The 57387-nt window shown below is 63.2% G+C and carries 52 protein-coding genes; 18 read left to right on the forward strand and 34 right to left on the reverse strand.

Annotated elements, in window-relative coordinates; genetic code table 11:
* Positions 1–117: 117 nt before the first annotated feature.
* Positions 118–990: a type II toxin-antitoxin system RelE/ParE family toxin gene (locus ABE493_RS12260; RefSeq protein WP_346499194.1), complete on the reverse strand. Its 873-nt coding sequence runs from the start codon at positions 988–990 to the stop codon at positions 118–120.
* Positions 991–1290: 300 nt separating this feature from the next.
* On the opposite strand from ABE493_RS12260, the gene ABE493_RS12265 reads away from it, so the two are divergent.
* Complete coding sequence (locus ABE493_RS12265) at positions 1291–1935, forward strand: histidine phosphatase family protein (protein ID WP_303749072.1); 645 nt, start codon at positions 1291–1293, stop codon at positions 1933–1935.
* 376 nt (positions 1936–2311) lie between these two features.
* Here the strand turns inward: ABE493_RS12265 and ABE493_RS12270 are convergent, their stop codons facing one another.
* On the reverse strand, positions 2312–3328 hold the full coding sequence (locus ABE493_RS12270; RefSeq protein WP_346499195.1) for a hypothetical protein: 1017 nt from the start codon (positions 3326–3328) through the stop codon (positions 2312–2314).
* A 705-nt stretch (positions 3329–4033) separates the two neighbouring features.
* Between ABE493_RS12270 and ABE493_RS12275 the strand changes: the two genes are divergently transcribed.
* The gene (locus ABE493_RS12275) at positions 4034–4393 is read left to right on the forward strand and encodes a DUF1428 domain-containing protein (protein ID WP_346499196.1); all 360 of its coding nucleotides are present in this window, start codon (positions 4034–4036) and stop codon (positions 4391–4393) included.
* Between the two features lie 79 nt (positions 4394–4472).
* Here ABE493_RS12275 and ABE493_RS12280 read toward each other — a convergent pair whose 3' ends face one another.
* The 3 genes from ABE493_RS12280 to ABE493_RS12290 all read right to left on the reverse strand — a co-directional run bounded on the left by ABE493_RS12280 (position 4473) and on the right by ABE493_RS12290 (position 7018).
* Entirely contained in the window at positions 4473–4613 is a 141-nt protein-coding gene (locus tag ABE493_RS12280; RefSeq protein WP_346499197.1) for a hypothetical protein, read from the reverse strand.
* Between the two features lie 129 nt (positions 4614–4742).
* The gene (locus ABE493_RS12285) at positions 4743–5942 is read right to left on the reverse strand and encodes a hypothetical protein (protein WP_346499198.1); all 1200 of its coding nucleotides are present in this window, start codon (positions 5940–5942) and stop codon (positions 4743–4745) included.
* Positions 5942–7018, reverse strand: a complete 1077-nt coding sequence (locus ABE493_RS12290) for an SPFH and helix-turn-helix domain-containing protein (protein WP_346499199.1) — start codon at positions 7016–7018, stop codon at positions 5942–5944. Before ABE493_RS12290 ends, ABE493_RS12285 begins: the two co-directional genes overlap by 1 nt.
* 118 nt (positions 7019–7136) lie before the next feature.
* On the opposite strand from ABE493_RS12290, the gene ABE493_RS12295 reads away from it, so the two are divergent.
* Positions 7137–9542, forward strand: coding sequence for a membrane-bound PQQ-dependent dehydrogenase, glucose/quinate/shikimate family (locus ABE493_RS12295; RefSeq protein WP_346499200.1), 2406 nt, complete (start codon positions 7137–7139; stop codon positions 9540–9542).
* Positions 9543–9711: 169 nt separating this feature from the next.
* Here the strand turns inward: ABE493_RS12295 and bioD are convergent, their stop codons facing one another.
* The 3 genes from bioD to ABE493_RS12310 are packed head-to-tail and all read right to left on the reverse strand — an operon-like array spanning position 9712 to position 12279.
* Positions 9712–10362: a dethiobiotin synthase gene (bioD, locus tag ABE493_RS12300; RefSeq protein ID WP_346499201.1), complete on the reverse strand. Its 651-nt coding sequence runs from the start codon at positions 10360–10362 to the stop codon at positions 9712–9714.
* Positions 10359–11651 (reverse strand): adenosylmethionine--8-amino-7-oxononanoate transaminase, encoded by a 1293-nt coding sequence (gene bioA / locus ABE493_RS12305; RefSeq protein WP_346499202.1) that lies wholly within the window; start codon positions 11649–11651, stop codon positions 10359–10361. Before bioA ends, bioD begins: the two co-directional genes overlap by 4 nt.
* A 49-nt stretch (positions 11652–11700) precedes the next feature.
* Entirely contained in the window at positions 11701–12279 is a 579-nt protein-coding gene (locus ABE493_RS12310; protein WP_430980769.1) for a M23 family metallopeptidase, read from the reverse strand.
* Positions 12280–12454: 175 nt separating this feature from the next.
* On the opposite strand from ABE493_RS12310, the gene ABE493_RS12315 reads away from it, so the two are divergent.
* A complete protein-coding gene (locus ABE493_RS12315; protein ID WP_346499204.1) occupies positions 12455–12736 on the forward strand; it encodes a hypothetical protein in 282 nt (93 codons plus the stop codon).
* 304 nt (positions 12737–13040) lie between these two features.
* On the opposite strand, the gene ABE493_RS12320 is transcribed toward ABE493_RS12315, so the two are convergent.
* On the reverse strand, positions 13041–13736 hold the full coding sequence (locus ABE493_RS12320) for a TorF family putative porin (protein WP_346499205.1): 696 nt from the start codon (positions 13734–13736) through the stop codon (positions 13041–13043).
* Positions 13737–13868: 132 nt separating this feature from the next.
* Complete coding sequence (locus ABE493_RS12325; RefSeq protein ID WP_346499206.1) at positions 13869–14660, reverse strand: hypothetical protein; 792 nt, start codon at positions 14658–14660, stop codon at positions 13869–13871.
* Positions 14661–14836: 176 nt separating this feature from the next.
* On the opposite strand from ABE493_RS12325, the gene ABE493_RS12330 reads away from it, so the two are divergent.
* Both ABE493_RS12330 and ABE493_RS12335 read left to right on the forward strand, forming a co-directional pair.
* Positions 14837–15814, forward strand: coding sequence for an HPP family protein (locus tag ABE493_RS12330; protein ID WP_346499207.1), 978 nt, complete (start codon positions 14837–14839; stop codon positions 15812–15814).
* Positions 15815–15995: 181 nt separating this feature from the next.
* The gene (locus ABE493_RS12335) at positions 15996–17186 is read left to right on the forward strand and encodes a multidrug effflux MFS transporter (RefSeq protein ID WP_346499208.1); all 1191 of its coding nucleotides are present in this window, start codon (positions 15996–15998) and stop codon (positions 17184–17186) included.
* Between the two features lie 176 nt (positions 17187–17362).
* Here ABE493_RS12335 and ABE493_RS12340 read toward each other — a convergent pair whose 3' ends face one another.
* Together ABE493_RS12340 and ABE493_RS12345 are read right to left on the reverse strand one after the other, a co-directional pair.
* Positions 17363–18022, reverse strand: a complete 660-nt coding sequence (locus ABE493_RS12340; RefSeq protein ID WP_346499209.1) for a glutathione S-transferase family protein — start codon at positions 18020–18022, stop codon at positions 17363–17365.
* Positions 18023–18107: 85 nt separating this feature from the next.
* The gene (locus ABE493_RS12345) at positions 18108–19247 is read right to left on the reverse strand and encodes an alpha/beta fold hydrolase (RefSeq protein ID WP_346499210.1); all 1140 of its coding nucleotides are present in this window, start codon (positions 19245–19247) and stop codon (positions 18108–18110) included.
* Between the two features lie 258 nt (positions 19248–19505).
* Between ABE493_RS12345 and ABE493_RS12350 the strand changes: the two genes are divergently transcribed.
* On the forward strand, positions 19506–20321 hold the full coding sequence (locus ABE493_RS12350) for a dienelactone hydrolase family protein (protein WP_346499211.1): 816 nt from the start codon (positions 19506–19508) through the stop codon (positions 20319–20321).
* A gap of 142 nt (positions 20322–20463) precedes the next feature.
* Here the strand turns inward: ABE493_RS12350 and ABE493_RS12355 are convergent, their stop codons facing one another.
* The gene (locus ABE493_RS12355; RefSeq protein ID WP_346499212.1) at positions 20464–21111 is read right to left on the reverse strand and encodes a hypothetical protein; all 648 of its coding nucleotides are present in this window, start codon (positions 21109–21111) and stop codon (positions 20464–20466) included.
* Between the two features lie 462 nt (positions 21112–21573).
* On the opposite strand from ABE493_RS12355, the gene ABE493_RS12360 reads away from it, so the two are divergent.
* Positions 21574–22692, forward strand: a complete 1119-nt coding sequence (locus ABE493_RS12360) for an alkene reductase (RefSeq protein ID WP_346499213.1) — start codon at positions 21574–21576, stop codon at positions 22690–22692.
* Between the two features lie 472 nt (positions 22693–23164).
* On the opposite strand, the gene ABE493_RS12365 is transcribed toward ABE493_RS12360, so the two are convergent.
* The 5 genes from ABE493_RS12365 to ABE493_RS12385 form a co-directional block, all read right to left on the reverse strand.
* Positions 23165–24079 (reverse strand): DUF2268 domain-containing putative Zn-dependent protease, encoded by a 915-nt coding sequence (locus ABE493_RS12365; RefSeq protein WP_346499214.1) that lies wholly within the window; start codon positions 24077–24079, stop codon positions 23165–23167.
* 96 nt (positions 24080–24175) lie between these two features.
* Complete coding sequence (locus ABE493_RS12370; RefSeq protein WP_346499215.1) at positions 24176–25627, reverse strand: DUF4919 domain-containing protein; 1452 nt, start codon at positions 25625–25627, stop codon at positions 24176–24178.
* Positions 25628–25864: 237 nt separating this feature from the next.
* Positions 25865–26566 carry a hypothetical protein gene (locus ABE493_RS12375; protein ID WP_346499216.1) on the reverse strand — a complete coding sequence of 234 codons (702 nt, stop codon included), beginning with the start codon at positions 26564–26566 and terminating at the stop codon, positions 25865–25867.
* Between the two features lie 135 nt (positions 26567–26701).
* Entirely contained in the window at positions 26702–27406 is a 705-nt protein-coding gene (locus ABE493_RS12380; protein WP_346499217.1) for a hypothetical protein, read from the reverse strand.
* A gap of 106 nt (positions 27407–27512) precedes the next feature.
* Positions 27513–28262, reverse strand: coding sequence for an MFS transporter (locus ABE493_RS12385; RefSeq protein WP_346499218.1), 750 nt, complete (start codon positions 28260–28262; stop codon positions 27513–27515).
* Between the two features lie 25 nt (positions 28263–28287).
* Here ABE493_RS12385 and ABE493_RS12390 point away from each other — a divergent pair, with 25 nt between their 5' ends.
* The gene (locus ABE493_RS12390; RefSeq protein ID WP_346499241.1) at positions 28288–28836 is read left to right on the forward strand and encodes a hypothetical protein; all 549 of its coding nucleotides are present in this window, start codon (positions 28288–28290) and stop codon (positions 28834–28836) included.
* 100 nt (positions 28837–28936) lie between these two features.
* Here ABE493_RS12390 and ABE493_RS12395 read toward each other — a convergent pair whose 3' ends face one another.
* From ABE493_RS12395 to ABE493_RS12420, 7 genes are all read right to left on the reverse strand, one after another.
* Positions 28937–29200, reverse strand: a complete 264-nt coding sequence (locus tag ABE493_RS12395; RefSeq protein WP_346499219.1) for a zf-TFIIB domain-containing protein — start codon at positions 29198–29200, stop codon at positions 28937–28939.
* 214 nt (positions 29201–29414) lie between these two features.
* Entirely contained in the window at positions 29415–30437 is a 1023-nt protein-coding gene (locus ABE493_RS12400) for a hypothetical protein (RefSeq protein ID WP_346499220.1), read from the reverse strand.
* A gap of 218 nt (positions 30438–30655) precedes the next feature.
* Positions 30656–30856 (reverse strand): integrase core domain-containing protein, encoded by a 201-nt coding sequence (locus tag ABE493_RS19450; RefSeq protein WP_430980770.1) that lies wholly within the window; start codon positions 30854–30856, stop codon positions 30656–30658.
* A gap of 447 nt (positions 30857–31303) precedes the next feature.
* Complete coding sequence (locus ABE493_RS12405; RefSeq protein ID WP_346499221.1) at positions 31304–32095, reverse strand: toll/interleukin-1 receptor domain-containing protein; 792 nt, start codon at positions 32093–32095, stop codon at positions 31304–31306.
* A 93-nt stretch (positions 32096–32188) separates the two neighbouring features.
* Positions 32189–33019, reverse strand: a complete 831-nt coding sequence (locus ABE493_RS12410; RefSeq protein ID WP_346499222.1) for an NrdJb — start codon at positions 33017–33019, stop codon at positions 32189–32191.
* 77 nt (positions 33020–33096) lie between these two features.
* Complete coding sequence (locus ABE493_RS12415) at positions 33097–33915, reverse strand: hypothetical protein (protein WP_346499223.1); 819 nt, start codon at positions 33913–33915, stop codon at positions 33097–33099.
* A gap of 148 nt (positions 33916–34063) precedes the next feature.
* Positions 34064–36214: an adenosylcobalamin-dependent ribonucleoside-diphosphate reductase gene (locus ABE493_RS12420; protein ID WP_346499224.1), complete on the reverse strand. Its 2151-nt coding sequence runs from the start codon at positions 36212–36214 to the stop codon at positions 34064–34066.
* 462 nt (positions 36215–36676) lie between these two features.
* Between ABE493_RS12420 and ABE493_RS12425 the strand changes: the two genes are divergently transcribed.
* From ABE493_RS12425 to ABE493_RS12455, 7 genes are all read left to right on the forward strand, one after another.
* Positions 36677–38107, forward strand: a complete 1431-nt coding sequence (locus tag ABE493_RS12425; protein ID WP_346499225.1) for a Do family serine endopeptidase — start codon at positions 36677–36679, stop codon at positions 38105–38107.
* A 120-nt stretch (positions 38108–38227) separates the two neighbouring features.
* Complete coding sequence (locus tag ABE493_RS12430; protein WP_346499226.1) at positions 38228–38587, forward strand: hypothetical protein; 360 nt, start codon at positions 38228–38230, stop codon at positions 38585–38587.
* A gap of 5 nt (positions 38588–38592) precedes the next feature.
* On the forward strand, positions 38593–39078 hold the full coding sequence (locus ABE493_RS12435) for a phage holin family protein (RefSeq protein ID WP_346499227.1): 486 nt from the start codon (positions 38593–38595) through the stop codon (positions 39076–39078).
* Complete coding sequence (locus ABE493_RS12440; RefSeq protein WP_346499228.1) at positions 39075–39539, forward strand: protein sip-5; 465 nt, start codon at positions 39075–39077, stop codon at positions 39537–39539. Before ABE493_RS12435 ends, ABE493_RS12440 begins: the two co-directional genes overlap by 4 nt.
* 47 nt (positions 39540–39586) lie before the next feature.
* On the forward strand, positions 39587–40684 hold the full coding sequence (locus ABE493_RS12445) for an AI-2E family transporter (RefSeq protein WP_346499229.1): 1098 nt from the start codon (positions 39587–39589) through the stop codon (positions 40682–40684).
* 257 nt (positions 40685–40941) lie between these two features.
* Positions 40942–41652, forward strand: a complete 711-nt coding sequence (locus ABE493_RS12450) for an HAD family hydrolase (RefSeq protein WP_346499230.1) — start codon at positions 40942–40944, stop codon at positions 41650–41652.
* A 35-nt stretch (positions 41653–41687) separates the two neighbouring features.
* Positions 41688–43058 (forward strand): leucyl aminopeptidase family protein, encoded by a 1371-nt coding sequence (locus tag ABE493_RS12455; RefSeq protein ID WP_346499231.1) that lies wholly within the window; start codon positions 41688–41690, stop codon positions 43056–43058.
* 184 nt (positions 43059–43242) lie between these two features.
* Here ABE493_RS12455 and hglS read toward each other — a convergent pair whose 3' ends face one another.
* From hglS to ABE493_RS12500, 9 genes are all read right to left on the reverse strand, one after another.
* Positions 43243–44601 (reverse strand): 2-oxoadipate dioxygenase/decarboxylase HglS, encoded by a 1359-nt coding sequence (gene hglS / locus ABE493_RS12460; RefSeq protein WP_346499232.1) that lies wholly within the window; start codon positions 44599–44601, stop codon positions 43243–43245.
* A gap of 93 nt (positions 44602–44694) precedes the next feature.
* Positions 44695–45267, reverse strand: a complete 573-nt coding sequence (locus ABE493_RS12465) for a hypothetical protein (protein ID WP_346499233.1) — start codon at positions 45265–45267, stop codon at positions 44695–44697.
* 1 nt (position 45268) lies between these two features.
* Positions 45269–46021, reverse strand: a complete 753-nt coding sequence (locus ABE493_RS12470; RefSeq protein WP_346499234.1) for an HAD family hydrolase — start codon at positions 46019–46021, stop codon at positions 45269–45271.
* A 290-nt stretch (positions 46022–46311) separates the two neighbouring features.
* Positions 46312–46689: an EF-hand domain-containing protein gene (locus tag ABE493_RS12475; protein WP_346499235.1), complete on the reverse strand. Its 378-nt coding sequence runs from the start codon at positions 46687–46689 to the stop codon at positions 46312–46314.
* A gap of 222 nt (positions 46690–46911) precedes the next feature.
* Entirely contained in the window at positions 46912–47292 is a 381-nt protein-coding gene (locus ABE493_RS12480; RefSeq protein ID WP_346499236.1) for a hypothetical protein, read from the reverse strand.
* A gap of 52 nt (positions 47293–47344) precedes the next feature.
* A complete protein-coding gene (locus ABE493_RS12485; RefSeq protein WP_346499237.1) occupies positions 47345–48082 on the reverse strand; it encodes a M15 family metallopeptidase in 738 nt (245 codons plus the stop codon).
* Positions 48036–49592 carry a serine hydrolase domain-containing protein gene (locus ABE493_RS12490; RefSeq protein WP_430980771.1) on the reverse strand — a complete coding sequence of 519 codons (1557 nt, stop codon included), beginning with the start codon at positions 49590–49592 and terminating at the stop codon, positions 48036–48038. The genes ABE493_RS12485 and ABE493_RS12490 overlap by 47 nt, the downstream gene beginning before the upstream one ends.
* Positions 49593–49655: 63 nt before the next feature.
* On the reverse strand, positions 49656–52676 hold the full coding sequence (locus ABE493_RS12495) for a TonB-dependent receptor (RefSeq protein ID WP_346499238.1): 3021 nt from the start codon (positions 52674–52676) through the stop codon (positions 49656–49658).
* A 58-nt stretch (positions 52677–52734) separates the two neighbouring features.
* Complete coding sequence (locus ABE493_RS12500; protein ID WP_346499243.1) at positions 52735–54153, reverse strand: transglutaminase-like domain-containing protein; 1419 nt, start codon at positions 54151–54153, stop codon at positions 52735–52737.
* 209 nt (positions 54154–54362) lie between these two features.
* Here ABE493_RS12500 and ABE493_RS12505 point away from each other — a divergent pair, with 209 nt between their 5' ends.
* Together ABE493_RS12505 and ABE493_RS12510 are read left to right on the forward strand one after the other, a co-directional pair.
* Positions 54363–55817 (forward strand): SH3 domain-containing protein, encoded by a 1455-nt coding sequence (locus ABE493_RS12505; protein ID WP_346499239.1) that lies wholly within the window; start codon positions 54363–54365, stop codon positions 55815–55817.
* Positions 55814–56911 (forward strand): dipeptide epimerase, encoded by a 1098-nt coding sequence (locus tag ABE493_RS12510; RefSeq protein ID WP_346499240.1) that lies wholly within the window; start codon positions 55814–55816, stop codon positions 56909–56911. The genes ABE493_RS12505 and ABE493_RS12510 overlap by 4 nt, the downstream gene beginning before the upstream one ends.
* The last annotated feature ends 476 nt before the right edge of the window (positions 56912–57387 follow it).

A 57387-nucleotide genomic window follows, 5' to 3' on the forward strand; every position in this document is an offset into this window, starting at 1 on the left:
CCTCCCCTGGGGGCGCCCCTACGGGTAACGTTTCGCCCGTGCTGGGCTCGGCACTACCGCTTGCCCCCTCCCTTTGCCGCAGGCAAGGGGAGGGCTGGGGAGGGGTAAATTCCTGCCTCAGCGGTACGGCCCCGGCCCGCGCCACAGCAGTTCGCCATAGCGGTACACGTACATCACGATGACGAACTGGCGGGCATCACCTATGTCCTGCAACTCCGGCGAGCCGGCCTGCAGCATGCGGCACTTGCTGGAGCCGCGGCGCAGCGCGACTTCGGCCGGGCAGACCATCAGGTAGGTGGTGCCGGGCAGCGGAATCGACAGCTCCTTCTTGCCATCGACTTCCTTGGCCCCGTCCATCCAGGCGCGCAGCTTTTCCTCGCTGAGCAGGTCATAGATGATCTGGTAGCCGCCGACTTCCATCGCCGGCTCACCCGCGCTGCGGTCGACACGGCGGCCACTGTCATTGCCCTGGCCTGCCGTACGCCCGTAATCGTCCTGAGCGGTGGTCCGCTCCAGTGAACCGGGCGGACGCCCGGTCCAGGTCTGTGGCCGGCGCGGCACGGTTTCCGACGGGCTGGCTGCCGGTGGCGGTGCGGCCGGGGCCTGCTCCTGCGCCTGGGTTGGGGCTTGCTCCTGCTCCGGTTCGCTGGGCGGCTCGATGTAGCGCGCCTCCGGTACCGGTTTGCGCTCCTCGCTGCGCCGCTGGGTGGTGGGCTTGGGTTGCGCGCGGGTGGGCTTGTTGGGCTTGTCCTGCGGCGGCACCTTGCTTGGCTGCGTGGACGGCGGTGACTCGCCGAGGAAATCGACCTTGACCCGGCCGCCCCCCGAGGATCCCTGCGGTGAGGCCACCACCGGCGGATTGGAGTGCAGCAGGAGCAGCAGCATCAGCAGGTGCAGCAGCACGGTGATCAGCGCCGCGGCCCAGCGGTCGCGACGTTCATGCCAGAGCTTGAGAGTGAACCGCGTCGGGGAGGTGGAGGTGCTGGTCATGCCGCGTCAGGGGACTGGAAGTTGCTGCCCTCGTGCGGACGTCACGCCGAGCCACCGATAGGGAACCGGCATGGTAACGCCTGCGCCGGGCACACAACCGTGCCATCAGTGTTGCGGCCGGTTGCCCTCCGCGATTGAAGTGGGGCGGGCAAGGGTGACAAACCATGGGCACAGTTGCGCCATCGCGCTGCGACATCTGTATCGAAGGTAACCGTGGGCGGCTTCGGCCTGTGGCCGGGCTATGATGCGCCTCCCGTCGCGTCTATCTGGCGGGCCCCACACAACAATGGAAACAGCTGCATGCGCATCCTGCTTGCCCGCCACGGCGAAACGCCGTGGAACGCCGAAGGCCGCTATCAGGGCCAGATCGACATTCCCCTCTCACCGGTAGGTGAGGCCCAGGCCAAGGCCTTGGGCGAGCGGCTGGCCGATGTGCAGATCACCCGCGCCGTGGCCTCGCCGCTGAGCCGGGCGCAGGCCACCGCCAAGGCCGCGCTGGGCAGCGCACGGGAAAGCATGCTGCTGACCGAGCCGGACCTGCAGGAAATCGCCCACGGCGAATGGGAAGGTCTGCTTGCCAGCGAGATCGATGAAAAGGACCCCGCACGCCTGCGCGCCTGGCGCGAGGAACCCGACACCGTGCTGATGCCCGGCGGCGAATCGCTGCGACAGGTGCTGGACCGCAGCTGGCGCGGCCTGACCGCTGCCGCCGAAGGGCTGGGCGAAGACGACACCTTGCTGGTGGTCGCGCATGACGCGGTCAACCGGGTGATTCTGTGCCGCATCCTGGGTTTGCCGATCTCCAAGCTGTGGAGCTTCCGCCAGGCCCCGACCACGCTGAACCTGCTCGAAGGCCCGGACGTGGAGCATCTGGAAGTGGTGCGATTGAACGACTGCGCCCACCACACCCCGTTCTTCGGCGAAGCCAAGCACCGCGCGCTGTAATCGGACCACGTAGCCCGCTTCGGGTAGTGCCGAGCCATGCTCGGCTGAGGCTCTACCGGTGAAGCTCCTGCCGAGCATGGCTCGGCACTACATTTGGCATTGCCGGTGACGCCTCTGCCGAGCATGGCTCGGCACTACGCCCCCTCCCTTTCGCGCAGCGAAGGGGGTGAAGAAGGCCTGCTTGCGCGCCACTGGCGCGCGGCCTGATGAACGACCGAAGGCTGTGCCTTCGGGCCGGGCGGGCTGGGGAGGGGTGCTTTGGACAGCAAACGCAAAGCTCCAAGCAAAAGCCAACCCCCTCCCAACCTCCCCCTTGGCTTGGCCAAAGGGGAGGAGCAAAGCAGCTAGCCGCCTTGCCGCTATTGCTGCAAGACGATCAGAACGCGATCTGCGCCCACACACCGGCTTCGTGGCTTTCCTTGCGCGCCGTTGCGGTCTCCTGCACCACCTGCTTGCCCACTGCCGCCAGCCGCAGGTTCTTGTTCGGCTTCCATTCCACGCCAACCAGGTGGTACCTCTCCTTGTTGCGCGGGTCGATGTCCAGACTCATGCGGCTGTCCTCGTGCCGGGTGAACACCGCGTACTGCGGACTCAGCTGGTAGCTGCCCCACACCGACCAGCCGCGCTGATCGTCGCTGCCCGGCTTGACCACACGGGTCCAATCCTCCGCCTGGAAATACTGCGCGCCAATCCGGCCACGCTCGCCTACCCAGCTGGCCATCGCGTTCCAGCGCTGCGCGGTGTGCTCACGCGGCCGGTCGCCGGCATCCAATGCACGGGTCCCGCGATAGCCGCCCAGCGCGAGCTCAACGCCTTTGGCCGGCGCCCAACCAACCCGCGCCTCGATGTCCGGGCGATTGCCCAGACGCGGCTTCTGGTAGCCACCACCGGTGATCACCGAGGCGGCATAGGTGAAGTCGCCATGGGTGTATTGGCCATGCACGCCGTAATCCGCTGCAACGCCCATCTTGGTGCGGGTGATCAGCGCACCGTCAACATAACGGTAGCCATCCCGCGCCGATTCCTGCTGGATCCACGGCGTCGGCGCATTGCCGAAGCGCAGCCAGGTGCCCTTGCCGAAACTGCGCTGCAGGTAGGCGTGACGCAGCCATACATCGGTTGGGTCGCTATTGCGCAGCCACTGCACATCGGTGGTGACCTGCGCCGACCACTGCTGGTTGAAGCGATGATCCACGGTGATGAAAGTGCGCTTCAGGTCCATCGCCAGACCTTCATCAGCGCTGACCACGCCATCACGGTCGAGCTGGCTGGCATTGACGAAAATCTGCGCCGATACCTTGGTGGCCGGCGTGGCGTCCTGTGCCCAGGCCAAACCCGGCAGACACAGCGCGGCCAGCGCGGTGGCCAGTGCATTACGGGAAACAAACTGCATCACAACTCTCCTGATGCCAGCCTAAGCTGACGGTATGCGGTCAATCGCGTGTGTTCTTGAACTCTGTCGCTCGGCCAAGCAGCCGCCCTGCCTGAACTCTCCGGGGCGGGGGCGGTGGTGAAGCAATGACACTCCAGCGCCTCCTGCACGCCCATCACAGGCTTACGGCGGCTGCGCCTGCAGCGCCGATGGCGGGACCGGTTTGAGCAGGGATGCCGTTCCGAAGCAACATGGCGCTGCCATTGTTGAACGCGGCATCCCCCGATAGCGGCGGCAACCGGCATTCATTGAACGAATGTTTGTCATCCCGTCGATTTTTGCCATATGCGCTGGCGCTACGGCTACCGCCCGCAGCTGTTTTTGGGACTCATCCGACGGACTACCCGGCCCGGCACCCCGTACAGCAGGCTTCGCAAGCGTGTTCATATCCTTGGGCCTTTCCCGAATGAGGCCATTGTCGGCATCCGCCCGCAGCACAACCCTGATGAAAATCAATTCAGCAAGCATCGTCACCCAGCTCGCGCCGGCGCGCCTGCCATCTGTGCGCCATACCCCATAACCGCCGCCTCCGCGCCCCGCCCTGCAGTCCGCACGCAGCGGCTTTTGCACAGCCGCAACATTGCCTGGCGCACAATCACAGGTGCCCGTTCCCGCCGTTTCCACTGAAGACGGCCTCTACTGCCGCCCACTCCCGCGAGGTCTGCCATGTCTTACGTCGATGGTTTTCTGGCCGCCGTGCCACTGGCCAACAAGGCCAAGTTCATCCAGCACGCACACACCGCCGATGCGCTGTTCATCGAGTTCGGCGCGCTGCGCGTCACCGAGTGCTGGTCCGATGACGTGCCACATGGAACGCTGACCGACTTCTACCGCGCCGTGCAGGCCAAGGATGATGAGGCGGTGGTGTTTTCGTGGATAGAGTGGCCGGACAAGGCCACCCGCGATGCTGGCATGCGCCGGATGATGGAAGACCCGCGCATGGACCCGGCCACCAATCCCATGCCCTTCGATGGCAAGCGCCTGGTCTACGGTGGGTTCCTGCCGGTGGTGCATCTGGGCGAGTAAGCGCGCAGCCCGGCGCGTGGCGCGGGCAATGAAAAGGCCAGGACGCTGCCTGGCCTTGTCGTATCTGTTGTGGCTGCGCTCAGCCGTTGCTGCGCGCCATCTGCGGCGCCTGCAGCACTACCGTTTTCATCGAAAGGCATTCGGGGCATACCCGTTCCAGCACTTTGATCACCGGTGCGTAGACCGCCTTGCACTTGTTGCACTGGACGCGTCCAGCCATGTTGGCTTCCATAAGCCTCCCTCTTGTTGCATTCCAACGTCCCTATATGGCGTTGAAAGCCTGCATTTCAAGCGCTGAAGCTGAACCCGATGCGGCGCGGCACCGCATCGGGCAGATAACTTCGCCTTGTCAGCGCCCGCCGCCCAGCACCAACAACATAAGCAGCAGTACCAACACTGCGCCCAGCACCGCGAAGAAAATCTTCCATGCGCTGTAGGGGCGCTCACCGGCCAGTGCACCGGTATAGCCATTGGCCAATATCTGGAAGCTGCGCGAACCATAGGTGTAACTGACCAGCCACACCGGCACCAGGATGTGCTTGAAAGTGCGCTTGCTGTAAGTGGCCTGCACCTGCAGGTTGCGCTGGGTATCACCGGGCACCTGTTCGGAACACAGGTAGCGGGTCTGCGCCTGCATCTGCTCCTCACCAAGCTGCGCGGCCTGGCGCAGATCCACCTGGTAACGCTCCACCGTCCAGCCGCGCACGAACTCTGGCGAGTACGGCTTCAAATCGCTGGTGGTCGGGAACCGGCCGATCTTGTCCAACAGTTCCGGATGCACACCTACCGTTCCCGGCACCAGCTCATCGTCGAAGAAGTGCTGCAGCGAACCGGATGCAGGCTCCCAGCGTATCCGCCGTTCCTGCCGGGTCTGGCTGTTGCCCTTGGAATCGCGGTAGCTGACGCTGACGTAGTAGTAGTGCCCGGCCTCGGCAGTCCAGCGCGCGGCAACCTGCGCATCGAACGTCCAGTACGGCAGGTACATGCCCTTGAGCGTATCGGTCAGCGCAGCGCGCTTGAGCTTGCTCGGCGCAAACCAGCGCGTGCCATACCACTTGCGGATGATGTCGCGTACCTGGCCGTCGCTGATCTTGAACGGCAGCACGCTCTGCGGGGTGATCGCATCGCCCAGCGACTCGTGATCGATGATCGATGGCGAACCGCAGAACTCGCAGCGGTCGGCCACCTTGCCATCGACGAACACCGAGATTGCATGGCAGCTCTGGCATTGCACCTCGCGCGGCTGCGCGCCGTAGCCGCGTTGCTCGGCCGGGGTGGCGGCCATGCTCTGCAGCATGCCGACCACGCCGCCCTGCGGCTTCGGCGGCAACGGAGGCGGCAGCGCCGCCTCGTCCTGCAACCGCTTCAAGGCGGCCAGCAGATCCTGCTCGACCACACCACCACTGCCATCGCCCACGCCTGCGGCCGCCTCCGACAGCGGCACGATGGTGCCGCAGTAGGGACAGGCCAAGGCTTGCTTGGCGGCATTCCATTGCAGATCCCCGCCGCATTCCGGGCAGGGATGTTTGCCAACTGTTGCGTTGTTCATCAGCCGCGCAGGAACTCTTCAAGTGCGGAACGGGCAATACGGGTGGCATTGCCGATCTTGCGTGCCTTCAGGTCACCGGCGGCAATTGACGCCATCACGTCCTCGACCGATACCGACAAGGCCTGCGCGGCCTGTTCGGGGGTGAGCACGTCCAGCGCGACAGCATCACCGGCAGCAGGCAACGGCGGCGGTACCGCAGCACCCGGCACCACCGGCGCTCCGGTCTGCATGTTGCGCATCATTTCCTGGGCCATGCCAAAGCCCATCGCCATCTGTGCCGGCACTGCGGCAGCAGCAGCACCTTCGCCGCCCTCGCCCATGCCGTGGCCCATCTGGTATTTGACGTAGTCGTTGAGGTTGCCGATCACGCCCATGCTGGAACGCTTGTCGATGGCCTGCTCCACTTCCGGCGGTACCGACACGTTCTCCAGGATGAAGCTGGTGATCTCGATGCCGTACTTGCTGGTCATGGCCGGGTTGATGATCGGCAGCAGCGCCTCGCCCAACTCGGAGTAACGCGAAGCCACGTCCAGCGCCGGCACGCCGGCCTTGGCCAGCGCCTCGGTGAACACGCTGACGATGCGCGAACGCATGGTGTCGGCGAACTCGTCCAGACGGAAATTCTGGTCGGTACCGGCCACTTCCTTGAGGAACCTGGGCGGGTCGACGATGCGGAAATCGTAGGTGCCGAACGCGCGCAGGCGGACCACGCCGAAATCAGCATCACGCATCATCACCGGGTTGGACGTGCCCCATTTGTTGCCGGTGAACAGGCGCGTATTGAGGTAATAGACATCGCACTTGAACGGCGATTCAAAGCCGTACTTCCAGCCCAGGATGGTGGACAGCACCGGGATGTTCTGGGTGCTCAGCGTGTGCTTGCCCGGGCCGAACAGATCGGCGTACTGGCCGGCGGCGACGAACTGCACCATCTGCGACTCGCGCACGATCAGCTGCGCGCCATTCTTGATCTGGCGGTCCTCGTCGGGCCAACGGTAGGACAGCGTATCCCGCGAGTCATCGGTCCACTCGATGATCTCGATCAGTTCCTTCTTGATGAAGTCCAGAATGCTCATGCTCAATCCCCAGTCGACAAGACCGTGATTCTACGGCCGGATTGTTAACAACGCGCGTGACGCCATGCAGACATGACTGCGCGCAGCATAGGTACATCTTTTGTACCTGGGGGACGCCATGCGTTTTCTGACCCTGTTGTTGACGAGCCTGTTCGGGCTGGCCCTGGCCGTAGGTGGCAGCTGGCTGCTAGCCCTGCACGGCAGCCCGTTCTACCTGCTCAGCGGCCTGCTGCTGCTGATGGTTGCCTGGGGCCTGTGGCGCCACCGGCGCTGGCCTACCTGGCTGTACGCCGGTTGGCTGCTGGTGCTGCTGGCCTGGTCACTGTGGGAAGCGGGCCTGTACTGGTGGCCGCTGGCCACCCGCCTGGGCGTGCCGGTGCTGCTGGGCCTGCTGATGGCCTTGCCGGCCGCGCGCCGCTCCAGCCCGCGCGGCTATACCGGCCCGGCCGGTTGGCCGGTGCTGCTGGTCTCGCTGGCGGTGGCGGCGGTTGCCTTGGCGGGCATCCCGCGTCACCTGCACGAGATCGACGGAACCCTGCCGATGGACATCGTCAACGCCAACCCGGCGCTGGGCGACAGCCCGCAGCCGGACGGCGAATGGCAGGCCTACGGGCGCAGCGGCTACGGCCAGCGCTACTCGCCGCTGGCGCAGATCACCCCGGCCAATGTCGGCCAGCTGCAGCTGGCCTGGCAGATGCAGACCGGCGACGTGCGCCTGCCGCAGGACGTGGGTGAGACCACCTACGAGGTCACCCCACTGAAGATCGGCAACACGCTCTACCTGTGCACGCCGCACAGCCTGGCCTTCGCGCTGGATGCCGATACCGGCAAGGTGCTGTGGAAGTTCGACCCCGCCGCCGGCATGGAGCCACAGCGCCAGCACCAGACCTGCCGCGGGCTCTCGTACTACACCGAGCCCACCCCCGCCGCCGCAACAACGCCCGCCAGCACGGCGGCGACCGCTTCCACAGCCGCCGCGCCTGCACCGGCGGCCGTGCCCGCAGCGGGCCAGGCCTGCAGCAGCCGCGTGTTCCTGCCCAGCGCCGACGCCAAGCTGCACGCGCTGGATGCGCAGACCGGCCAGCACTGCACGGATTTCGGCAACAACGGCGTGCTCGACCTGCTGCACAACATGCCGTTCAAGCAGGCCGGTTATTACTACTCCACCTCGCCGCCGCTGGTGGCCGGCGGCAAGGTCATCGTCGCTGGCGCGGTCAATGACGACTATGCGATCAACTCGCCCTCGGGCGTGATCCGCGCCTATGACGTGCACAGCGGCCAGCTGCTGTGGAACTGGGACTCCGGCAACCCCACCCAGACCGCGCCGCTGGACCCGAACAATCCCAACCAGGTCTACACGCCCAGCTCGCCGAACAGCTGGTCGGTGGCCAGTGCCGACGAAGCACTGGGCCTGGCCTACTTCCCGATGGGCAACCGCACCCCCGACCAGCTCGGCATGTACCGCAGCCCGGCCGAGGAAACCTATGCCTCATCGGTGGTGGCGCTGGATATCGGCAGCGGCCAGGTGCGCTGGGTGCAGCAGTTCGTGCATCACGACCTGTGGGACATGGACACCCCGGCGCAACCGGTACTGCTCGACCTGGACCTGCCGCAGGGCCGCGTACCGGCGCTGGTGCAGCCGACCAAGCAGGGCGACATCTATGTGCTGGACCGCCGCGACGGCAAGCCACTGCTGCCGATCAGCGAGCGCACGGCGCCCCAGCACGTGGACATCCCCGGCCAGCACGCCGCCCCCACCCAACCCTCCTCCGCGTTGAGCTTTGAACCCAAGCCACTGCGCGAGGCCGACATGTGGGGCGCAAGCCTGATCGACCAGATGCTGTGCCGCATCCAGTTCCGGCAGCTGCGCTATGACGGCCGCTATACCCCACCAACACTGCAGGGCAGTCTCATCTACCCGGGCAACTTCGGCACCTTCAACTGGGGCAGCGTGGCGGTGGACCCGCAACGGCAGGTGATGTTCGGCATGCCGACCTACCTGGCCTTCGTGTCCAGGCTGGTGCCCAAGAACGAGACCGGCGGGCGCGCGATGAACAAGGGCGAGCACGGCCTCAACGAGAACAAGGGCGCTGACTACGCGGTGGAGATGACGCCTTTCATGTCACCGATCGGTGTGCCCTGCCATGTGCCACCGTGGGGCACGATCGCCGCCGCCGACCTGCGCACCGGCAAGATCGCCTACCAGCACCGCAATGGCACCATCCGCGACCTGTCACCGATCCCGTTGCCGATCCGCATTGGTGTGCCCGGTATCGGCGGACCGATGCTGACCTCCACCGGCGTGGCCTTCATGAGCGCGGCCACAGACGACAACTTCCGCGCCTACGATCTGGCCACCGGCAAGGTGCTGTGGGATGTGCGCATTCCTGCCGGCGGACAGGCAACGCCGATGACCTACCTCAACAGCCAGGGCGAGCAGATGGTGCTGCTGGTAGCTGGCGGGCACGGCTCGACCGGCACCAAGGCTGGCGATTATGTGCTGGCGTACAAGTTGAAGAAGTGAGGTCTTTAATGGCTGAAGCAGGGGCAGAAGCACCCCTCCCCAACCCTCCCCTTGCCTTCGGCAAAGGGAGGGAGCACAAGCAACAGCTTCAGCACCGCACGATCCGCCCCCTCCCTTGCGCAACGCGTAGGGGAGGGTTGGGGAGGGGTGCGTTTCGCCAGGAACTCAATCAGCCCAGATCAATCCGTGGCACGTCGTACCAGGCAGCATCCGGGAACCGTTTCATCACCCAGTCGCGGATGAAGCCGCGGCTGTCGGCTGCGATCAGCTCGTCAGTGCTGTCATCGCGGCTGTTCCAGGCCACGCCATGCAGGGCGATGCCACGCGCGGCGAGCGCCTCCAGCGACAGCAGGGTGTGATTGATGCTGCCCAGTCGCCCGGAGGTGACCAGCAGCACCGGCCATCCCTTTTCGGCCACGTAATCAATCGTCAGCAACTGCTCGGTCAACGGCACCATCAAACCTCCGGCACCTTCGATCAACACGGTCTCGTAGCGTTCGCATAAGCGCGCGGTGCCCGCTTCGATCGCGGCAAGATCCAGCGGTCGCTGCTCCAGCCGCGCCGACAGATGCGGCGATGCCGGGTAGGCGAACAACGCCGGCATGGTGGTGCCATCGCGGTCCTCGTCGAACAAACCCGTGCCCATGATCCGCCGGTGCAGCAGGATGTCGTCGGAGGCACCCACGCAACCGGTCTGCACCAGCTTCTGGGTGATCACGTTTTCACCCCGTGCCGCCCATTGCTGGGCCAGCCAACCGGTGACCACGGTCTTGCCGATCTCGGTATCGATGCCACTGACAAATACGATCCTGCCACTCATGCGCGCATATCCTCGTCCTGCAGGCTGGCCACGAGCGCAACCATGCCTGCGCACAGCTGTTGCAGCTGCGCATCGTCGATCACAAATGGCGGCATCACATAGACCAGTCGGCCGAATGGCCGGATCCAGATACCGTGTTCCAACATCCGCTGCTGGATGCGTTCCAGCCGCAGGCCAGCCTTCAATTCGATCACGCCGATCGCACCGAGCACACGTACATCGGCAACCTGCGGCAGCACGCGTGCGGGCGCCAGGCCCTGTTCAAGCTGGCCTTCAATCGCCGCTACCCTGCCCTGCCAATCCTGCGCCAACAGCAGCTGTACCGACGCCAATGCCACCGCACAGGCCAGCGGGTTGGCCATGAAGGTCGGGCCGTGCATGAACACGCCCGGTGCGGCGCTGGCGATCACATCGGCCACCTCGCGCGTGCACAGCGTGGCAGCCAGGGTCATGTAGCCGCCGGTCAACGCCTTGCCGATGCACAGGATGTCCGGGCTGATGCCGGCGTGCTCGCAACCGAACAGGCGGCCGCTGCGACCGAAGCCGGTAGCGATCTCGTCACAGATCAGCAAAACGTCGTGCGTGCGGCACAGTGCCACCAGCTCACGCAGATACTGCGGGTGATAGAAACGCATGCCACCGGCGCCCTGTACCACCGGTTCGATGATGAAGGCAGCCAGCTGATCGGCACGTTCGGCAAACAGCTGCGCGACCGGTGCGATGTCGGCAGGGTCCCAGTCGTCGCCGAAGCGGGTCTGCGGGGCGGGAACAAAACAACGCGACGGCAGCGACGCGCCGAACAGACCATGCATGCCGGTGACCGGATCGCAGACCGACATCGCGTTCCAGGTATCGCCGTGATAGCCCGAGCGGGTGGTGGCGATATTGCTTTTACCGGGTTTGCCGCGCGCCACCTGGTACTGCACCGCCATCTTCAACGCCACTTCCACCGACACCGAACCAGAGTCGGCGTAGAAGATCGCATCCAGCCCCTTGGGCACGATCTGCAGCAGCTGCTTGCCCAGGGCGATGGCCGGCTCGTGGGTGAGCCCACCAAACATCACGTGCGACATGCGCCCAAGCTGCTCGACCACAGCCTGGTTCAGCTGCGGGTGGTTGTAACCATGAATGGCGCACCACCATGAGGCCATGCCATCGATCAGCTGGGTGCCGTCGTCCAGCTGCAGCAGCACGCCGTCGGCGCGCGCTACCTTCAGCACCGGCACCGGGCTGCCGAGGGCGCTATAGGGGTGCCACAGGTGGTCACGGTCGAATTGATCAATCAGCATTGTCGGGTACATATCACGCCACGGCAGCGCGGCTTGCAGGGGGCGTACCTTACCGCTTGCGCGGCTGGCCTGCATGCATCAGCGGCAGCGGGTCGAACGGGCCGTCGCCAGCGTAGATGCCGTAATGCAGGTGCGGCGGTGTGCCGCGCGCATTGCCGCTGTCACCGACAAAGCCCAGCACATCGCCCGCCTGCACGATGCGCCCGTAGGCCAGCCCCGGCACCCAGTCCTGCAGATGCGCGTAGTAATGCCGTTGCCCGGCCGGCCCGATCACCCATACCTGGCGCCCACCCAGACCACTGTCGCGCACCGCCGCCGCCACGCCATCGGTAGCTGCGAGCACCGGCGTACCACGCTTGGCGAAGATATCGACGCCATGATGCTTGCGATCACGGCCGCGTGGCGCGCCGAAGGTATCGGCGATCTGGCGCGGTTTGATGCCCTGCACCGGCACGGCAATGGCCGTTGGCGCCGGCAGGCGGGAGAGCTTCCAGCTTTCGCGGGCGACCACGCTGAAGGGCTGCTGCCATAGCCAGTTGCCGGCCAATGACAGTACTACCAGCAATAGGAGCAAGCCTGTCGCGCGTAATGGCGTGATGCGTGGGGAAGAAGTCAAAGTGCACCTGATGAAGGTCTGCTGGATGCCAAAAGCTAGCAGGTGGTTGTGGCGAATTTCCACAACATTTTCATTACCGGAATTCGGCGGTTAGCACTTCAAATTCGCTTCACATTGGGCGCATATAGCGCACACGCAACGCAGCTAGATTGTGCACCTCCGAACCCATCGCACATGCATCCCGCACGTGGACATTCTCTACTTCATCACCCGTACACCGGCGATTCCCGCAGCGATGTATCTGCTGCTATTGACTTGTGCATGGTGCTTCAGTCGATTGCTTTTCGATGCCATTTCAATCCTGGGGCTCATAGCATTGCTGATGGCCTTCCTGGCGAGTAGCGGTGAAGCATCAATGATCATCGCGCTCATCGCGGTCGTCCAGCTAATGCTGAGTTTCGCTGGCGGCAGGCTGCAATGTGGCAGCGGTGTGAATGGTGGTGCTCATGCACTGTCGGATCGTGGTTGATGGGGTAGCTCAATGCTGCGAGCTTCGCGGCTTATGCCGCTCCCACAAAAGGCGGGGCAATGCACCGTTGTAGGAGCGACGTCAGTCGCGAAGCTCGTGCATCTTCAGATCGCAGGCAATTTGGCCAATCATTGACGCCAGCTTCGCGGCTTATGCCGCTCCTACAAAAGGTGGGGCAATGAACTGTTGTAGGAGCGACGTCAGTCGCGAAGCTCATACATCTTCAGATCACAGATAAGTTGATCGTTCATTTATGTCAGCTTCGCGGCTTACGCCGCTCCCACAGCCACAGCACTGACGGCCATCAGAACGATGCCTGCACGGCAGCTTCCCAGCGGGTGCCTGCGGCGTTGTCGCCAAACAGTTCCCGCGCATGCTGATCGGTGAAATGCCCACTCAGGCGCAGCTCCACCGGGGCAGCCACCGACCAAATCGCACTGAGTTGGCCGTGTGCGTAGCCACCGCCCGCCGCATCCTGCAGCTGGTACCAACCAGCAGCGGCTTCAAGCCGCAGTTGCGGCGACACCGGCACACGTACCCCGAGCTGGCTGTACAAGCCGTCCTGCGTAGTTCCCAGCGCCTGCGGTGACCAGCCCAGCGACAGCCAATAGTTGTCCTTCCAGGTCAGCGTGGTGTTGAGCTCGGTCCAGTTGAGGTCGACCGTGGTGGCGGGGTAGCGGTAGTGCAGCAGGTTGGCGTCCAGCGTCCACGCACCAGCCAGCTTGCCGTTCCAGCCGACGATGAAGTCCAGCTCGCTGCTGGCATGCGTTTCCGGCGCGAACTCGACGCTGGAACCGGAGACAGCGGCGTACGCCCCATAGGCGCCGGCCAACCGAAAGCCTGCCTGTATTGCAGCATCGCCCTGGCTCTGGCTGGAGCCGCGCCATACGTAATCACTGGTCAGTACGGCGCTGCCGCTGGTGTCGATGGCCAATGCATCGGCACTGGCGGCGAGGGCAACAAGGGTGGCGAGACACAACGAAGCACGGCGGGTTTCCATGGGCTTTCCGAAGGCGGCCACGCGAGCTGCGCGGCGATGCGGAATTGTTCCCGCCGCACACATAAACCGGCGATGGCGGCAGACCCGTATCTGCATCAAATCTGCGTAAAACCGCTGTACCGCTGCCCAGGATCAGTCCTGCACGATGAATACCTGGCGGGTGCCTCCCGCCGGCATCGGCTCAGCGAATGCCGGTTTGATCTCCATCGGCACCCAATCGCTTTCACAGCGGGTGAACTGCCATTGACTTGGTTTGAAGCGCGCTGCCGCGCCATCGGGCTCGCCGATGAGGAATTCAGCCTGGATGTCGTAATCGATCAGCGGCGCATTGAACCAGACATTCTCCCCGGCCTTGCAATCGATGAACGCACGCGAGCTATCCAGCACCCAATCCCCGCTCTCCGGGTCGGGGTGATAGACCGGGCTGATGCGCTGATCAGCGGCCAGCCGCATGCGCCCGGGCGTCATTTCCAGCGCGCTTACCCACAGGCCGGCCAGCTGCACCGGCGCGGGGAACTGCAGCGCATCCAAACCACGCAATCCCAGCGCACGTTGCGGCTCGCCGTTATCGAATACATCGCGGCGGTTGACCAGGCTGCCCTTGGGAGCCGTGAAATCGCCATATTGAAAGTCACGCTCGAGTACGAACTGCGCACGACTCGCCCGTTGCCAGGCCTCGATATCGAACTCGCGCTTGAACTGCAGCAGCTTGTAGCCCAGCACACCCACCCACGCCGCCACCAGCACTACGAAGATGGTGCTGATCCGCGTCTTCCAGTTGAAGAAGGCGCGCCAGCCGCCTTCGCCGTGGCGAAGGAAGTACAGCACCTGCACAAACAGGCCAATTGCGACCGCTGCACCTACCAGCGGCAGCACCCACACCAGCAACAGGAACGGCCACGAGATCAACGGTCCAAAAATCATCACGCAAACAACTAAACCAAGACCGCCGCATGGTAACGCTTCAGCAACCGCGCGCATGCGATGCCGGCATGAGGACCAAACAAATCCGCATCAGTCAACGGCCATTGCCCTCATCTGGACTCATATGCGCAGCGCGAAACCCGGCAGAATAGTGTCCCCTGCACCCATCTATCGCCATGAAGTACAGCCATACGCCCCTGCATACCCTGCGCAGCTGGTTGAGCATCGAACGCAACCAGACCAGCCACGGTGAGAAGTTGATCTCGGCGCTGGGCGCGTTGCTGGGCATCAGCGTGGTGTACCAGATCACCCATTGGTGCTTCCCCGGCGGTTTCAACCATGCGGGCGGCGCGATCCTGCTGGCGTCGATGGGGGCAAGCGCGGTGCTGGTGTTCGCGGTGCCACACGGCGCGTTGTCGCAGCCGTGGGCGGTGATTGCCGGCCATCTGGTGTCGGCGTTCATTGGCGTCAGCTGCCAATTGATGTTTCCCGAACAGGCCTGGACCGGCGCCCTGGCCGTTGGCCTGGCAGTCGGCGCGATGCACTATCTGCGCTGCATCCACCCGCCCGGCGGCGCCACCGCACTTGCCGCAGTGATTGGTGGCAGCGACGTGCATGCGCTCGGCTACCACTACCTGCTCACGCCGGTGGCGATCAATGTCGCCGCCATCCTGCTCGCGGGGGTCGCGTTCAACGCCTGCTTCGCCTGGCGGCGTTACCCGGTGCATCTGCACCGGCTGCGGCAGCAGACCGCCGTTGTGCCCTCCTCACAGCGCCGCGTGGACCTGACCCAGGAAGACTTCCATGCCGCCATCGGCCAGCTCAACTCCTTCGTCGACATCACCGATGAAAACCTGACCGAGCTGCTGGAGCTGGCCAAGCAGCATGCCGAACGCGATGCACTGCATCCGGACCAGATCGAAGCCGGCCACTGCTACAGCAATGGCCGCCTGGGCCGCGCCTGGAGCGTGCGCCGGGTATCGGTAACACCGGCGTTGTCGGGGCCGGCCGCCGATCGCCTGGTGTACGCCGTGGTAGCCGGCGATGGCATCGGTGATATCGGCCATGCCACCGCCGCCGAGCTGCGCCAATGGGCGCGTTTCGAGGTGACACTGCGCCCAGGCGGACGCTGGGCCAAGCTGGGCAACGATTGAAGCAGATGGCCGCAGACGCCTGGCAAAGGCGGCGATTGCTCACAGTCGTCGCTCATCCGCAAGCCCATTCGACCACGCTGAAAATCCGCCGATTGCTCTGATTTCCAGCTGTTTTTCAAGTCTTACAACACGCGCATAACGGCGGATAATCAACCGCCCCACCCCTCGCTTCTTCCCTCCCATGAGCATTCTGCGACCGCGCAGCATGCCGTTGGTGCTGGCCGCGCTTTGCGCGACCGGACCGCTCGGCATCGATATGTACCTGCCCAGCATTCCCACGATGGCCAACGACTTCGGCACCAGCGCCGGCGCCATCCAGTTCAGCCTGATGACCTTCTTCCTCGGCCTGATGCTGGGCCAACTGGCCTATGGCCCGCTCTCCGACAAATTCGGGCGCAAGCCGCTTATCCATGTAGGCCTGGCGATCTTCAGCCTGGGCTCGGTGGGATGCGCGCTGGCCGGCAGCATCGAGCAACTCCACTGGCTGCGCTTCGTGCAGGGCCTGGGTGGCTCGATCGGCATGGTCATCGCATTTGCCATCATCAAGGATGCCTTCAGTGGCGCGGCGATGGGAAAACTGATGTCGATGGTGTTGGCGGTACTGGGACTGTGCCCGGTGCTTGCGCCGCTGGCCGGCAACGCGTTGCAGTCACTGGAATCGTGGCGGCTGATTTTCTGGGCGCTGGCCGCCTGGGGCGTGCTGGTCGCCATCGTGGTCGCCGTGCTGCTACAGGAAACACGCAGCGTTCAAGCACGTGCCGGCTTTGCGCTTGGGCGTACGGCGCACACCTACCTGCAGATCCTGCGCGACAAACGTTTCCTGCCGTTTGCAATGGCGCTGTGCATTGCCCAGGCAGGCTTCTTTGCCTATATCGCCGGGTCTTCCACGGTGTTCATCCGCTACTACCAGTTGTCGCCATTGCAGTTCAGCCTGCTGTTCGCACTCAATGCCGCCGGGCTGGTGGTCGCCGCCATCCTCAATCCACGCCTGCACGCACGCATGGGGGCGTTGAAGACATATCGCATCGTCACCCTTACCTACTTCGGCGTGTTGGCCACGCTGTTGCTGGCGATGCTGGCCGGCATCAACGCCCTGCCGCTGCTGTGCACCGGCTTGTTCATCACGGTGGCATTGCTCGGTTTGCTGATGCCGACCGGCAGCCAACTGGCATTGATGCAACAAGGCCAGCATGCAGGGACGGCCTCTGCGCTGCTGGGCGCCTTGCAGTTCGGTGCCGGTGCCTTGATTACCGCCGTGTCCGGTTCCCTGGCCCATCTGGGCGGAATAGGCCTGGTGACGGTGATGGCCGCATGCGCGGCGCTGTCAGCGGCCATCTGCCTGCTGCTGTTTCCACGCCGCATCGAGGCCTGAGCCGGTACTCGGACGCGCCCTTGGCAGGCTCACCAAGGGCGCCGCACAAGGCTTTCCGGCTGCGCGTGCTCACAGCCTCGGCAATTTCAGCAGAGCCCGCAGCGGCGTGTTGGGTACGCCAAGCCGGATCAGTATCGACTACCGATAACACTGACCTTACCCGCAGCAAGCGGCGCTCAATCGCGGTCGGGGGCGCCCAGTGGGAACAGATGGCGGTAGCTGCGTGCCTCGTTCACCGCACGCGCGAAGGAAGGGCGTCGCAGCAGGCGTTGGCGGTAGTCCAGCAGCAACGGGTAATCGTCGCTGATACGCTGCACCCAGTCGGCATAGAACAGCGCCGGCGCGGCTGCGCAATCGGCCAGCGAGAACACATCGCCGCAGGCCCATGTGCGGCCCGGCAGCTGGCTTTCCAACCAGGCATAGGCCAACTCCAGCTTCTGCACGGCAAACGCGCGCGCCTCTTCGCGCTTGCCATCGTCGCCAGTCATGGCACCGGCCACCGCATGCTGCACCGGGCTCATCACGTGCAGGTCGAAGAATCGGTCATGGAAGCGCACATCCAGTGCGGCCATTGGCAGCTCGGGCAGCAATCGCACTGGGCCGGGATGCTTGAGCTGCAGGTATTCGATGATGACGCTGGTTTCCACCACGCTGTGGTCACCATCAACCAGCAACGGAAACTTGCCCAGCGGCCAACGCTGCAGCCATTGCCCGATGTGCTCGGGGGTGTCCGGGCCCAACAAGCGGAACTCGAAGCCGATGGCGTTCTCGTACAGCGCAATCAGCGCCTTCTGCGTATACGAGGAGAACGGGTGACCATAGAGCAGCAGCGACATGGCGAGACCTCCGTGACTACAGCAGCGTGACAACGATGATGCATTGGCGACGGATGAACATCACACACCGACGAGCTTGAAAAGCTCAACCACTTCCACCGCGATCCGGCGTCACAGCAGGGCAATCGTTGGCCGCAGGCTGGCCGCTGAAACGCTCGGCAATCCAGGCAATGGCCTGATCGGCGGAGGCAATAGCGGTCGTTGCATGGCCGGTATCCGGCAGGCGCAGGTAACGCGCAACAACGCCGCGCTGGCAGCTGTTTGCGTAGAACGCCTGTGTCACCGGCGTGGCCACAAGGCCATCAGCGTCGGATTGCACCAGTAGCAGCGGTGGCGAACCCGCCGCCAATGCGGTGATCGAATTACGTGCCATCAAGCTGTCCCAGGGCGCACGCCCCGCCAGGTCCAGGCTGCCCAGGCGCGCACGCAGGCGCAGCAGCCGCAGCAGGGCGGCGGCAGAGAACGGATCGCCTTCGCAGCCACGCGTGGCGCGCTCGATCACACCTTGCGTGGCCTTGTTGGCAATGGTGGACAGATCAGCGCCGTAGACCCTGGACCAGCTGCGTGCGGTGAACGCCGTCAACAGCCCGCGCACGGTGGCGTCGGCGCGTTGCATGTTCGCGGCCAGGTCGGTGGGGGGCGATACCGCGACCACACCCTGCAGTTGCAGTTCCGGCGCATACGAACGCGCCCGTTGTGCGGTGAACAGCGCCGCGTGCCCGCCCTGCGAATGCCCCCACACCGCGAACTGGCGACCGGCAGCGGCTGCGGCGAATCCACTTGCTGCCCGCACCGAGTCCAATACCGCCGCTGCAGTGGCGTCACCGGCCAGATAGGCATGCGGCCCACGCGTGCCCAGCCCGGGATAATCGCTGGCCACCACCACCCAGCCCCGCGCCAGCATCTGCGCAAGGCCCGGAATCTGATCCAGCGTGCGGATGGGCGTACAAGCCGAATCAATGCCCACCGTGCCATGCGCCCAGGCGACGATCTCGCGCCCGCCCGCCGGCGCCACGCCATCCGGCGCGATCAACACGCCGGTGGATTGGGTGCGATCACCATCAACATCGGTGGTTTCGTAACGGATGCGCCAAGCCTTGGCCCCTGCCGGTGCGCCGCCGACCGGTTTGGCCTCCAGCAGCTTGCCTGGCGCCGCAAGCACCGGCGCACTGGCCACAAACGGCCACATGAGCAACAACAGCCAGCGCATCATCGTGATCTTCATGCGTTCCAGTCCCTGGGCACCCGGTGCGCTGATGCTAGCTCAAACCGGCAACGATCACGGTGCGTGCGAGCGACGCAAGCCGCCAAGCCAGGCGCCCCTGCAAACCACGTGCACCAACCGTAATCGGGTGCACCCACTTCGCAGCGGGCACCGTCCCCACCGCCGACTTGCCTCATGGCTGCCATAAGATAATCTCGCGCCGCTGCGATGGTTGCCGCCCTTACAATCGGCCGCATCCTGGGTCAACGGCGTTGGAACATGCGCAAGCACCATCTCGCAATCGGCTTGGCGGTGCTCGCCGGGTGCACGCATGGCGGCGCCACCATCACGCACATCAGCGGGATAGCGCCATTGAGCGGCGACGTGGTCGCCGCAGTGGACACACGCCAGTTCGAAACCGGCAGTTTCCTCGCCGATGACGGCGTGGTGATCCCCTATCGACTATTGCGGCCGGCACAGCTGCGCGCGGGTGAACGCTATCCCTTGGTCATCCAGTTGCATGGTTCCGGCGGCATCGGCACTGACAACAGCAGCCAGCTTGATCGGCTGGCGCGGAGCTGGGCCATGCCGCAGATCCGACAGCGGTATCCAGCCTACGTCCTGGTACCGCAGTTCCCGATCAGAAGCGCCAACTACGGCCCGGCAACACCCGATCAATCCGCGCAGGCCTCACCGGTACTGGCTGCCGCACTGAAGCTTGCGCGCAGCATTGCCGCCGACAATCCAGTCGATCACCGCCGCATCTACGCGCTGGGGTTCTCGATGGGCGGATCAGCCACCTGGCTGGCGCCGACGCTGCAGCCTGAGCTGCTGGCCGCCATCGTACCCATCTCCGGCATCGCCCCGGCCAATACACAGGCCGACGCCTTCAGGAATCTGCCGGTGCTGGCCATCCACGGCAGTGCCGACGAAGAAAACCCCATCACTTCCGACCGACGCTTTGTCGCAGCCGTGCATGCAGCCGGTGGCAGACAGATCCAGCTCCGGGAATATGCCGGGCTGGCGCATTCGCCACCGGCCGACATCTACCCGGGCAACGAATGGCGCGACTGGTTGTTCCAACAACATCGTTGAGCGCCGCGATTATGGGAGCAACATAGGCGGCCAAACCACGTGAAACGGCAGCGCCAGTAGCGCCGGGATTGCCATCGCGAGCACGCGGGTAGATTGCCTGCTTCGCGGCTTACACCGCTCCCACAAAGCTATTGGCTTCGGATCAGTTCCGCAGCACGAGCTTGTCGCCGGCGGCGACGAATTGCTTCTTGTACTCGATGCTCGGGCAGCAACGCGAATCCTCTTCGGCATAGTCCAGGTAGCTCACCTGAAGATGGCCGCCGGCAATATCAAAGTCCGCCAGCTTTCCCGCATCCGCCGCGCTGCTATCAATCAACACCAGCTTTCCTTCGCGCTGCTGGAAGACGAACAGATGCTGGAAGTCGGTATTGCTGCCTTCGATCGCGAACAACGTGCTTGCCGCCAGGTCGGCGAGTCCATCACCGTTGATATCGCCGCGCACCAGCTTGCGGAACGCATCGGACTCGATCAACGAGGTCTCGATCTCCTCCCGCTTGCTCTGGGCGATATAGGCGGCAACGGCAGCGGTCAGCGCCACTTTTTCGTCTTCGGCTGAAACAGGCTGCACGCCGGCGTCGGCATTGATTGATGCCGGCTGCTGTTCAACAGGCTTGGCTTGCGGCGCCGTGCAGCTGCCCTGCTCGCAGATGCGGTCTGCCTTGCAGTCGGTGTCTTTCTGGCATTGCCCGGCATTGGCACTGGGCAACCCTGGCGCGGGCGGTTCCGCTGCTGCGCAGGCAGCCAATACCAAGGCGAAGGAAGTGGAAAGCAGAAAGCCACGAGCAGCCATGCAACATCCCCTGTGTAGGCAGCGGTGAGCGTATGGGTTGCGCCCTTAATAGGCAAGATCAATGGTTGCGATGTGGCCGCAGGGCTAGGAAAGGATCGCTTTCAACTGCGCAAACGCATGACAGGCCTGTGAATCAGGGACATCCGAATAAGGCGGCAGGGGCCAAGCTGTGGCAGCGACCTACAACGCGCTGCCAATGATCCCATTCGCCCCCAGCCCTGAGATTGCAGGCACAACGCCGCTTGGCGCGGCCTCGCTTCAACGCTGGCACCCCGCCGCAATCGCCGGCACCGGCTTGAATGTTGCCGCAGCCGCAACTCTCTTTTCCACACTGTCCGGTTGAGGTGGCCCGTATCCGTGCCCATGTTCAAGCAGTCCGCGCTGCCGCGCCCGTCGCATTGCAGCTGCAAGGGCGTGCTACCGGCCGTTGCCCTCCCCCTGAAATATTCCTGGAATACCGAAATGAGCAAGCTTTTCGAACCGTACAACCTGGCCGGCATCCCGCTGTCCAACCGCATTGTGATGGCGCCCATGACCCGCTCGCGGGCCCCGGACGACATTGCCGACGAACGCGTTGCCCTGTACTACGCACAGCGCGCCACCGCAGGCCTGATCGTCAGCGAAGGCACACCCATTTCGCGCGAAGGCCAAGGCTATCTGTTCAACCCCGGCATCTACAGCCCGGAGCAGATTGAAGGCTGGCGCCTGACCACCAACTCGGTGCATGCACTGGGTGGCAAGATCGTCGCCCAGCTGTGGCACGTAGGCCGCATGTCGCATCCGTCCATCCAGGCCGATGGACGCGCGCCGGTCAGCGCCAGCAGCAAGCAGCCTGCCAATTCCAAGGCCTTCGGCTATACCGAAAGTGGCGAGCCCGGCATGGTTGATCCGCCGGCTCCGCGCCAGCTGGGCACCGAAGAAGTCGCACGCGTGGTCGAAGACTTCGCGCAGGCCGCACAGAACGCGATCGATGCCGGCTTTGATGGCGTGGAGATCCACGGCGCCAACGGCTACCTGCATGAGCAGTTCCTCAATCCCTTGATCAATGATCGCGATGACCAGTACTCGGCAGCAACGCTGGAGAACCGCATCCGCTTCACCCTGGAAGTGATTGATGCCATCGTTGCGCGCATCGGTGCCGAGCGCACCGGCATTCGCCTGTCGCCCTACGGCAATGTTTTCGATATGCCGTCCTATCCACAGACCGATGAAACCTACACCGCCCTTGCCGAGGCCATCGGCAAGCGCAAGCTGGCGTTCGTGCACCTGATGAACCAGGCCGGCTTCTCGCGTACCGAGCCCAGCCAGGCCGGCTTCAATGCATTGCTCAAGACCATCAAGAGCAAGCTGCCGGAAACCAGCCTGATTCTGGCAGGCGGGCTGGACCGCGAATCGGCAGAGTCGCTGATCGACGAAGGCCTGATCGACCTGGCCGGCTTCGGCGTGCCGTTCATCAGCAACCCGGACCTGGTCGAGCGCCTGCGTAACGGCTACCCGCTGGCCAAGGCAGACCCGACCACGTTCTACGGCGGCACCGGCAAGGGCTACATCGACTACCCGCCGTACAACGCCGCAGGCTGACAAGCAGGCTCCGTCCGTACAGCGTTCCTGTAGGAGCGGCGTAAGCCGCGAAACCACGGATCCACACGCCACGCACTCTGCGCAATTGCACAGCGCGTGGATGCGCATGGTTTCGCGGCTTCGCGACTCACGTCGCTCCTACAATCTGCACGCTACGCGGCAAGACTGTTAACGCTCTTGTGGGAGCGGCATCAGCCGCGAAGCCACAGACCTAACAGCCGCACGCTCTCTGCAACTGCGCAGCGCACTGGTACGCACAGAATTCCAGCTTCGCGGCTGACGTCGCTCCCAAAAGGTGAACATCACTTCTCATGAGCGACGCAGCGCAAGCCACAACAGCGCTAGAACTGCACGCAATCAACCCCTGCATACAAAGCTCCGGCCTCCGCGCCCAACCGCCCTCGCCAAGCGTCGCTTCGAGCAAGCCCCTCCCTCTTGGCCAGCTGCGCTGCGCATACCCGGTCCTGGCGTGCTACTGGCCCAGCGCAGTACCCGGGCGCCAGCCACTGCGCGCGAGGAAGGCCTTGGGATCGCGCATCTCGAAGATGTCGGCCAGTGCCTGTTGCTTGTCGTCGGCCTGCTGGTAATACGCCTTGACGATGCGATAGCCAACCCAGTAACCCAGATCGGCAGGTTTATCGGGGGTGCTGTTGTAGAGCCAATCCGACAACTCGGTCTTGTCCATGTCGGCGGCGAACGCGGTCTCGATGCTGGCTTCGCGGCCCGAGACCAACCCGGCCATATAAGCGTAGGACACCGCACCGGTCGTCAATTCGGTCACGAACTCCGCCGCGCCTTCCTCAAGTGCGGCAGCCAGCACGGTCACGCCCTCGGCTTCGGAAAACGCCACCACCTGCTGGACATGCGCGTACTCATGCACCGCCACGCGCACGAACCGGTCTTCCACATCCGGGTTCATCCACGGATTGGCGCACAGGGCCTCCAGCCCAATCTGCACGCCGCTCTCGCGTGAGCCTACGCCAACGGGCTTGCCGCGACCGACTGCAATGGTGATCGGTGCCGACCGCATCTGCGGATACGCCTGCTGCAACCGGCCCAGCGCAACCGCCAGGCGCTCGCGCACACGCGGCAGTACGTCCCCGCAATCGCGTGCCTGCACGTACATCTCGGGGCGCTTGGTGATGGCGTCGGCAATTGACTGGCCGGTGACATTGCGCAACCGCGCCAGCCGCTGCAGCCCCTCCGAACCCTGATCCAGGTAGTCGCGCTGCAAGGTATCTGCGCGCGGGTGGCCACCCGCGGCGTCATAGATCCGATAGAAGCGGTCGACATCGCCGGTCTCGATGACAACACTGGCATCCTGCGCTGCTGCCGCGTTGATACTGCTGCCCAGCAGGGTTGCCAAGGCTATTGCTACAGCGCGCATATGCGTCCGATCCACGGTCAAGTAATCACCCAATCATGCCACCGAACCCAGGCCCCGAACCCGGACGGCCATACCATTGCGATGCGACCGGCCCGCTCAAGACGAATGGGCATCCAGGACCAGGAAGTACCTCGCATCCGCCTCGGCGCCGACCCGCACACAGCCATCGCCCAAGGTGCGATCGGCGGCGTGGTCGCGTTCAAGTTTCAGATGCCTCAGCAGCACGCCGATGTCAGCGGAGGAAGTGACTATCCATGGCGACTCGCAAGCCTGGCCGTCGCCGCTGCTCTTGATGGCTTGCAGCAACCCTTCGAAGGCAAATCGCGCATCGGCATCACCAGCGCCGGCCAGGTCCTCCAGCGCATTCAAATGCATTGGATGGCTAACCAGAAAGTCCCGGTAGCGCTGCTGGCGCACTGCCGACGAGCTATCCGCCTTGTCCAGTGTGGCCACCTGCCCGCGCAGCTCAAGATAGCTTTCCAGCGCAGCCAGTTCCTCACCACCGGCAAGCTCGCTGGCACCGGCACGCCGGGGCCCCAGCACCTGCTGCAGCCAGTTGCCATAGTACAGATGGGTAAAGTCCTTCCCGGCAAGGCTGCGATCACGTGCAGCAAAACGCAACAGCAGCTTCGGGAAGAACGTTGGCTGCTCCGGCTCCAGTACCGCCGCTGCGCTCACTCCTGCCACGGTCGGCATCGCCTCCCCGCGTGTCCACAGCAGATGTTGCGCTCGGTAAGCGCGTAGCGCGTTTGGGCCGGCATTTGCCTTTCCGTAAGGCCTCACTCGCAGCATCACATCCGTGCCGGCGACATGTGTGTAGCGATCCACAGCAAGCACGGTGTCGTTCCATGCCGAAGCGGCCTCGCCCGCAGCATCCAGCCTCACTTCGCGGAACAGCAGGCAGCGCTCACCGGGCGACCAGGTGCTGGCGCAGGGAGCAGCGGTCTCCTTTACCTGCAGCAGTGTTTCCACGCCCTGCAGATGGTGACGCTGGTTCTCAGCGAGCAATGTGCCCTGAAAACGCAGCAGGCCACCGAACCCATCATCGACTTCCAGTTGTGGCCCACCCTTGTTCGGCTGATCGATGCGCATGCGCAGCGCATGACCACCGGAGAGCATCTGCAGCAAGCGCTGCTCGGCGTTATAAGGCGACGTCCTGCAGGTAAGTGGCGGCCTGCGCATATAGGCGTCCCCGCGCAGCGTCAGTTGCCAGGCCACTTCACGCTGCGGATCGGCGCCCTGCACCTGATAGCGGCGCAGTACCAGCCAACCATCCACTTGCCGCTGGCAAAGCTGGCTATGCAGCAACAGCGACGGCTCGGCAGCCGCGTCCTTTTCTTCCTTGCTGAACTCCAAACCCGGCACGCCGGTGCCGCTGGCAAACCAGGTGCGCGGATTGCCTTCCCGGTCCTTCGCGGACATCAGCTGCCAGCGGTAGTCGGCGAGCAGCTGTTGATAGCGCCGTGCGGTCTGTCGGGCAGCAGCTTCATCCGGATGCGCAGGAACGGGCACCAGCGCGGCCGGCGGCGGCACAGATGCCTGCTGCATTGCCAACCCCGACGAAGTCGTCGCACACAGTGCAATCGCGACGCAAAGCCCACGCAAGCTCCAGATACGTTTCCCGGCCATTCCACATCTCCTTGTGAAGCTCTGCACTGCGGTGCCCACCATGGGCGTTGCATCCCTCAGCCAACCGCGCCTGATCCTTGCCAGCAGTCGGCCAAGCTTATGCCTCCACCGCCAGCGGAGGCATCAACACACGCTTTGCCAAACTGCGTATCGCACTCAGTACGCTTCCTCGCACGGCGCATCGTCTTTCAGCAGGGCAGGATCCACCGGCTTGGTCTCATCGATAAGCGCACGCTGCTCCGCGGTGGGGTTGCCCAACCAACTCACTTTGCAATGCGAAACCAGACGACCAACCAACTTGGGGTAGTCGGGCTGGTAAAGCATGGCCAGCTGATGGGTATCGCACTGGTGCGCCTGGCAGGCCGTGTAGAACCACCAGGTTTCCGGGCCCAGCGTCTTCGGCGCGCCAGGCGCGCTGGGCCCACTGAGCAACCGCTCACGCTGCGACGGTGTATCCGGGTCAGCAACGTCGTACTGCGCCGCTTCCTTCAGCAATGCGTCGAATGCTGCAGTCAGTTTGGCGTCGGCGCGCCCGCAGTTGTCCACGGTATTGCCGCCCACCAGGGTGAAGAAGTGCGTCGCCAGCGGATTTTCCTCGCAGCTGGGCGCGTAATCGAAGCCTGCGGGCGTTGGAATATCGCTGTCGCCTACCTCATACGGAGCGGACTCGCCATCTTCACCCTCGCCTGCAGCCTCCGCGTGTGCAGGCGCCGTCGCATCCTGGGCCGGCGCAGCAACATCGGCGCCCTCATTTTCAGCAGGCGGCACTGCTGCCTGTTTGCAACCCAACAACGAGCCCATCAGCAACCCCACCCACAACAGCCCTACTTTCATGTTCACCCCAGGTAATCGGTCCATTGCATCCATTCCCAGTGACGCCTGCGGGAATGAGCGGATTGTAGCTTCTGGGTTCCAGCAAAAGAATGCGCGCGGCAGACTGGTTGTCAGCTCTTCTGATCACCAGAATCTGCGTCCCCAATCGACTTCCGCGCCTCATCCGGGCGTACTGGCATCGCCGCCTTCAACCCGCGGGGATTCCTTCCGCTTATCTGCCTCGATCAGCAGGCTTTGGTAGAGCTGTAGGCGGATACGCATGAGATTGGCGCTGCTGATGATTACGTATATCAAAACCAGGAAAGCGCCCAGAATGACCTGCCAAGCGGGCATGGCAAGTAGATCGCTCCACTGCCGCATGAAGAGGAAAGCTGAGACAAATACCGGCAGCAATCCGAGCTTATCCAAGCCTCCGGCCAAGAACCCGATTTTCGCCGTCAACTGCGCCAGGGAGAGGCGCGCAATGCGTTCGCTGCGCGCAAGCTCCGCAGGGCTGAAGCCTTTCAACCAGTCCAGGATGCACTCGAAATAATCGCGATCATGATCCAGCTGCCGAACCTGATCATCGCGCCACCGCCAAACACCAAGGCCCATTACCCCGCAATTCCTTAGAAAACCAGGAAGCCCGGCCACGATAAGAACTACCAAGCCGCTTTTGACTACCCAGACCATCCATTCAGCAGGCACCATCCACTTGATCAGGAAGTACGGCAAGACTCCGACCAATGCGCCTACGAAGGCAACCACATTCAACACCTTCAGAAATGGCGGTGTGTTCAACATTCCCGCCGGACCATCAGGTATATCGCGCAGCCGCTGATCCAACGCGGCAAAAGAAAACCGCTTTTTTGTACTGGTGTCCATACCATCCCCTTTTATCCGGCAACGATGAGCATATATCGCAACCCGCAACAATGTTGATTGGCATGCAACGAATCAGGGCCTAGAGGCGTCCGGTACAGCGCCCGCCCTATCGCCGTCTCCCTGGCATCAACCGCCGGGTAGCCAACCAGAACAGACAAGCGACGCCACACGTAGCTGCACCAAGCGTACAGACGCCACTCCAGCCTGCCTGTACGTAGACCGCCGTGGTGGCGATCGCCCCCACCCCGCTACCTGCCGCATAGAACAGCATGTACAGCCCGACCAATCGGCTGTGCGCGTGGGACTGCTCGCGTAGAATCATGCTTTGGTTGGTCACGTGCAGCGCCTGCCCGCCAAGGTCCAGCAGGACGATGCCGAGCGCCAATGCCCACAGCGAAGTCGACATCAGCGACAACGGCCACCACGCCAGCAACAGCACCAGCAGCGCCATCGCGGTGACGGTCTGACCACGCCCCTTGTCTACCCAGCGGCCTGCACCGGCTGCGCCCAGCGCGCCGATCACGCCAACCAATCCGAATGCGCCAATAGTCGTGTGTGAGTACGCATATGGTGGCGCGCTAAGCGGCAGCACCAGCGCGCTCCAGAAAATGTTGAATGCGGCGAACATCAGCAATGCCAGTACACCGCGAATCTGTAGAACCCGGTCTTGCCGCAGCAGCCGCGCCATCGTCCCGATCAGTCGCGCGTATCGCATTGTCACTGCGGTCGCTGGCGAACGCGGCAGCTTCCGATAAAGCAAGCCCGCCAACAGCAACATCGCCAGCGCGGCCACCGCGTAGACGCTGCGCCCGACGTCCCCCCAATATTGAGTAGCACAGCGCTTCGAAGTCGGCACGCCCAACTACGCGGCGTTCCCGACCATCGCGCATGGCTTTGAGTTCATCGCCCAGCTCGGGCTGGAGGAACTTGGCGCGCGCTCATGCATATTGGCAAGGTGGCTGGAAGCACAGCTCGCGGAGCTTCGGCACGACATCAAAAGCCAGGCACCACTCTGCCGCGTCTACGGCCCTTCGGCCGAGCACAAGGGCGCGACGGTGATGTTGAATTTCTTCGATTGCTACAACGCCGTCTTTCCGCATTCACTGGTCCGGCAGGCTGCCGAGTGTTTCGGCATCAGCGTGCGCAACGGCTGCTTCTGCAACCTGGGCGCCGTGCAACAAGCCACCTACACCACCGCAGGCGCCGAACACTGCGAACTCGACAAGACCGAGAAGATCCTCGACTGCCGGAGCTTCGACGAGAACATCCTCAACAAGGGAAACTGCGGCGCGGTCCGCGTCTCGTTTGGGCTTGGCTCGAACTTCGCCGATGCCTATCGTTTCTACCTGTTTGCAAGATGCCTGCTCAACATCGAAGCCGGGCGGCTTGCTGATGCTGTTGTCGACTCCCCGCACAACAGATCCAGCTGAGTGCCAACCATGAAAGCCCCTGGACTTCTAAGCGAAATGGCCAGAGCGGAAACCCGACTCTGGCCATTTTCACTTTTGAACCGACATCATTTCCAATCTGCTAGAAATCGAAAAGCTCGCCGAGCAGGCCCTTCTTTTTCTTGTGCTTGTAATAGCCGGAGTCACGCGAATCGTATTGGGGCGGGCTGACGTTACGCGGCTCCGGTTGACGGGCCTGCGGCACATCGGCAACGGATCGCTCTATCAATTTGTCCAGCTCCCCCCGGTCCAGCCAAACGCCACGGCATTGTGGGCAATAGTCAATTTCAATTCCTTGCCGGTTGGACATGGTCAAATTCACGTCCGTACAGATGGGGCATTTCATTGTTCCATTCCTCGTTCGCTGGCCTAAGTTAAGACGTTGGTGCGGCACAGTGACAAATCAAGGGGTCATGCGCTTGATGCCGGCTGGACAAGCGCTTCGGAAAGATCATGGCGGGCTCCCACGTTCTGAACGAAACGGGTCAGAGCGGCAACCCGACTCTGACCCAATTTTCGCTATTTTCGCCATGCATCTCACCAGCGTCGCCGTGAGAAACCTACAGATTTTCGTTTGTAGCCCCTGATTGCGCAGGAGCGACGAATGGCTCGCATACGAATTTAACTGTCTCAACACAGTTGTAACAAAATCTACCACCTCCCCCGCCGTGGGCGCCTACCCCTGCGACGTAGTGTCCCAGAGGGCAAACCTCAAGCTTGTCCCATCCTCTACCACCCGTCATAACGATTGGAGTCTTTGATTCACTTCGAAAATGACCGATCTGCTCAAAACGTGCGTCCCTGGCTCCAAGAGCCTTCTCAAATGACGCTTTCAACGCGCCAAGCTCATCACGCATTTGACTCGCATATGCAGGCGTATATTCGAAGTCTGGCTCCAACGACAGTGGCAGGCTCTTTTCTGATGTTTTTATGTAGGCCGCAATTGCCGGAATACGCCCATCTTGTATGTTTTTAGCGCATGTAATTGCCACTTCACGCTCCGTCAACGCAAACGAAGTCGACGGCCCCACTTCAACCAGTTCCGACACTCCGCCATTGCTCTGTGTCATGGTGCACTTCGCAGCATTTTCAGGCTGAATTACGATCCCATTGAACTCTGCATTTCTGCGGCCCCGCGCAACCCTAACGGCGAACATTGGCCTCATGATGTCGAAGTTGACCTGCACATCTGCCTGCTCCATTGCGATACAAACGCCGTAGGCTTGAAACGCCTCCCTTACGACTAAGGAGGATGACCTAGCAAATCTTGTGCCCTCAGATACTTCGTCATAATGCTCCTTACACATCTGCTCTGCCTTCTCTTTGCGGCCTCCAAAACTCAAAGCCGATTTCAGCGGAACCATTTCAACAATCGCGGTGGACGATGATTTGAAATCAAGCTCAGCTTTCGCTGATTTCCCGGAACATATTTCGTCGTAAACAAGAGAGCGGAATGTGCGCTGCTGCTGTTCAGAGGTATTGTCTCTTCCCGTAAATCTGAGCGGTGAATCGCATTTCGTTTGTTGCGCCAGTGCTACCTGCGTTGCAGTGATAGAAATAAGCAATATGCATGCCATTTTCATGATTGCCTCCATTGCTAATCACCCCCGGCTTTTAACAGCCGCCAAACGCGGGAGTGTGCTGCCTGTGACCCCCGATTCCTGATGCACTTCAAAGTGGAAAAATTCGGCGTCCTACGGAACCTTGGAATTTGCTTTGGCACCGCGTTTCGTGGCAGATCTCTCAGGAGTTGTCCATCCGATTGCACGGTCAGTGTGCGTTCCTCGTTATGGGAGCGCCGTCACCTCTCGATCTTGCTCCTTGCGTTTGCCAGGGACAAGAGCCAACACTCATTCGGGCATTCCTGCCGTAGACGGCCGTCGAAGCTTTCTACAAGTGCGTTGTCGGTCGATGCTCCTATGCAGTAGAAGTCCAGCTCCACGCCATTCTCATAGGCCCATCGATCCATCGCCTTCCCTGCTGACTCGCTACCGCTGTCCATCTTGATGGCGGCTGGCGATCCGCGCTGTGCCGCCAGCTTTGTCACTGCCTTGGCCGCATGTCCCGCGCGCAGTGATTGGTCCACGAAAGGCCCATGGGTGAAGCGATCGACCACGATCAGCACCCGGAAGCGGCGACCGTCATTCTAGAAAAACAAGGCCGCCTAACGAACGAGGGCCAGAGCGTAAACCCGAATCTGACCCCTGTTTTCTCACCGCGAACCGTAAGCAAATCACCCGTCGAGCACAGATCAGTCCGTAGCCCGGGTAAGCGCACGGTACCCGGGAAAACACGATGACCGTCGACGCATCATAGCGTTGCCATGGAATTAGGCGCGTCGTCGGCGTCGAAGGAAAACAGCCAACGCCAGAAGCAAAAAAAACCGAGCGTCGGCTCGGCTTCTTCGATCATTGCAGACCCCGGGTGCGCTGCGCTTACTCGGGAAACATTACTTTGCAGCGGGGACTGCGCGCCACTTATTGCCCCCTTGGTCATGCAAAACGCAGATAAGATCCAACTGAGCCTGTTGACTTCGAATCAACTGAAATGTCAGAGGATGTGATGGGGTAAGTGAGCCAACTATCGGCCTCAAGATAACCGCATTAGCAGTAGGACCTTCATTCGTCAGGAAAGCATCTTTCGCGAAGCCACCATTGATGCCTGGATGATCCTTGATCCACCACCTAACATCACTCTCTTCATTCATCAAGACAAGAGCGAAGTTGGGGTTTGGCTCCAACATATGCGATGCAGAAATTGTCACCTCAAGTGAACCATCATCAAGCATCACGATCCGATGACTAAGATTCGAGAATTTTTCATGCTGAGGAACAAACTTGCCGCCTCCTTGCGCAATATCCACGATCTGTTGAATCGCCGCATCAAGCCCAATCGCGTGCATATCGATAAAACATGTTTGCTTGAGCAGTGCAGGCATTTCACTGCCATCCACCCTAATCGGAACAAGGCGCGTAGCGCCTTTTGTCGCTGAATATAGTGCATTTTGCCACTCAAGACGCACCATATCGCTCTGAAGACTATCTGCAGAGACAAAGAAAAATACGACTTCGGGAGCATCAAGCCCCTTATTCATTTCATCGATAATTCCATCACCCGGTCGAATTGACCAAGAGTCATAGAACACTTGTCCCTGACCAAAGATATCCGCCAGCCTCAGAGCAACAGCTTCGACTAGGGGCTTATCTTTGTAGTTGTGACTGAGAAATATCTTATGAGCCACTGACCGCCTCTTATCCATTCACAGCTGCTCATTTGTAGTGCTGACAAAAAAAATAAAAACAACACCACTTTCACAACAGACAAGAAAAATGCTTCACCCGCACTTGCTATACCCACAATTCAAGCAAGTCTGGCAGCCGTCCATGATCACCAGCGCCTTGGTGCTGCACTTGTGACACATGGTGGCGGCGGCGGGGAAGCTGCCGTTGTCGGCGCCTTCGGAGTCATCAGCAACTTCAAGAGCTACCCCTCCCCGACCCTCCCCTTCGCTTTGCGAAAGGGAGGGGGCGAGCGCGGCGCTTTGCGCCGGCGCTGCGCTTACTTCACTGTTTTTTTTTGAACGGTCTTCGAACTGCTTGCGCTTTTCGGCGATCAGGGCGCGCTGGTGGGCGCTCATTTCCGGATCGTGCAACAGGCCGATCGACTTCATGTGCTCTTCGACGATCGAACCCAGCTCGGCAACCAGCGACGGCATGTACACGCCGCCGGCCTTGAAGTAACCGCCCTTCGGGTCGAACACGGCCTTCATTTCGTCAACGATGAAGGTGACGTCGCCGCCCTTGCGGAACACGGCCGACATGATGCGGGTCAGCGCCACAATCCACTGGAAATGCTCCATCGACTTGGAGTTGATGAAGATCTCGAACGGGCGGCGCAGCTCGTGCTCGGTGTCCTGGTTGAGCACGATGTCGTTGATGGTCACGTAGAAGGCGTGTTCCACCAACGGTGATTTGATCTTGTAGGTGCTGCCGATCAGCACTTCCGGGCGCTCGATGCGCTCGTGCATGTGCACGATGTTGTCTGTCACGGACTCGACCGGCGCCACGGAAACCGCGGCCTTGGCCACCGCAGCTGCGTCACGGGCCTTGTCGTCCGGAGTGATGACGGAATAGCCCTTGATTTTTTTGTCGATCTTGACGGCCATGGTGCGAGTCCTGGTTATGCGTTGCTATACGGTTTGGCAGCAACCCCGTCCCTGTGGGACGGGGCGCGCGGTGTGGCTTACTTGCGGGTGGCCTTCTTGGCGGCCTTTTTCACGGCGGTGGCCTTCTTGGCAACCGTCTTCTTCGCCGAAGCGGCCTTCTTGGCAACCGTCTTCTTGGTGACGGCTACTTTTTTGGCAACCTTCTTGGCGACTTTCTTTTCAGTGGCCTTTACCGTCTTCTTGACGGCGGCGACCTTCTTGGCGGCCTTCTTTTCAACCTTCTTCACTGCCTTCTTGGCAGCAGCGGTCTTCTTGCCGACGACCTTGGCGACCTTCTTCTCGGTGGCCTTTACTGCCTTCTTGGTGGCAGCAGCCTTCTTGCTGACGGCCTTGGCAACCTTCTTTTCGGCAGCCTTCACGGTCTTCTTGGCCGAAGCGACCTTGCCGGCTGCCTTCTTCTCGGCCTTGGCAACGGCCTTCTTGGCAGCAGCGCGCTTGCCGGCGCCCTTCTTCTTCAGGTCAGCGGCTTCGGCCTGGGCGCTGGCCTTGGCGGCTTCCAGCTTCTGACGCATGGAGCTGACCTTCTTGGTCACTTCCTTCTTGGCGGCAGCGGTCTTCTTGGCGACCACCTTCTTGGCAGCGGCGGTCTTCTTGGCCACTACCTTCTTGGCAGCAGCGGCCTTCTTGACCACGGCCTTCTCGACCTTCTTCACTGCCTTCTTGACCTTGGCCACCTGCTTCTTGGCACCGGCTTCCACCTTGTGCGCGCCGGTCTTGACGGCGGCCACGGCTTCGCTGGCGGTCGCGGCGATGGTCTCGCCGACGTTGGCTGCGGTTTCTTTCACGTTCTCGGCAACCTGGGTTACGGTCGCGGTCACACCATTACCATTGCTCATAAAGCCCTCCTCAGGGCATCGGGTCTTTTAACGTTGGCGATGCTATATCGAAGCCGATGCAACGTGAAACAAGCGCGCAACAACCCGGTGGCGGTGAGACCACCGTCATGCTCACCCGGCGCAGGCGCCAGGCGGGCGATGAAGGCACTCAGAACTTGCCGTAGTAGCCTTCCTTGAGGGCGTCGAACAGGTTGGCGGCGGTGTGCATTTCGCCGTCGTACTCGATCTGTTCGTTGCCCTTGACCTCTACCGTCTGGCCGTCTTCCAGCTCGAAACGGTAGGTGGTGTTCTCCAGGTCCGCTTCCTTGACCAGCACGCCCTGGAAGGCAGCGGGGTTGAAACGGAAGGTGGTGCAGCCCTTCAAGCCCTGCTCGTGGGCGTAGCGGTAGATGTCCTTGAACTGCTCGTACGGGTAATCGGTCGGTACGTTGGCGGTCTTGGAAATCGAGCTGTCCACCCACTTCTGCGCGGCGGCCTGCACGTCCACATGTTCCTTGGGCGAGATGTCGTCGGCGCTGATGAAGTAGTCCGGCAACTTGGCCTCGGCTTCGTCGGAGAACGGCATGGCCTTGGCGTTGATCAGCTGGCGGTAGGCCAGCAGCTCGAAGGAGAACACGTCCACCTTTTCCTTGGACTTCTTGCCTTCGCGGATGACATTACGGCTGTAATGGTGCGCGAACGAGGGCTCGATGCCGTTGGAGGCGTTGTTGGCCAGCGACAGGCTGATGGTGCCGGTCGGGGCGATGGAGCTGTGGTGGGTGAAGCGCGAACCGATCGTGGCCAGCTCTTCCACCAGCTCCGGGACCACCGTGGCCACGCGCTGCATGTAGCGGCTGTAGCGGGCGTGCAGCACCTTGCCGGCGATCTTCTGGCCAAGCTTCCAGCCGTCCTTCTTCATTTCCGGGCGCTGGCGCAGCATGGCGGCGGTGACCGCGAACTGCTCTTCCATGATCGGGGCGGCGCCCTTCTCACGGGCCAGTTCCAAACCGGTTTCCCAGCCGGCCACGGCCATGTCACGGGCAATGGCTTCGGTGAACTCGCAGGACTCGGTGCTGCCGTACTTCATCTGCAGCATGGTCATGGTGCTGCCCAGGCCGAGGAAGCCCATGCCGTGGCGGCGCTTGCGCATGATCTCGTTGCGCTGCTGTTCCAGCGGCAGGCCGTTCACTTCGACCACGTTGTCCAGCATGCGGGTGAACACGCGCACCACTTCCTTGTACTCGTCCCAATCGAACGAGGCCTTGTCGGTGAACGGGTCACGCACGAACTTGGTCAGGTTCACCGAGCCCAGCAAGCAGGCGCCGTACGGCGGCAGCGGCTGCTCGCCGCAGGGGTTGGTTGCGCGGATGTTCTCGCACCACCAGTTGTTGTTCATCTCGTTGACGCGGTCGATCAGGATGAAACCCGGCTCGGCGTAGTCATAGGTGGAGACCATGATCATGTCCCACAGGTGACGGGCACGGATGTGGCCGTACACCTTGCAGGCCACCAGGCCGTCATCGCGGACGATGTAGTTCTCGTGGGTCGGCCAATCGCGCCAGACCAGGTCGGTCGCGTTCTGGTCGACTTCGGCCTGTTCCTTGGTGTTGATCGGGAACACCAGCTGCCAGTCGGCGTCGTTCTTGACCGCGTCCATGAAGCCGTCGGTGATCAACAGCGACAGGTTGAACTGGCGCAGGCGGCCGTCTTCGCGCTTGGCGCGGATGAAGTCCTTCACGTCCGGGTGCGACACGTCGAAGGTGCCCATCTGCGCACCACGACGGCCACCGGCCGAGGACACGGTGAAGCACATCTTGTCGTAGATATCCATGAAGGACATCGGCCCGGAGGTGTAGGCGCCAGCGCCGGCAACGAAGGCACCGCGCGGACGCAGGGTGCTGAACTCGTAGCCGATGCCGCAGCCGGCCTTCAAGGTCAGGCCTGCTTCGTGGACCTTTTCCAGGATGCCATCCATCGAGTCGGTGATGGTGCCCGACACGGTGCAGTTGATGGTGCTGGTAGCCGGCTTGTGCTGCTGCGCGCCGGCGTTGGAGGTGATGCGGCCAGCCGGAATGGCGCCACGGCGCAGGGCCCAGGCAAAACGCTCATACCAGTAGGCGCGCTTGTCGTCGGTGGCCTCGGCGTCAGCCAGGGCACGGGCCACGCGCAGGTAGGTGCCATCGATATCGGCATCCAGCGCTTCGCCCGCCTTGGTCGTGAGGCGGTACTTCTTTTCCCAGATGTCCTGCGAGGCAGGTTGCAGAGGGATCATGTCCGACTTGGTTTGATTGCTGACCACTTCCAGACGCACCGTACTCATGATTGTGGAAATTCTCCTGGGGCACCTTGCGGTGCGTTCAACGTGTTCCCAAACAGGCTGGGCAGCAAAGACAACGACGCGCAGGCGCGTGTTTACGCGCCTGTCGGCGGGATGAGGGGAATCCGGGAAACACCGGTTTTCTGCATCACTGTCGCGGTCATTGCACGCCTTCCGTTGGGGTGCTTGCACCCCGAGCACTAAACCCTACTGCTTGGGGACGCTTTTCACATCAACCCAACATCTAGTGGGTGATGACCCGGCCAAGCTTACCCGCCGGCGGGGTGATGTCAAACGAAAAATCTGCGTCTTGTCTATTGCAATTCGTGCAGGGCTTGGCGGCCTTGGGATTGCGGCGTTGCAGAAGTTTCATTGCCGATTTAGCCGGCCCCCGCCACACTCGTGTTCAGCAACCCGCCCCACCCCGGCGCCGCCCTCGGGCGCCCCCGCATGGAACCCCCGGCAATGCGACCCATCCCGACCCTGCTGACCCTGGCCCTGGCCGCCGCCTTCGGCGGTTTTACCGCCACCGCCATCAATGCCCACCTGGACAACCGCGCCAGCGCGGCCACCCTGGGCACGGTATTGCCCACCACCGCCGCGCTGCCGGCCGCGGTCGCCGGGCAGGCGGTGCCATCGCTGGCCCCGATGCTGGAACAAGCCATGCCAGCGGTGGTCAGCGTCAACACCAAACAAGTGGTGCGGGTGCGCAACCCCTACTTCGATGATCCGTTCTTCCGCCGCCTGTTCCCGCAGGTGCCGCAGGAGCGCATCAACGAGTCGCTGGGCTCGGGCGTGATCATCGATGCAGCGCGCGGTTACGTACTTACCAACCACCACGTAGTGGAGAACGCCGACGACGTGCAGGTCACCCTGGCCGACGGGCGCACGGTCAAGGCCGAGTTCCTCGGCTCGGACCGCGACACCGACATCGCGCTGATCCGCATCCCGGCCGAAAAACTCACCGCGCTGCCGCTGGGCAACAGCGACCAGCTGCGCGTGGGCGACTTCGTGGTGGCGATCGGCAACCCGTTCGGCTTCAGCCAGACGGTCACCTCCGGCATCGTCTCGGCGGTGGGCCGCAGCGGCATCCGTGGGCTGGGCTACCAGAACTTCATCCAGACCGACGCCTCGATCAATCCGGGCAATTCCGGCGGTGCGCTGGTCAACCTCAGCGGCCAGCTGGTGGGCATCAATACCGCCAGCTACAACCCGCAGGGCAGCATGGCCGGCAACATCGGCCTGGGCCTGGCCATCCCCTCCAACCTTGCCCGCGATGTGGTCGAGCAGCTGATCACCAAGGGCGTGGTGGTGCGCGGCACGCTGGGCGTGGAAACCCAGAACCTGACCCCGCAGATCGCGCAGGGGCTGGGCCTGGAGGAAGCACGTGGCGCGCTGGTGACACGGGTGCTGGCTGGTTCCGGTGCTGCCGCTGCAGGCGTGAAGGCTGGCGACGTGGTCACCGCCATCAACGGCCAGCGCGTGGACAGCGCGCAGGCGCTGCACAATTTCGAAGGCCTCTCCACGGTGGGCCGCACGGTCGACCTGGAAGTCCGCCGCGACGGCAAGCCGCTGCAGCTCAAGGCCACCTTGAAGGAACAACCGCGCGCCGTGGTCGGCGACACGCTGGACCCGCGCCTGACCGGTGCAACCTTCGTCGACCTGCCCGAATCGCTGCGCCAGGCCGGCATCAACGGCGTACTGGTCAGCGAAGTCGCACGCGGCAGCCGCGCCGCGCAATCGGGCCTGGCCGGTGGCGATGTGATTCTTGCAGCCAGCAGCGGTGCGTTCACCGACCTGGCCGGCTGGCGCGCCAGCTTCAGCCAGCGCCCGCCACAGCTGGTGCTGAGCATCCTGCGCGGCGGCAGCCAGCGCGGCCAATTGATGATGCGATGATGCCCAGGTGAGCATCGGGTTGCGGCGGCGTAACGTTGTTTACACCCCGCAACTGGTATTTGTTGAGTTCTGTTGCAACCGCGCGCCATCTGGCGCACCCGCTGAAACCAGGAGATCACGATGAGCCCCACCAATACCGAGAACATGAAGGACCACCTGGGCGAGGCTGGCGCACACCTGAAGTCCGCCGCTTCCGCCGCTGGCTCGGCCGTCAAGGGCGCTGCCGGTGCTGCCGGCGACGAACTGCGTCTGGGCAAGGCCAATCTGAAGGCCGAACTGTCTGACAGCGCGCTGTCGGGCCTGGCTGCTGCTGAACTGGGCGGTGCCGCCGCCAAGGAACAGGTCGACGCCTTGATGGACAAGGGCAAGGACTTGATGGACAGCGCCGCCGACCTCATCCGTGAGCGTCCGCTGGCCTCGTTCGGCGTGGCCTTCGCCGCTGGCTGGATCATCGCCAAGCTCGCCCGCAGCAACGACTGATCGGCGTGAGCGAAAACGCAACACCGCCCACTGGCGACGACACCACCCCGGGCCCCGCGCCCGGGCTGGAAGAAAGCATCCGCCAGGTTGGCGCCGCCGGCCGGCAGACGCTGGATTCGGCAGGCCACGCCGCACGTTCACTGCGGCGTCTGGTCTCGGCCGATTTTGCACTGGCCCGCAGCGCGTTTGGGCGGGCCCTGGCCTGGAGTGGCGTGGCCATCGTGTTCGGCGCATCGGCGTGGCTGCTGCTGGCCGCCACGCTGGTGGCCCTGCTGCAATACCTTGGCCTGTCCTTGTTCGTGTCGCTGCTGATCCCGACGGCGCTGAGCCTGGCGATCACCGGCTACGGCATCTGGCGGGTCTCGTATTTCTTCCATCACACCGGCATGCATGCCACACGCCGGCAGCTATCGCGGCTGGGTTTGTTCGATGAGCCCAACGGCGATGATCCCGACGCCGATGTGACGCTGCCAGGGGAGGAACAACGATGAATTTCGACGCCCTGCAGCGCCGGGTACGCCGTGCCGAGGCCGTGGTGCAGGTCCGCAACGAGGAAACCACCCAGCAATGGGAGCTGCTCAACCATACCTGGCGCAGCGCCTGGACCCCCGGCCGCATCATCGTGGTTGGGCTGGCCGGTGGTTTCTTGGCCGGCAAGCTGGAACCCGGCGGTGCCTTCAGTGGTGCGCGCTGGCTGCAGATGATCGGTTCGGTATCCGGACTGGTCGCCTCGGCGCAGGCCTCGGTGGCTTCGTTCGCCGCCGCAGCAGCGGGCATGGCCGCCAGCCATGCGGCCGATGCCGCAGATGAGGCTGGCGATGCGGCACACGCCGCCGCGCACAACGCTGCGCCAGCATCAGCCACTCCTGCCAACCCGGCGACGGCGGCCAATACGCCCAATCCTGTACCGCCGCGCGCCGCCGAAGCCGCCACGGAACTGTCAGAATCCTGAGCCGGGCGCGGCATCGCGCCGCGCCCTTCCGCCGGAGCCTCGCCCGCATGTCCGAGCCGTTGCCCGTAGCCGCCGCAGCCCCGGCCGACCCCACTGCGCCCCCACCACGTCCACGCGCGCCCGTTGCGCTGTTGGTGCTGGCAACGCTGGCGGTGGGCTATACCTTGTGGGCCGCGCAGGAGGTCATCCTGCCGGTACTGCTGGCGATGTTCTTCGCCCTGATCGGCAACCCCATCATCCGCCTGCTGCAGAAACTGCACCTGCCCCGCTTTCTAGGCGCGCTGCTGGTGCTGTCGGCCGGTTTGGCCGGCAGTGGCTTGCTGGCGGTGCAACTGGCCGGCCCGGCCAGTGAGTGGGTGCAGGAAGCCCCGCAGCAGATGCGGCAGATCTCGCGCCAGGTGCAGGACTTCGTCAAACCGGTGCAGCAGGCCAACCAGGCCGCCGAGAGCTTTGCGCGCGCGGCCGGTGGTGAAGGCAACCGCAAGGTGCAGGTGATCCGCACCCAGCTCGACGATCCTTACAAGGCGCTGGTGCGCACCCCCAAACTGGCGGCCTCGGCGTTGGCGGTGGTGCTGCTGGCGCTGTTTTTCATGATCTACGGTGAAAACCTGCAGCGGCACGTGATCGCGCTGCTGCCCAACCGTCAGCAGAAACGCTTCACCGCCGAAATCCTGCGCTCGATCGAACGCGAGATATCGCGCTACGTCCTCACCATCACGGTGATCAACATCGTCCTGGGTCTGGTGCTGGCCGGCATCCTGATGCTGCTTGGCATCGAAATGCCCGAGGCGCTGCTATGGGGCACGGTGGCGGCGCTGCTGAACTTCGCACCGTATGTGGGACCGCTGATCGGCATCGTGCTGATGCTGCTGATGGGCTTCGTCGAATTCCGGGACCCGTTCACCGCGTTGTTGCCGGCACTGGCCTATCTGGGCCTGCATACGCTGGAAGGGCAATTGATCACGCCTATCGTGCTCGGCCGCAGCATGGCGATTTCACCGCTGATGCTGATCCTGGCGCTGATGCTGTTCGGCTGGCTGTGGGGCATGGTCGGGCTGCTGCTGGCGGTGCCGCTGCTGGTCTGCGTGAAACTGGTGCTGAGCCGCGTGGACGGCATGCACGGCTGGGCCAAGCTGCTGGAATAGCGTCATCCACCCAAACATTTCAATAATCCTGAAGCCGGGGCGAGAGCTCCGGCCTCGTATCTTTTGTAGGAGCGGCGTCAGCCGCGAAGCTGATGGTGCTGAAGCAACCAGCACCTCTGCCAACTGACGATATACCTGCTTCGCGGCTGACGCCGCTCCTACAAAATCCTGCAGCCGGCATGCCCGATCGCGCTTCCCCGGGCCACACCCCCGACCGCCGACAGGCCCGGCTCACGGGCATGGCGTAAAATGACCGGATGAACTTCCCCGTACTTGCCATCACCCTCGATCTGGACGACACGCTGTGGCCGTTCGCTCCCATCGGCGCCCGCATCGACCAGGTGCTGCACGACTGGATGCTGCAACACAGCCCAGCCACCGCCAGCATGTACCCGGTGCAGGCCATGCGTGAACTGCGCGAACGCTCGTTCCGCGACAACCCGCAGCTGCACTACGACCTGAGCGCATTGCGCCGGCTGACCCTTGCCGAAGCGCTGGAAAAGAGCGGCGCAAGCATGGACCTGCTGGACCCGGCCTACGAAGCGTTCTACGCCGCACGCAACCAGGTCGAGTTCTATCCCGACGCCTTGGCTGCGCTACGCCGCATCGCCGCGCGCGTCCCGGTGGCGGCGGTGAGCAATGGCAACGCCGACCTGCAGCGCATCGGCATTGGCGAACTGTTCGCCTTCCAGCTGGGTTCGCGCGAACACGGTGCAGCCAAGCCGGACCCCAGCATTTTCCATGCCGCCTGCGAACGCCTCGGGGTTGAACACGCGCAGGTACTGCACGTCGGCGACCACGCCGAAATGGACGTGGCCGGCGCGATGCGCGCAGGCCTGCGCGGTTGCTGGATCAACCGCGAAGAACACACATGGACCCACAGCGAGCTGCAGCCCGACCTGCAGTTCGACACCCTGACCGGACTGGCCGACTGGCTGGATGCAGGCGCATCCACCCCGCAGCGCTGAGCCCACGGCCGCCATCAGACGATTCAGAGAACACCATGACCCCGATTACCGCTTATACCTCCGATTCCTCCAACGCCCTGCCGCTGTACGTGCTGGACCGCGATGGCTTTGCCGCATGGAAGGCGCAGCAGCCGGCCGCCGTGCAGGCATGGGCCAGCGCCCAGCAGTTCAACGCCGCGCCGCACAGCGTGCTGCTGCTGCCCGGTGACAACGGCATAGCCGGCGCGGTGCTGGGCGTTGGCGATCACGCCGATGCCTACGCCTATGCGCATGCACCGTTTGCGTTGCCGGCCGGCACCAGCTGGAAGGTTGCCAACGCGCTGGACGCCAGCAGCAGCGCCAATCTGCAGATCGGCTGGGGCCTGGGCGGCTACCGCTTCGACCGCTACCGCAAGCTGGCCCGCCCGGCCGCGCAGTTGCTGGCAACGCCGGCCGCCGAAGTGCTGGACGTGGTGACCGCCTGCCTGCGCGTGCGCGATTGGGTCAACACGCCCACCGAAGACATGGGCCCGCAGCAGCTGGAAGACGCCGCGCGCGAACTGGCCGACAGCCATGGCGGCGAGCTGGAAGTAATTGCCGGCGATGAGCTGCTGGAGATGAACTTCCCCACCATCCATGCAGTGGGCCGCGCCTCGCACCGCGCGCCGCGCCTGATCGTGCTGCGCTGGGGCACCGCCGGTGCGCCGCACCTGGCGCTGGTCGGCAAGGGCGTGTGCTTCGACACCGGCGGCCTGGACCTGAAGCCGGCCGATGGCATGCGCAACATGAAGAAGGACATGGGCGGCGCCGCACACGCCATCGCACTGGCAGGTCTGGTGATGGCGCAGCAGCTGCCGGTGCAGCTGACCCTGGTGGTAGCTGCTGTGGAAAATGCGGTGGGCCCGGATGCGTTCCGTCCCGGCGAAGTGATCACCACCCGCAAGGGCATCACGGTGGAGATCGACAACACCGACGCCGAGGGCCGGCTGGTGCTGTGCGACGCGCTGACCTACGTCAGCGAGCAGAACCCGCACACCATCCTCGATTTCGCCACCCTCACCGGTGCCGCGCGCATCGCGCTGGGCCCGGATCTGCCGGCGCTGTTCGCCAATGACGACACCCTGGCCAACCAGTGGCTGCAGGCCGGCGACAGCACCCGTGACCCGCTGTGGCGCATGCCGTTGTGGCGTCCGTATCTGCGTTACCTCAACAGCGGCATCGCCGACCTGGCCAACGCCGGCTCGCGCATGGCCGGCTCGGTAACCGCAGCGCTGTACCTGGAGCGCTTCATCAACGAAGGCCAGGTGTGGGCGCATCTGGACGTGTACGCCTGGAACGACGGCGAACGCCCGGGCCGCCCGGCCGGTGGCGAAGCACTGGCGCTGCGTTCGGCGTGGTCGATGTTGAAGGTGCGCTACAGCGCCTGAGCCAGGCGCTTGTACCCCCTCCCTTGCGCGTAGCGCAGGGGAGGGTTGGGGAGGGGTGAGCTTTTGCGTTTGATCTACGCTTGAAGCTTGCCGCGCTTGGCTTGATGTGATTGCCTTGAAGCAACGGCCGAAGCACCCCTCCCCAACCCTCCCCTTGCCTATGGCAAAGGGAGGGAGCTGATCATCAAGCCTTCAAGGCTGCCAGCGACTCGGCCTGCAGCCGCTCGTAGATCGCGAACTCATCGCTGACCGTCGCGCCCAGGGCCTGCTCGAAGGCATCACGGTTGGCACGCGCGGCATACGCACGCTGCTCGCCGCCGCCCAGATTGGACTGGAAAATACCCGCCGCACTCACCGGCAGGAAATCCTCGTAGATGATCGGATCGGCATTGACCAGGCCGCGCTCGATCAATACTTCCGCCGGCAACGCACGCGTATCCGCATCAGCCGCAAGACCGGCATCGGTCAGGCTGTAACGGTAATAGCCCAGGCCTTCGCGGCGCAGCGTTGCATGCTCATCCGGGAACGCGGCAAACGCGTCCTGCAGGCGCTGCGTGTAGTCACCACCGGCGCTGCCTTCGCCACCACGCGCCTGCGCAAGCAAGGCGTCATACAGATCGCGGCCCTTTGGCGTGAGCGCCAGCCCGCGCTGCTCGATTTCGCCAAAGCGTGCGGTATGGGTACCGGCTTCGTTGTCGGCACCGGAGGGGAAATGCACCATTTCCTCCAGCGCCTTGAAGCTGGTCTGGCGCAGCAGGATGGCGCAGTTGCGGCGCGGCGGGCCTTCAATCACCGCCTTTGCGGCAAGCCCACGCGCGTGCATCGCCGCCTGCGCGGCATCGATGTCCAACGTGCGCGGGGTGAGGTGGTTGATATGCGGGCCACGGAAACTGACAACGTCCGCCACCAGGCGATGCGCGCCGTGCAGGGCGTGATACGTCTCCAGCGACACCGTGGCCTCGTTGTGCCAACGGAAGGTTTCCAGCGACTCAACGACGAAGCGCCAAGCATCGTCTTCGCTCAGGCCACCCTCGCGCTCGCACTGCTCGATCAGCTGCAGCGCACCGGCGGTGAAGATGTTGCGGCGGGCCAGGATCTCGGCGGCCTGCGCGCGCAATGCCGCGTCTTCGATCAACTCCAGCCGCAGCAGCGAGGTGAACACGCGGAACGGGTTGCGGTTCAAGGACTCGCCATCCACCGGCCGGAACGCGGTGGAATGCACCGGCACGCCGGCCACCGACAAATCGTAGTAACCCACCGGATGCATGCCCATCACCGCAAACAGGCGGCCAAGCGTGGCCAGCTCCTGCGCGGTGCCGACGCGGATCGCCCCGTGGCGCTCCACGTCCAGGCGTTCGCGCTCGCCGCTGCGCTGCATCTGCGCGGCCAGTTCCGGCTGCGCGGCGAGGACGTCGGCGTTGATCGCGCCAACCAGTTCCACCAGCGTGCCGTACAACGGCACTTCGGTGCGGTACATATGCGACATCGCCTGCGAGAACAGGCTGCGGATGTGATCGGGCGAAACGAAACGGTCGGCGGTCATGACAAAGCACTTTGACGCGAAATCGAAGGATCGCCATTTTCGCCCGGAATCGACCGCGACGCCTATGCCCTCAGCAGCAAATGCGGCCGCCGTTTACTCCCCGGCGTCCTTGCGTGCCGCTGCCTCGCGCTGGGCGCGGTCGCCGAGCTGGCGCTGCAACAGCGGATCCAGCGTTATCGGCCGGTCCCAGTGGTCGAAACTGGCGACGATGGCGTGGCGCAGGGCACGCCAGCGCAGGTTGTCCGGTGGCGGTTGCAGGCCCGCCAACACCTCTTTCCAGCTGGCATCGGGCTGCTGTGCGCGCGCCTTCACCGCCGGGCGGCAGTTGCTGCCGCTGAGCCGGCCCCAGAAGCAGGCCAGATAGACATCGCCAGGCTTCCAGCCGTGGTCCTGCAGCAAAGCCTGCACATAGCCCGGGCGGGCACCGGCATAGCGCGCCAGTTCGTCCACAAACGCTTCCGGATAACGCGCGGCATAGGCGTTGATATCGGCCAGCTGCCGGTCAACCCAGGCATCGCCGGTGGCCGGCGCATAGGCCTCGGCCACCGCTGCCGGCACCGGCTGTTGGGCCAGTGCCGGGAATGCCAGCACGGCAGTGCTCAGCAAACCCAGCCGCAGCAGCAATGCCGCACGCCGCGTGGTTGGCCGCCAGCCTGCCGTTGTCACCTCAGCCGCCTTGCGCCGCTGCAGCCTGCGCGGCGACAGCACGTACCGCTTCGGGCCACTGGTGGGCGGTATCGGCGTGATGCAGCCGCGGTTCGTCGGCGGAAACACCGTGCTCGGCTTCATGTGCCCAGGTCATCGCGTACGGGGTATGGATGCCCCAGCCACCCAGCCCCAGCACCGGCTCGATATCCGAGCGCAGCGAGTTGCCGACCATCACGAAGCGCTCGGCCGGCATGTTGAACTCGGCCAGCACCTTGGCATAGGTGCCGGGGTCCTTTTCCGAGACGATCTCGATGCGCGGGAACAGATCCAGCAGGCCGGAACGCTCGATCTTCTGCTCCTGGTGGAACAGATCGCCCTTGGTGATCAGCACCACCGGGAATTCGGCGGCAATCGCTGCCACGGCGTCGCGGACGCCATCAATGACATCGACCGGATGCTCCAGGGTGCGGCGGCCGATCTCGACGATCTGGCGCAGGTCATGCGCGGAAATCTTCTCGTCGGTGAGTTCGATCGCTGCTTCCAGCATCGACAAGGTCATGCCCTTGGCGCCATAGCCGAATACGGCCAGATTGCGCCGCTGCACCTTGAGCAGATGCTGGGCGGTGCCGGCATCGTGCAGGTCGATGTAACTGCTCAGGATCAGGCCGAATTCGTGCTCGGCCTTCTGGTAATAGTCTTCGCTCTTCCAGAGCGTGTCATCGCCGTCGAAGCCAACCAGGCCGATGGCGGAAGGGGAGGTCTGCGTGTTCATGCCGCACAGGATAGCAATCTGTCCCGCAGTGAATAGGGGATTGCTCTGGGAAGGCCCCGATTGGTCAGTTGGATTGGCCGGTGGGGCAAAGCGCGAGGGCTTTCAGTTAAGGCGAAGATCAACTGCTAAAGCACCCCTCCCCGGCCCTCCCCTGCGCCAGGCGCAAGGGAGGGGGCAAAGCCGGCGCTGCGCGCGAAAGCCATCATCGTGCGAGATCAGCCCCCTCCCTTGCGCCTGGCGCAGGGGAGGGTTGGGGAGGGGTGCTCCTGAAGCTCCTCCATCAATCCGGATTACTTCTTCTGTGCAGCTGCATACGCCCGGTATTCCTCAGGCGTCAGCTTGCCATCCTTGTCGGCATCGGCCTGGTCGAACACCTGTGCCAAGCCGGCATTGGCCTGCGATTCGGTCTTGGTGATGGCGCCATCACCATCGGCATCCACATCAGCCCAGCTCTGGCCACCACCTGCCGCTGCCGATGCCTTGGCCGCGCTGCTCGATGCACTGGCTGCAGCGTTCTGCGCCTGATCAGCCGAATCCTGTGCCTGCGCGGCCTGGGCCTGTGCAGCGGCGGCCTGATCCTGTGCATCCTGCGCCATGGCCGGCAATGCAAGCGCGGAACCTACGATGGCAACCAGGGCGAACAGCGGAGTGCGATTACGAACGGTCATCAGGTCTTCCTCGTGTGTTGGCAAAAGCGCGGAAATTCCGCACACCCCAACCCTGACAAGCTGCGACTGAATCGTTCGTACCCCATAAAACAGCGGACAACATCCTGTTAACCACTTGCGCCAGTTCAGCGGTTACCGCCGACGTTAGCCATGCATGAAACGAACGTAAGCCGATGATTAGAGCGTTCCATCCACCGCCACTATCGCCGCACATCTCGCCGTTCAAGCACCATCGGTGGCATCAGCCAGCGGTTGCCGCGAACTGAACAGCAACCAACCCAGGCCAACTCCCACAGCCACACCGATCAACTCAAGCAGCACGCGCGTGCCCAACTGGTCCGGGTCATGGATCGAAGCCAGCGCCAATTTGGCGTACAGCGGCGACTGCAGATTGATCATCCCCAGCGAGAACAGTTTCCAGCTATCCACACCGGCTGCGATGGCCGCCGCTATCAACGCGGCATAGGCGATGGCATGACCATGCCGCAGCCCGGTGCGGCGGCAGACCTGCCACCACAGCGCGAACACCACAAAGCCAATGGCCAGGGCGATCAAACCCGCCTCAAGCGAGCCCAGCAGGCCGTAATGCAGAACCAGATTCATGGGCGCAGCGCGGTCCATTCGAGGGACTGCAGTCTAACCGCCCCTGTGCCGGCTAACGCACCGGGAAGTCGTACGCCGTGGTCGGCGTGGGCTCGGGCTTGAAGGTGTAATGCCACCATTCCATCGGATAGTTGGCAAACCCCTGCGCCTGCATGGCGTCCAGCAGCAGTTGCCGGTTCTGCTTTTGCGCCGCGCTGATATCGGGATTGGCGGTATGCGCGAGCACATCGAAGCGATCGAAACCGGTGCCCATGTCCATTGCAGCGCAGGGCCCGTTGCGGCAGTCCAGCACGCCAAGGTCCACCGTGGCCGCGCGGCTGTGGCCGGAGGTCTCGGCGATATACCCGTCCAGCAGCCGGCTCTTGTCGATATTGGGGTAATAGCGCTGCTTGGCGAGCTGATCCTTGCCGTCGTGCACCCAGGCAACAAAGGACGTCACCGAATGCACCGGCCGGTAGCAGTCGAAAACCTGCAGGCGGTAGCCCTGTGCACGCAGGCCGCGCTGCACACGTGCCAGCGCCTGGGCAACCGGCTGCAGCAGATAGCAACGCGGCGCTTCGTAACCCGGCACGATGCGGCCGGTGAAGTTGTCGGTGCCGGCGTAGCGGATGTCCAGCGCGATATCCGGCGCCAGCGTGGTGACGTCGACGATGCCGGCCTGGGCAGGTGTTCTTGCTGCAGACACCTGCACTTGCTGAGCAAGCGCGTTCAATGGCAACAGCGCCAGCAACAACGGTAGCGATCTAGCGGCAATCGCCACGGCGTTGGAATTCCAGATCAGGGTAGTCATAGCTGAAGTCGATATCCGGGTCGATGGCGCGTAGTTGCAGCCGTGGTTGTTGCGCGTCGCCGGAGAACTCCAGCCACGCATCGGCATCTTCACCCAATCCCTGCCAGGCCACATACCAGCGCTCACCTGCGCGCATCACCTGCCCGGTCATACGCGGTGACTTGACCGAGGCAAACTGCAGCTTGCCATCGCGTGGGCACACGGACACCTCGCCAAACCATGGGTCCTGCCAGATACCGGCTTTGTCGCCGAACTCCGCCGGCGTGGCGGCACGCGCCGCCGGCAAGGCCGGGCGCACGTGACCGGCCGAGCGTCGCTGCGCGGCCGCTTCGTCGATCAACCGAGCGTAATGCAGCACATCCTGGTTTGCGGCCGCTGCGGTGTAATGCTTGAGCATGGCCTGCATCAGCGCGGTACGTGCGTCTTCGCCCTCACCGTTGATCAGGATCACAACACCGGTCCTGCGGTCGGGCAGCAGGGCCAACGAGGAATACATGCCAGACAGGGTGCCGGTGTGGGCGACCTTCCATTGCCCATCCATATCCGACAGACGCCAGCCATAGCCATAAGCGTAGAAGTGCGTGTTGTCCCAGTCGCGCAGGCGCTGGCTGATCGGCATCGGCATATGCGCCGTCCACAATGCGCGACGCTGGGTGGCATCCAGCCAGCCCGGTGCCCGCGCCGGATCCAGCAACACCTGCATCCAGCGAAGCATGTCATTGAGGCTGCAGCGCACACCGCCAGCGGCCATCGATGGAAAATCGCTGACCTGGGCCGGATCACGCTCGGCGGCGATATTGCGCCTGCCATCACGCTGATGCGGCTGGGCGATATTGCCAAGCGCCGCCGGTGACCACGCGCCTACCTGGCAGCGTTGCATGCCCAACGGCTGGAAGATTTCCTCGCGCACCAGCTGCGCGTATGGCTTGCCACCAGCAGCAGCGGCGACTTCGCCGGCAACCACATACATGAGGTTGTCGTAGGCGTACTCACTGCGGAAGCTGCCGGTCGGCTTCAGATGCGCCAAGCCGGCAATGATGTCATTGCGATTAAAGTTGTTTGGTTCTGGCCACAGCATCAGATCACCAGCGCCCAAGCCGAGGCCGCTGTTGTGGATGAGCAGATCACGCACCTGCATGTTGCGCGTCACCCACGGGTCCTGCATGCGGAATTGCGGCAGATGCCGGGTGACCTGGTCGTCCCAACGCAGCTTGCCGGCCTGCACCAGCCGCGCCAGCACTGCCGCCGTCATCGCCTTGGTATTGGAGGCGATCTTGAACAGGCTGTCGTCATTGATTGCCGCGCCCTGCCCTGCAACCAGCTCACCGCGCGTACCGCGATAGACAAGCTTGCCGTCCTCGATCACGCCCATGGCGATACCGGGCAGCTGGTAATGCTGCACAGCCTGATCGAGCAGGGCGTCGAAGGGCGCGCTACCCGCATTCTCCGCAGCCACTGCCTGCGTTGTTCCACCCAATGCGACGCTTGCGGCGAACAACCAGATCCTCAATCCCACGATCACTCCTCCCAAAAGCGAACGGCCCGCCGAAGCGGGCCGTTCTTACAAGCTACATCAGAAGTTCCAGTTGACCATCAGCTGCGCATAGCGCGGTGCCTGCCAACGTGTCCCGGTACCGAAGGTGTCGCGCATGACACCCGGCTGACCTTCGTAACGGGCAGCCACGTTGATCACTTCCTGGGTATTGATCAGGTTGTAAACCGACAGGCTGGCCTTCAGGTCAATACCTTCGACCGGCAACGTCCAGGTGACGGTAGCTCCCAGGTTGTAGGTCCACGGCATGCGGCCGAAGTCACCGCGCGGCGAGTAACGGTATACGCGGTCCTGCCACGCGCCACTGCACTTGTCCACGCACAGCCAGCCGGTACCGCCACCACTGCCGGTGCTCGTGTAGCTGGCCACTGCGGTGTTCTCATCCGGCCAGGTCACACCGAATGCAGTGATCGGACCACCGGACAGTGCCGTGAACGTACTGCCAAACGACCACATTTCATTGAGCTTGTAGCTGGCACGCAGCTTGATCTGGTGACGATGGTCGTTGAACAGATCGCCATAGCGCTGGTTGTTGGCGGGGTGATCCCAATGCTGGACCATGCCGGTATCGGCGTAGTTGGTATCCGAGTTGACCGGACCTTCGTGGTTGCCCGAGGACTTGGACCACAGGTAGGACGCGTTGAACGCCCACTTGTCATCCCACGCACGATCGATCTGGACCTCGATCGACTTGTAGGTACGCTTGGGCTTGGAGTAACCGACGATTTCCTCGCTGCCGGCCTTGATGTAGCCCTCCTTGGAGGTATCGATCGTGACCCAACCGTCCTCAGCACAACCCTGCGCCTTGGTGCCCCACAGGGTCAGCTTGTCACCCGGATTGGCGATCGGCCAGAGATTGCCATGTCGCTTTCCGCACAGCGCATTGATGCGCATGTCATCCATCGCATTGGGCATGCGCCGGTAAGTACCGGTGACACCCCACGACCACGCCTGGTTGATCATCGTCTGGAAGCCGAGGATTGCCTCGTCCTGGTAGACCGCATCCAGATCGCGGTCCACGCTTTGACGCAGATCCTGTACGGCGATGTTCTGGGACTGATCAACCGGGCCGATCTGTGCACCGACGATAGGCGCCATGTACGGCGCGCCGGTGACGGGGTTGGCCTGCTGATTCCAGCCATCCAGCGCATAGTAGGTGTACTCGTCCAGCAGGCCACCGGCAAAGTTGTAGCTCAGGATGCTCGGGATTGGCATGTAGTAGCGGCCAAGGTTACCGAACAGCTTGGTGCTGCCGTCACCCTTCATATCCCACGAGAAGCCCAGACGCGGCGAGAACAGATTGTCCTGCTTGGTGAACGTGGTGCCCACCGTGGTCATGTTCTCGAAATTATCCATGCGCACGCCGAGGTTCAGCATCAGGTGCGGGGTGACGTTCCAGTTGTCTTCAAGATAGAAAGCGCTGGCCTTGATATCGAACACGCCACCATCTGCGCGCTCACGTGCACGCAGGATGGCGTTGACGCCGCCCGGGACCACCGCGCCGTTATCAAGCAGATTGCCCGGCTTGGTGCCGTAGGCGGTGTAGTACTTGCGGGTAGGCCCTGGGTACTTCGTCTTGCGGTCAGTGGTCATCAGCTCGTGATCCCAACCAAAGCGCAGCTGGTGGTCACCCAATACCCACTCGAAATCCAACCGCTTGGCGATGCGCTCATCTTCATGATCGACGACCGTGCCACCCGGATGGCAGCCCAGCACCGGGCTGCCCATCGCCCGATAGGTGGCGCCATAGCTGGCGTTCTCATAGGTGACGTAGTCGCACAATGCATCGGCCGGTGAGCGGTTGTAGCTGCTGCTGCGGTTGATGCCGTACATCGCCTTGGCAGTGAAATTGTCACCGAAATGACCGGTATAGGTCACCGAACCGCTGGTGCCGCCGCTGGAAGCGGTGGATTGGCTTGGAGCGCCGCTGCCGATGGTCGAGCTGGCGAAATCGTAGGTGTAGATATCAGAATCAACATCACCCTTGTCGGAGAACGCCATCAACTCCAGAAGGTGGTTGTCACTGATATTCCAATCCAGCTTGGTGCCCCAGAAACCATTGTTCGACTCGGCCTTGGTCCAGCTGTTACCTGCAGCATTGGTATTGCCGGAGTTGGTATCCCGCTGCTCATACATGGCAAACAGGAACAACTTGTCCTTGATCAGCGGACCGGACGCCCAGCCGTTGGTCTTGGTGAAGCTGCGACTATCATGGCTGGACCGGACATTGGTCCTGCCATCCTTGTAGTAGTGATCATCCGCTTTCGAGCGGAACGCAGACGGTTCAAAAGTGACCGACACGCCACCCTTGAGCTCGTTGCTGCCCGAACGGCTGACCGCATTGATCACACCACCTGTGGAACGACCGAACTCAGCCGAATAGCCGCCGGTCTTGATCTGGAATTCTTCAAAGAATGCGAACGGTGCGCTGGAGAAACTCTGCCGCTTGTAGAAATCGGTAACGTTCAAGCCGTTGATGAAGATCGAGTTCTCGGCCACCGAGGAGCCGCCGAACGAGATGCCTCCAAACGACGAATTACCAGCGATCACACCGGGCGCCAGCATCGCCACCGAGGACAGATCCTGCGGCACCGGCATGCGCGCGAGGTCTTCGCGATTGATATTGAACGAGGACTCGGTGGAGTAGACATCCACGCGATTGACAATCCTCGAACCAACAACCTGCACCGAATCCAGGTTTACCGCATTGCCCGAGCTACCCCCACCCAGGTTGACGCTGGTAGTGCCACCCAGCGACACATTGACCGCCACCGGCTCCTTGTCGACTTCCCCGTCCCGCTTGACCTGCAGGCTGTAATCGCCCACCGGCAACTGGCTCAGACGATAAGAACCATCGCTGCCGACGGTGACGCTGCGGGTCAAACCCGTTGCTTTATTTACGACGGTGATCTGGTCACCGGAGTTTGCACGGCCGGCAATCGCACCGTTCGCACTTTGTGCCATCACGCTTGGCGCGATGACGCCAAGACAGGCACCCAATGCGACGGTCAGTGCCGCCCTTTTCAACATTTTCCTGTTCATCCCCTGCTCTCTCCTGCAGATGTAGATCGGTAAGTAAGACAACGGTTACGACGTTCTATTACTTGGACTCCGGCGCCAAGATCTCGGTCTCGAAGTCGTATTGCCACTGGTTGAAGTAAAGGTTCCCCCCTTCCCACTCAACCTCACCTCGTTGCAGATCAACGGTCTCCGAACGGAAGTGCTGCTTGGCAGGCACGAACGCGCGTGAGTAGTCATCGTTGAACGCGATGCGGTAGGCATCCAGCCCGCCGAAATAGAAATTGCGCTGCGCCGGAAGCTCGCTGTTCAGTGCGCCGGTGCTTACATCCATCGGCACCCAGCCGTAGGGCGCAAGATAGAGCGCGCCCCAATCGTGCAGATTGTTGTAGCCGACCTCGTTGTCCGAATAGACCATACCCGACTGCCAGCGCGCCGGAATGCCGTTCATGCGCAGCAGCGAGATCAGCAGCAAGGTCTGCTGGCCGCAATCGGCGTGACCGGCGTGCAGCGCGTAGTCGGAAATATTGCTGATCGTCGAGTATTCGCGGGCGCCGCCCCAGGGAATCGCATCCACCGCGTCGAACAACTTCTTGGCCACACGATACGGATTGGTTTCATTGCCCACCGCCTTGCGCGAGAACTCACGCATGGCCGGAGTGAACACCACATGCGGTGCGCGTTCGGCCAGGTAGGGCGCAAGCGCCGGGTCTCGCGGCGTTGGCAGTACCTTGTCCGGGTCGATGATGAAACGACGCGCGGAGATCGTCAGCTCATAGCTGACCGAAAACTCGGTCGGCGTGCCGGCAACGGCCTTGCGTTCCAGATAGGCGGTGCGTTGCAGCGTGTCTTCCGGCGCGACCTGCGCGCCCTGCGGCACGCTGGCCAGCCATTGGATGTTCTCCTGCTGGCCGGGGATGGACCGCGGATACGGCAGCCATGCGCGCACGGTCTGCCCGGCAGGTACCGCGTCGGCTTCGACCTTGATCGATTGGGTCACGCGCACCCGACGCGGAGTAATGCTGGTCTGGCCGCTCTGCTCCGAGGCCTTGATCACCTCGACATGGTGCTTGCCCAGCCGCTCGTACGGGCCGGGGCGGGAAACACGCTTGTCCAGCGGCCGGCGGTTGGACGCCTCGGCACTGAACAGGAATAGATTATTTGGCGCGCGCTTGAACCAGCGACGCTGACCATCGATGTCCAGGTGCTCGATCAGCCCGGCGGCATCCCAGGCGGCGAACTCTTCATCGCGCAGGTCCGGCACCGATTTGCGTACGGCAGCCTTGGCCTGGGCTTCGTCGAGGGTGAAATCCAGACGGATGCGGCGCATGCGTTCGCGCTGGAACAGGTAGGACGCGCGGGTATCGGCGTCCACGCCAGGTGCAGCCAAGGCCTTGTCGATCTCAGCCTGGGCTCCGGCAAAATCGCCACGGTCCACGCGTGCCGCAAGCTCGGGCAATGGCTTGGCGGGCGCCTCGGCGGCATGGACGGTACAGGCCATGCCCATGCACAAGGCAGTGGCGAGGACCTTGCGGGCGAACGGTACGCGGGCAAAGCGGGCAGAATCGGCGTTTGATGCCACGGCAACACTTCCACGTGCGGGGTGGTTAACGCTGTTTAACACGCACCCGGTACACGGTCAATAATTTATTCTTGCTTTCGTCGGAGAAAGGAATAAATATTCCAGAGCATCAACGAGGGGAACTCTCAATGCCTGCTTTGCCGCCGCTGTCGCAGCGCCGACGTCTCGCCCCGCTTGCGCGGGCCTTGATCCTTGCCACAGCGCTGTGCGCCGGGCCGGTTTTCGCCTTGTCGCCGCCACCTGCGGCCACTCCGGTGCCCGGCTATGCCGGCATCATCGGCCTGCAACCGGACCTGCTGGCGCCGCAACCGTGGATCGCCGCGCTGCCCAACGCCGATGCGGTGATCCTGGACCGGGCCGCAATCGACGCGCAGAACGCGCACATGCGCCAGCTCGATGCCTCCATCATCGACCTGCACACGCTGCCGGCGCTACTGCCACAAGTATGGGTGCGCGAGCAGATCGGCAAGATTTCGCGCGCGCCCAGCCGCACCCTGTATGACGTCAAGGGTCGCGAGGTCGGCGCCGCCCAGTTGCAGGCGGTTACCGCCAACCTCGGTCTGGACGCGGTTCCGGCCAGCCGCCCGATCCAATACGGGCTGGTCGTGCACCGCGCCGCGCTGCGCGCCTTCCCCACCGAGCTGCGCGTGTTCAGCAGCCAGGGCGATACCGATATTGACCGCTTCCAGGAGTCGGCGCTGTTTCCCGGCGACGCGGTGGCGGTGCTGCATGAAAGCGCCGACGGCAAGTGGGTATTCGTTGCCAGCGAGCGCTATGCAGCGTGGATGGAGAAGCGCTTCGTCGGCGTCGGCAGCGCCGAGCAGGTGTTCGGCTACGGCGCCAAGGGGCCGTACCGGGTAATCACCGCCGGCAAGGCTTTCACCGCGCATACGCCGGAAGAACCGCGCGTCTCCGACCTGCAGCTGGAAATGGGCGTGCGCGTGCCGGTACTGGCTGATTGGCCGGTGATGGATCCGGTCAATGGCCAGCAGGCCCACGCCGGCCATGTGATCCAGCTGCCGGTGCGCAACGACGATGGCAGCCTGGCGTTGGTGCCGGCGCTGCTGCCGCGTTCGCAGGAATCGGCCAGCGACTACCTGCCGCTGACCCAGGCCAACCTGATCACCCAGGCCTTCAAGTTCCTCGGCGAGCGCTATGGCTGGGGCCATTCCTACGACACCCGCGATTGCAGCGGCTTCGTCTCGGAGATCTACCGCAGCTTCGGCGTACTGCTGCCGCGCAATACCAGCGCGCAGGCAATCAGCCCGGCCTTGAACCGCGTGGCGTTCACCGACAAGGACAGCAAGGCCAAGCGCAATGACGCCATCGCCAAGCTGCAGGTCGGCGACCTGATCTACATCCCCGGCCACGTGATGATGATGCTCGGTCAGGTCAATGGCATGACCTGGGTTATCCACGATACTTCCGGTGGCAGCTGGTTCGACGCCAGCGGCAAGCGAGTGCATGCCAGCCTCAACGGCGTATCGATGACCCCGCTGCAGCCGATGATGGCCAGCGACACCGCCAGCTACATCGACCGCATGACCAACATCCAGCGCATCCGCCTGCAAGACACCAAATGAAGATCACCGATATCGAATTGGGCATGCTCCGCGTGCCGTTGAAAACCCCGTTCAAGACCGCGTTGCGCACCGTGGAAACGGTGGAAGACATCGTGGTGATGGTACGCACCGACAGCGGCAACACCGGTTACGGCGAGGCCCCGGCCACGGCGGTGATCACCGGCGATACGCACGGCTCGATCATCGAAGCCATCAACAGCTTCATCAAGCCGCGCCTGATCGGCGAGGACATCAGCAACCTCAACCGCATCTGCGGCTTGATCCAGACCTCGCTTGAGCGCAACACCAGCGCCAAGGCGGCGGTGGAAATCGCCATCTACGATCTGTGGGCACAGCTGCACGGGGCACCGCTGTACCAGATGCTGGGCGGCGGCGATCCGGTGATCACCACCGACATCACCATCAGCGTGGATTACATCGACAAGATGGTGGCCGATTCGCTGTCCGCACTGGACCGTGGCTTCGAGTCGCTGAAGATCAAGGTGGGCAAGGACATCGGCCTGGACATCGAGCGGGTCAAGGCCATCCACGCCGCCGTCGAAGGCCGTGCATTGTTGCGCCTGGACGCGAACCAGGGCTGGACCGCCAAGCAGGCGGTGTATGCGATGAGCGTGCTGGAAAACGCCGGCGTGGTACTGGAGCTGCTGGAGCAGCCGGTGAAGGCGGCGGACATCGCCGGCATGAAGTACGTCACCGAGCGCGTCAACACACCGGTGATGGCCGATGAAAGCGTGTTCAGCCCGCACCAGGTGTTTGACCTGATCCAACAGGGTGCAGCCGACATCATCAACATCAAGCTGATGAAGACCGGCGGCATTTCCAATGCCATCAAGATCGCTGATATCGCCTCGTTGTACGGCGTGCCGTGCATGATCGGCTGCATGCTGGAATCCAGCATCAGTGTGGCGGCGGCGGTACACCTGGGCGTGGCCAAGTCGGGCGCGATCAGCAAGGTGGATCTGGATGGCCCCTCGTTGAGCCAGTTCAATCCGGTGGTAGGCGGGGTGATCTTCAACGAATCGGAGATCAGCATCACCGACGCGCCGGGCCTGGGCATCATCGAGGTACGCGGGCTGGAGATGATCAAGCCGTGATCACGCAGGCGGCAACCGTTCTCTCCCCGGTTGCCGCCGCCGTGGTCGCGCATGCGGGGCGAACTGAAACAGCGCCGGCAATGCCCGGCGCTGTTTTGTTTTGGGGAGCTGCCCAGCCTTCAGCATCTGCTCCTGCTCTAGCCCCCTCCCTTGCGCGCAGCGCAGGGGAGGGTTGGGGAGGGGTAGTTTTTGCTCCTGCCGTTGCTGTTGCCGTTGCCGTTGCCGTTGCCGTTGTTCCAGCTTTTGCTCCACCGGGTCCCCTTCCGCAGCGACGGAGCCGACGGACAAGACCCCGCAGGGGCGGCGTGCATGGATGCACGTCGTTTTTCGACGAGACAGGGACGTCTCGCCGAAAAATCCCGGCGGCGGAGTGGACCCGCGGCGCGCAGCGGCGTGGGCGCGGAGGCAGGGTGTGCTTTCTTTGGGCCACCTTTCTTTGCACAAGCAAAGAAAGGTGTGCTCGCGCCCCGAAGGGG

This window comes from Stenotrophomonas terrae, from assembly GCF_039674165.1.
Taxonomy (GTDB): domain Bacteria; phylum Pseudomonadota; class Gammaproteobacteria; order Xanthomonadales; family Xanthomonadaceae; genus Stenotrophomonas; species Stenotrophomonas terrae_A.

Excerpts from the sequence above, each read along its gene's own strand:
- ABE493_RS12445 (WP_346499229.1), top strand. The coding sequence starts at position 39,587 with ATGTCCGAGCCGTTGCCCGTAGCCGCCGCAGCCCCGGCCGACCCCACT.
- ABE493_RS12450 (WP_346499230.1), top strand. The coding sequence starts at position 40,942 with ATGAACTTCCCCGTACTTGCCATCACCCTCGATCTGGACGACACGCTG.
- ABE493_RS12270 (WP_346499195.1), bottom strand. The coding sequence starts at position 3,328 with ATGCAGTTTGTTTCCCGTAATGCACTGGCCACCGCGCTGGCCGCGCTG.
- ABE493_RS12335 (WP_346499208.1), top strand. The coding sequence starts at position 15,996 with ATGAGCATTCTGCGACCGCGCAGCATGCCGTTGGTGCTGGCCGCGCTT.
- bioD (WP_346499201.1), bottom strand. The coding sequence starts at position 10,362 with ATGAGTGGCAGGATCGTATTTGTCAGTGGCATCGATACCGAGATCGGC.
- ABE493_RS12420 (WP_346499224.1), bottom strand. The coding sequence starts at position 36,214 with ATGAGTACGGTGCGTCTGGAAGTGGTCAGCAATCAAACCAAGTCGGAC.
- ABE493_RS12285 (WP_346499198.1), bottom strand. The coding sequence starts at position 5,942 with ATGAACAACGCAACAGTTGGCAAACATCCCTGCCCGGAATGCGGCGGG.
- ABE493_RS12440 (WP_346499228.1), top strand. The coding sequence starts at position 39,075 with ATGAATTTCGACGCCCTGCAGCGCCGGGTACGCCGTGCCGAGGCCGTG.
- ABE493_RS12395 (WP_346499219.1), bottom strand. The coding sequence starts at position 29,200 with ATGAAATGCCCCATCTGTACGGACGTGAATTTGACCATGTCCAACCGG.
- ABE493_RS12455 (WP_346499231.1), top strand. The coding sequence starts at position 41,688 with ATGACCCCGATTACCGCTTATACCTCCGATTCCTCCAACGCCCTGCCG.
- ABE493_RS12375 (WP_346499216.1), bottom strand. The coding sequence starts at position 26,566 with ATGGACCGATTACCTGGGGTGAACATGAAAGTAGGGCTGTTGTGGGTG.
- ABE493_RS12290 (WP_346499199.1), bottom strand. The coding sequence starts at position 7,018 with ATGAGCATTCTGGACTTCATCAAGAAGGAACTGATCGAGATCATCGAG.
- ABE493_RS12360 (WP_346499213.1), top strand. The coding sequence starts at position 21,574 with ATGAGCAAGCTTTTCGAACCGTACAACCTGGCCGGCATCCCGCTGTCC.
- ABE493_RS12380 (WP_346499217.1), bottom strand. The coding sequence starts at position 27,406 with ATGGACACCAGTACAAAAAAGCGGTTTTCTTTTGCCGCGTTGGATCAG.
- ABE493_RS12295 (WP_346499200.1), top strand. The coding sequence starts at position 7,137 with ATGCGTTTTCTGACCCTGTTGTTGACGAGCCTGTTCGGGCTGGCCCTG.
- ABE493_RS12470 (WP_346499234.1), bottom strand. The coding sequence starts at position 46,021 with ATGAACACGCAGACCTCCCCTTCCGCCATCGGCCTGGTTGGCTTCGAC.
- ABE493_RS12350 (WP_346499211.1), top strand. The coding sequence starts at position 19,506 with ATGCGCAAGCACCATCTCGCAATCGGCTTGGCGGTGCTCGCCGGGTGC.
- ABE493_RS12410 (WP_346499222.1), bottom strand. The coding sequence starts at position 33,019 with ATGGCCGTCAAGATCGACAAAAAAATCAAGGGCTATTCCGTCATCACT.
- ABE493_RS19450 (WP_430980770.1), bottom strand. The coding sequence starts at position 30,856 with ATGGACAGCGGTAGCGAGTCAGCAGGGAAGGCGATGGATCGATGGGCC.
- ABE493_RS12430 (WP_346499226.1), top strand. The coding sequence starts at position 38,228 with ATGAGCCCCACCAATACCGAGAACATGAAGGACCACCTGGGCGAGGCT.
- ABE493_RS12485 (WP_346499237.1), bottom strand. The coding sequence starts at position 48,082 with ATGACTACCCTGATCTGGAATTCCAACGCCGTGGCGATTGCCGCTAGA.
- ABE493_RS12330 (WP_346499207.1), top strand. The coding sequence starts at position 14,837 with ATGAAGTACAGCCATACGCCCCTGCATACCCTGCGCAGCTGGTTGAGC.
- ABE493_RS12425 (WP_346499225.1), top strand. The coding sequence starts at position 36,677 with ATGCGACCCATCCCGACCCTGCTGACCCTGGCCCTGGCCGCCGCCTTC.
- ABE493_RS12495 (WP_346499238.1), bottom strand. The coding sequence starts at position 52,676 with ATGAACAGGAAAATGTTGAAAAGGGCGGCACTGACCGTCGCATTGGGT.
- ABE493_RS12415 (WP_346499223.1), bottom strand. The coding sequence starts at position 33,915 with ATGAGCAATGGTAATGGTGTGACCGCGACCGTAACCCAGGTTGCCGAG.
- ABE493_RS12265 (WP_303749072.1), top strand. The coding sequence starts at position 1,291 with ATGCGCATCCTGCTTGCCCGCCACGGCGAAACGCCGTGGAACGCCGAA.
- ABE493_RS12345 (WP_346499210.1), bottom strand. The coding sequence starts at position 19,247 with ATGAAGATCACGATGATGCGCTGGCTGTTGTTGCTCATGTGGCCGTTT.
- ABE493_RS12500 (WP_346499243.1), bottom strand. The coding sequence starts at position 54,153 with ATGGCCTGTACCGTCCATGCCGCCGAGGCGCCCGCCAAGCCATTGCCC.
- ABE493_RS12260 (WP_346499194.1), bottom strand. The coding sequence starts at position 990 with ATGACCAGCACCTCCACCTCCCCGACGCGGTTCACTCTCAAGCTCTGG.
- ABE493_RS12400 (WP_346499220.1), bottom strand. The coding sequence starts at position 30,437 with ATGAAAATGGCATGCATATTGCTTATTTCTATCACTGCAACGCAGGTA.
- bioA (WP_346499202.1), bottom strand. The coding sequence starts at position 11,651 with ATGCTGATTGATCAATTCGACCGTGACCACCTGTGGCACCCCTATAGC.
- ABE493_RS12365 (WP_346499214.1), bottom strand. The coding sequence starts at position 24,079 with ATGCGCGCTGTAGCAATAGCCTTGGCAACCCTGCTGGGCAGCAGTATC.
- ABE493_RS12480 (WP_346499236.1), bottom strand. The coding sequence starts at position 47,292 with ATGAATCTGGTTCTGCATTACGGCCTGCTGGGCTCGCTTGAGGCGGGT.
- ABE493_RS12280 (WP_346499197.1), bottom strand. The coding sequence starts at position 4,613 with ATGGCTGGACGCGTCCAGTGCAACAAGTGCAAGGCGGTCTACGCACCG.
- ABE493_RS12475 (WP_346499235.1), bottom strand. The coding sequence starts at position 46,689 with ATGACCGTTCGTAATCGCACTCCGCTGTTCGCCCTGGTTGCCATCGTA.
- ABE493_RS12510 (WP_346499240.1), top strand. The coding sequence starts at position 55,814 with ATGAAGATCACCGATATCGAATTGGGCATGCTCCGCGTGCCGTTGAAA.
- ABE493_RS12340 (WP_346499209.1), bottom strand. The coding sequence starts at position 18,022 with ATGTCGCTGCTGCTCTATGGTCACCCGTTCTCCTCGTATACGCAGAAG.
- ABE493_RS12505 (WP_346499239.1), top strand. The coding sequence starts at position 54,363 with ATGCCTGCTTTGCCGCCGCTGTCGCAGCGCCGACGTCTCGCCCCGCTT.
- ABE493_RS12355 (WP_346499212.1), bottom strand. The coding sequence starts at position 21,111 with ATGGCTGCTCGTGGCTTTCTGCTTTCCACTTCCTTCGCCTTGGTATTG.
- ABE493_RS12275 (WP_346499196.1), top strand. The coding sequence starts at position 4,034 with ATGTCTTACGTCGATGGTTTTCTGGCCGCCGTGCCACTGGCCAACAAG.
- hglS (WP_346499232.1), bottom strand. The coding sequence starts at position 44,601 with ATGACCGCCGACCGTTTCGTTTCGCCCGATCACATCCGCAGCCTGTTC.
- ABE493_RS12370 (WP_346499215.1), bottom strand. The coding sequence starts at position 25,627 with ATGCAGCAGGCATCTGTGCCGCCGCCGGCCGCGCTGGTGCCCGTTCCT.
- ABE493_RS12325 (WP_346499206.1), bottom strand. The coding sequence starts at position 14,660 with ATGATTTTTGGACCGTTGATCTCGTGGCCGTTCCTGTTGCTGGTGTGG.
- ABE493_RS12320 (WP_346499205.1), bottom strand. The coding sequence starts at position 13,736 with ATGGAAACCCGCCGTGCTTCGTTGTGTCTCGCCACCCTTGTTGCCCTC.